Origin of the sequence: Duganella sp. Root1480D1 (genome assembly GCF_001427305.1) — a bacterium.
Classification (GTDB): domain Bacteria; phylum Pseudomonadota; class Gammaproteobacteria; order Burkholderiales; family Burkholderiaceae_D; genus Rugamonas.
Window position 1 is genome coordinate 1 of the sequence record NZ_LMFZ01000001.1, and the last position, 55,368, is coordinate 55,368.

General features: G+C 64.1%; 56 protein-coding genes and 1 pseudogene (1 of these 57 only partly in view). 23 read left to right on the plus strand and 34 right to left on the minus strand.

Going from position 1 to position 55,368, the window contains the following annotated elements; genetic code table 11:
- Positions 1 to 61 precede the first annotated feature (61 nt).
- The 5 genes and pseudogenes from ASD58_RS30290 to ASD58_RS00025 all read left to right on the plus strand — a co-directional run bounded on the left by ASD58_RS30290 (position 62) and on the right by ASD58_RS00025 (position 5,241).
- Positions 62 to 1,226, plus strand: a pseudogene (locus ASD58_RS30290) (IS3 family transposase).
- Positions 1,227 to 1,708: 482 nt separating this feature from the next.
- Positions 1,709 to 2,158, plus strand: a complete 450-nt coding sequence (locus tag ASD58_RS30975; RefSeq protein ID WP_156401079.1) for a hypothetical protein — start codon at positions 1,709 to 1,711, stop codon at positions 2,156 to 2,158.
- Between the two features lie 417 nt (positions 2,159 to 2,575).
- Positions 2,576 to 3,085, plus strand: coding sequence for a GNAT family N-acetyltransferase (locus ASD58_RS30300; RefSeq protein ID WP_082565184.1), 510 nt, complete (start codon positions 2,576 to 2,578; stop codon positions 3,083 to 3,085).
- Between the two features lie 99 nt (positions 3,086 to 3,184).
- Positions 3,185 to 4,114 carry a hypothetical protein gene (locus ASD58_RS00020; protein ID WP_057258810.1) on the plus strand — a complete coding sequence of 310 codons (930 nt, stop codon included), beginning with the start codon at positions 3,185 to 3,187 and terminating at the stop codon, positions 4,112 to 4,114.
- Positions 4,115 to 4,431: 317 nt separating this feature from the next.
- A complete protein-coding gene (locus ASD58_RS00025; RefSeq protein ID WP_057258813.1) occupies positions 4,432 to 5,241 on the plus strand; it encodes a pre-peptidase C-terminal domain-containing protein in 810 nt (269 codons plus the stop codon).
- Positions 5,242 to 5,249: 8 nt separating this feature from the next.
- Here the strand turns inward: ASD58_RS00025 and ASD58_RS00030 are convergent, their stop codons facing one another.
- Both ASD58_RS00030 and ASD58_RS00035 read right to left on the minus strand, forming a co-directional pair.
- A complete protein-coding gene (locus ASD58_RS00030) occupies positions 5,250 to 6,785 on the minus strand; it encodes a response regulator (protein ID WP_057258815.1) in 1,536 nt (511 codons plus the stop codon).
- The gene (locus tag ASD58_RS00035; protein ID WP_057259672.1) at positions 6,778 to 8,271 is read right to left on the minus strand and encodes an ATPase domain-containing protein; all 1,494 of its coding nucleotides are present in this window, start codon (positions 8,269 to 8,271) and stop codon (positions 6,778 to 6,780) included. The genes ASD58_RS00030 and ASD58_RS00035 overlap by 8 nt, the downstream gene beginning before the upstream one ends.
- Before the next feature lie 300 nt (positions 8,272 to 8,571).
- On the opposite strand from ASD58_RS00035, the gene ASD58_RS00040 reads away from it, so the two are divergent.
- From ASD58_RS00040 to ASD58_RS00050, 3 genes are read left to right on the plus strand one after another with little or no spacing between them, the layout of a single operon-like run.
- The gene (locus tag ASD58_RS00040; protein WP_082565142.1) at positions 8,572 to 9,219 is read left to right on the plus strand and encodes a cytochrome b/b6 domain-containing protein; all 648 of its coding nucleotides are present in this window, start codon (positions 8,572 to 8,574) and stop codon (positions 9,217 to 9,219) included.
- Positions 9,220 to 9,239: 20 nt separating this feature from the next.
- A complete protein-coding gene (locus ASD58_RS00045; protein ID WP_162252974.1) occupies positions 9,240 to 10,079 on the plus strand; it encodes a universal stress protein in 840 nt (279 codons plus the stop codon).
- Positions 10,076 to 10,429 (plus strand): hypothetical protein, encoded by a 354-nt coding sequence (locus ASD58_RS00050; RefSeq protein WP_057258819.1) that lies wholly within the window; start codon positions 10,076 to 10,078, stop codon positions 10,427 to 10,429. The genes ASD58_RS00045 and ASD58_RS00050 overlap by 4 nt, the downstream gene beginning before the upstream one ends.
- Before the next feature lies 1 nt (position 10,430).
- Here the strand turns inward: ASD58_RS00050 and ASD58_RS00055 are convergent, their stop codons facing one another.
- On the minus strand, positions 10,431 to 13,100 hold the full coding sequence (locus ASD58_RS00055; RefSeq protein WP_057258821.1) for a bifunctional acetate--CoA ligase family protein/GNAT family N-acetyltransferase: 2,670 nt from the start codon (positions 13,098 to 13,100) through the stop codon (positions 10,431 to 10,433).
- Positions 13,097 to 15,643, minus strand: coding sequence for a cation-translocating P-type ATPase (locus tag ASD58_RS00060; protein ID WP_229209852.1), 2,547 nt, complete (start codon positions 15,641 to 15,643; stop codon positions 13,097 to 13,099). The genes ASD58_RS00055 and ASD58_RS00060 overlap by 4 nt, the downstream gene beginning before the upstream one ends.
- A 157-nt stretch (positions 15,644 to 15,800) precedes the next feature.
- Between ASD58_RS00060 and ASD58_RS00065 the strand changes: the two genes are divergently transcribed.
- The 6 genes from ASD58_RS00065 to ASD58_RS00090 all read left to right on the plus strand — a co-directional run bounded on the left by ASD58_RS00065 (position 15,801) and on the right by ASD58_RS00090 (position 20,972).
- Positions 15,801 to 16,823: an efflux RND transporter periplasmic adaptor subunit gene (locus tag ASD58_RS00065; protein ID WP_057258822.1), complete on the plus strand. Its 1,023-nt coding sequence runs from the start codon at positions 15,801 to 15,803 to the stop codon at positions 16,821 to 16,823.
- Between the two features lie 8 nt (positions 16,824 to 16,831).
- A complete protein-coding gene (locus tag ASD58_RS00070) occupies positions 16,832 to 18,076 on the plus strand; it encodes an ABC transporter permease (protein WP_057258823.1) in 1,245 nt (414 codons plus the stop codon).
- Positions 18,073 to 18,771 (plus strand): ABC transporter ATP-binding protein, encoded by a 699-nt coding sequence (locus ASD58_RS00075; RefSeq protein WP_057258825.1) that lies wholly within the window; start codon positions 18,073 to 18,075, stop codon positions 18,769 to 18,771. The genes ASD58_RS00070 and ASD58_RS00075 overlap by 4 nt, the downstream gene beginning before the upstream one ends.
- A gap of 119 nt (positions 18,772 to 18,890) precedes the next feature.
- Positions 18,891 to 19,724, plus strand: a complete 834-nt coding sequence (locus ASD58_RS00080; RefSeq protein ID WP_057258827.1) for a universal stress protein — start codon at positions 18,891 to 18,893, stop codon at positions 19,722 to 19,724.
- A 14-nt stretch (positions 19,725 to 19,738) separates the two neighbouring features.
- Positions 19,739 to 20,116 (plus strand): bacteriohemerythrin, encoded by a 378-nt coding sequence (locus ASD58_RS00085; protein WP_057258829.1) that lies wholly within the window; start codon positions 19,739 to 19,741, stop codon positions 20,114 to 20,116.
- Between the two features lie 16 nt (positions 20,117 to 20,132).
- Positions 20,133 to 20,972 (plus strand): universal stress protein, encoded by an 840-nt coding sequence (locus tag ASD58_RS00090; RefSeq protein ID WP_057258831.1) that lies wholly within the window; start codon positions 20,133 to 20,135, stop codon positions 20,970 to 20,972.
- Positions 20,973 to 21,022: 50 nt separating this feature from the next.
- On the opposite strand, the gene ASD58_RS00095 is transcribed toward ASD58_RS00090, so the two are convergent.
- Positions 21,023 to 21,445, minus strand: coding sequence for a carboxypeptidase-like regulatory domain-containing protein (locus tag ASD58_RS00095; RefSeq protein WP_057258833.1), 423 nt, complete (start codon positions 21,443 to 21,445; stop codon positions 21,023 to 21,025).
- Positions 21,446 to 21,499: 54 nt separating this feature from the next.
- Positions 21,500 to 21,946, minus strand: coding sequence for an Hsp20/alpha crystallin family protein (locus ASD58_RS00100; protein ID WP_057258835.1), 447 nt, complete (start codon positions 21,944 to 21,946; stop codon positions 21,500 to 21,502).
- A 150-nt stretch (positions 21,947 to 22,096) separates the two neighbouring features.
- Between ASD58_RS00100 and ASD58_RS00105 the strand changes: the two genes are divergently transcribed.
- The 3 genes from ASD58_RS00105 (at position 22,097) to ASD58_RS00115 (ending at position 25,614) form a co-directional block, all read left to right on the plus strand.
- Positions 22,097 to 23,341, plus strand: coding sequence for a putative glycoside hydrolase (locus ASD58_RS00105; RefSeq protein ID WP_057258837.1), 1,245 nt, complete (start codon positions 22,097 to 22,099; stop codon positions 23,339 to 23,341).
- Between the two features lie 111 nt (positions 23,342 to 23,452).
- Positions 23,453 to 24,628 carry an MFS transporter gene (locus ASD58_RS00110; protein WP_057258839.1) on the plus strand — a complete coding sequence of 392 codons (1,176 nt, stop codon included), beginning with the start codon at positions 23,453 to 23,455 and terminating at the stop codon, positions 24,626 to 24,628.
- Between the two features lie 14 nt (positions 24,629 to 24,642).
- Entirely contained in the window at positions 24,643 to 25,614 is a 972-nt protein-coding gene (locus tag ASD58_RS00115) for a TIGR03571 family LLM class oxidoreductase (RefSeq protein WP_057258841.1), read from the plus strand.
- Here ASD58_RS00115 and ASD58_RS00120 read toward each other — a convergent pair.
- The 3 genes from ASD58_RS00120 to ASD58_RS00130 are packed head-to-tail and all read right to left on the minus strand — an operon-like array spanning position 25,556 to position 27,431.
- Positions 25,556 to 26,215 (minus strand): hypothetical protein, encoded by a 660-nt coding sequence (locus ASD58_RS00120; RefSeq protein WP_057258844.1) that lies wholly within the window; start codon positions 26,213 to 26,215, stop codon positions 25,556 to 25,558. The two genes, ASD58_RS00115 and ASD58_RS00120, sit on opposite strands and share 59 nt — an antisense overlap.
- Complete coding sequence (locus ASD58_RS00125; protein ID WP_156401080.1) at positions 26,212 to 26,799, minus strand: hypothetical protein; 588 nt, start codon at positions 26,797 to 26,799, stop codon at positions 26,212 to 26,214. The genes ASD58_RS00120 and ASD58_RS00125 overlap by 4 nt, the downstream gene beginning before the upstream one ends.
- A complete protein-coding gene (locus tag ASD58_RS00130) occupies positions 26,796 to 27,431 on the minus strand; it encodes a transglycosylase domain-containing protein (RefSeq protein WP_156401081.1) in 636 nt (211 codons plus the stop codon). Before ASD58_RS00130 ends, ASD58_RS00125 begins: the two co-directional genes overlap by 4 nt.
- Before the next feature lie 178 nt (positions 27,432 to 27,609).
- On the opposite strand from ASD58_RS00130, the gene ASD58_RS00135 reads away from it, so the two are divergent.
- Genes ASD58_RS00135 through ASD58_RS00145 form a run of 3 tightly spaced genes read left to right on the plus strand, consistent with a single transcriptional unit; the run spans position 27,610 to position 31,041 of the window.
- Positions 27,610 to 28,812 (plus strand): paraquat-inducible protein A, encoded by a 1,203-nt coding sequence (locus ASD58_RS00135; protein WP_373994430.1) that lies wholly within the window; start codon positions 27,610 to 27,612, stop codon positions 28,810 to 28,812.
- On the plus strand, positions 28,805 to 30,442 hold the full coding sequence (locus ASD58_RS00140) for an intermembrane transport protein PqiB (protein ID WP_057258852.1): 1,638 nt from the start codon (positions 28,805 to 28,807) through the stop codon (positions 30,440 to 30,442). Before ASD58_RS00135 ends, ASD58_RS00140 begins: the two co-directional genes overlap by 8 nt.
- A complete protein-coding gene (locus ASD58_RS00145; protein ID WP_229209853.1) occupies positions 30,439 to 31,041 on the plus strand; it encodes a membrane integrity-associated transporter subunit PqiC in 603 nt (200 codons plus the stop codon). The genes ASD58_RS00140 and ASD58_RS00145 overlap by 4 nt, the downstream gene beginning before the upstream one ends.
- On the opposite strand, the gene ASD58_RS00150 is transcribed toward ASD58_RS00145, so the two are convergent.
- Positions 31,042 to 31,869: a hypothetical protein gene (locus ASD58_RS00150; RefSeq protein ID WP_156401082.1), complete on the minus strand. Its 828-nt coding sequence runs from the start codon at positions 31,867 to 31,869 to the stop codon at positions 31,042 to 31,044.
- 148 nt (positions 31,870 to 32,017) lie between these two features.
- On the opposite strand from ASD58_RS00150, the gene ASD58_RS00155 reads away from it, so the two are divergent.
- Complete coding sequence (locus ASD58_RS00155; RefSeq protein WP_057258856.1) at positions 32,018 to 32,530, plus strand: CesT family type III secretion system chaperone; 513 nt, start codon at positions 32,018 to 32,020, stop codon at positions 32,528 to 32,530.
- A 56-nt stretch (positions 32,531 to 32,586) separates the two neighbouring features.
- Entirely contained in the window at positions 32,587 to 34,821 is a 2,235-nt protein-coding gene (locus ASD58_RS00160; RefSeq protein WP_057258858.1) for a hypothetical protein, read from the plus strand.
- A gap of 42 nt (positions 34,822 to 34,863) precedes the next feature.
- On the opposite strand, the gene ASD58_RS00165 is transcribed toward ASD58_RS00160, so the two are convergent.
- The gene (locus tag ASD58_RS00165) at positions 34,864 to 35,958 is read right to left on the minus strand and encodes a type IV pilus twitching motility protein PilT (protein ID WP_057258859.1); all 1,095 of its coding nucleotides are present in this window, start codon (positions 35,956 to 35,958) and stop codon (positions 34,864 to 34,866) included.
- Between the two features lie 202 nt (positions 35,959 to 36,160).
- Between ASD58_RS00165 and ASD58_RS00170 the strand changes: the two genes are divergently transcribed.
- Complete coding sequence (locus ASD58_RS00170) at positions 36,161 to 36,850, plus strand: response regulator transcription factor (protein ID WP_057258861.1); 690 nt, start codon at positions 36,161 to 36,163, stop codon at positions 36,848 to 36,850.
- Positions 36,851 to 36,866: 16 nt separating this feature from the next.
- Here ASD58_RS00170 and ASD58_RS00175 read toward each other — a convergent pair whose 3' ends face one another.
- The 23 genes from ASD58_RS00175 to sctQ all read right to left on the minus strand — a co-directional run.
- On the minus strand, positions 36,867 to 37,349 hold the full coding sequence (locus ASD58_RS00175) for a lytic transglycosylase domain-containing protein (RefSeq protein WP_057258870.1): 483 nt from the start codon (positions 37,347 to 37,349) through the stop codon (positions 36,867 to 36,869).
- Entirely contained in the window at positions 37,327 to 38,697 is a 1,371-nt protein-coding gene (gene pilV / locus ASD58_RS00180; protein ID WP_057258877.1) for a shufflon system plasmid conjugative transfer pilus tip adhesin PilV, read from the minus strand. The genes ASD58_RS00175 and pilV overlap by 23 nt, the downstream gene beginning before the upstream one ends.
- On the minus strand, positions 38,694 to 39,188 hold the full coding sequence (gene pilM, locus ASD58_RS00185; protein ID WP_057258880.1) for a type IV pilus biogenesis protein PilM: 495 nt from the start codon (positions 39,186 to 39,188) through the stop codon (positions 38,694 to 38,696). Before pilM ends, pilV begins: the two co-directional genes overlap by 4 nt.
- Positions 39,189 to 39,217: 29 nt before the next feature.
- Positions 39,218 to 39,772 carry a type 4 pilus major pilin gene (locus ASD58_RS00190; protein WP_229209854.1) on the minus strand — a complete coding sequence of 185 codons (555 nt, stop codon included), beginning with the start codon at positions 39,770 to 39,772 and terminating at the stop codon, positions 39,218 to 39,220.
- 50 nt (positions 39,773 to 39,822) lie between these two features.
- Positions 39,823 to 40,893 (minus strand): type II secretion system F family protein, encoded by a 1,071-nt coding sequence (locus ASD58_RS00195; RefSeq protein WP_057258885.1) that lies wholly within the window; start codon positions 40,891 to 40,893, stop codon positions 39,823 to 39,825.
- Positions 40,883 to 42,490 (minus strand): GspE/PulE family protein, encoded by a 1,608-nt coding sequence (locus ASD58_RS00200; RefSeq protein WP_057258887.1) that lies wholly within the window; start codon positions 42,488 to 42,490, stop codon positions 40,883 to 40,885. The genes ASD58_RS00195 and ASD58_RS00200 overlap by 11 nt, the downstream gene beginning before the upstream one ends.
- A complete protein-coding gene (gene pilP, locus ASD58_RS00205; RefSeq protein ID WP_057258889.1) occupies positions 42,487 to 42,993 on the minus strand; it encodes a type IV pilus biogenesis protein PilP in 507 nt (168 codons plus the stop codon). The genes ASD58_RS00200 and pilP overlap by 4 nt, the downstream gene beginning before the upstream one ends.
- Positions 42,983 to 44,260 carry a type 4b pilus protein PilO2 gene (pilO2, locus tag ASD58_RS00210; RefSeq protein ID WP_057258891.1) on the minus strand — a complete coding sequence of 426 codons (1,278 nt, stop codon included), beginning with the start codon at positions 44,258 to 44,260 and terminating at the stop codon, positions 42,983 to 42,985. Before pilO2 ends, pilP begins: the two co-directional genes overlap by 11 nt.
- Before the next feature lie 10 nt (positions 44,261 to 44,270).
- A complete protein-coding gene (locus tag ASD58_RS00215; protein WP_229209855.1) occupies positions 44,271 to 46,007 on the minus strand; it encodes a PilN family type IVB pilus formation outer membrane protein in 1,737 nt (578 codons plus the stop codon).
- Positions 46,004 to 46,471, minus strand: coding sequence for a TcpQ domain-containing protein (locus ASD58_RS00220; protein WP_057258896.1), 468 nt, complete (start codon positions 46,469 to 46,471; stop codon positions 46,004 to 46,006). The genes ASD58_RS00215 and ASD58_RS00220 overlap by 4 nt, the downstream gene beginning before the upstream one ends.
- Positions 46,472 to 46,639: 168 nt before the next feature.
- Entirely contained in the window at positions 46,640 to 48,595 is a 1,956-nt protein-coding gene (gene sctC, locus ASD58_RS00225; RefSeq protein WP_057258898.1) for a type III secretion system outer membrane ring subunit SctC, read from the minus strand.
- Entirely contained in the window at positions 48,592 to 48,999 is a 408-nt protein-coding gene (locus ASD58_RS00230) for a hypothetical protein (RefSeq protein ID WP_057258900.1), read from the minus strand. The genes sctC and ASD58_RS00230 overlap by 4 nt, the downstream gene beginning before the upstream one ends.
- A gap of 3 nt (positions 49,000 to 49,002) precedes the next feature.
- Complete coding sequence (locus ASD58_RS00235) at positions 49,003 to 49,236, minus strand: hypothetical protein (protein WP_057258902.1); 234 nt, start codon at positions 49,234 to 49,236, stop codon at positions 49,003 to 49,005.
- A gap of 74 nt (positions 49,237 to 49,310) precedes the next feature.
- The gene (locus tag ASD58_RS31600) at positions 49,311 to 49,910 is read right to left on the minus strand and encodes an HrpE/YscL family type III secretion apparatus protein (RefSeq protein ID WP_057258904.1); all 600 of its coding nucleotides are present in this window, start codon (positions 49,908 to 49,910) and stop codon (positions 49,311 to 49,313) included.
- Complete coding sequence (locus ASD58_RS31605; protein WP_162252975.1) at positions 49,907 to 50,488, minus strand: hypothetical protein; 582 nt, start codon at positions 50,486 to 50,488, stop codon at positions 49,907 to 49,909. Before ASD58_RS31605 ends, ASD58_RS31600 begins: the two co-directional genes overlap by 4 nt.
- 2 nt (positions 50,489 to 50,490) lie before the next feature.
- Positions 50,491 to 51,276 (minus strand): type III secretion system inner membrane ring lipoprotein SctJ, encoded by a 786-nt coding sequence (gene sctJ / locus ASD58_RS00250; protein WP_057258908.1) that lies wholly within the window; start codon positions 51,274 to 51,276, stop codon positions 50,491 to 50,493.
- Between the two features lie 5 nt (positions 51,277 to 51,281).
- The gene (locus ASD58_RS00255) at positions 51,282 to 51,698 is read right to left on the minus strand and encodes an EscI/YscI/HrpB family type III secretion system inner rod protein (RefSeq protein ID WP_229209856.1); all 417 of its coding nucleotides are present in this window, start codon (positions 51,696 to 51,698) and stop codon (positions 51,282 to 51,284) included.
- Positions 51,699 to 51,761: 63 nt separating this feature from the next.
- Entirely contained in the window at positions 51,762 to 52,232 is a 471-nt protein-coding gene (locus tag ASD58_RS00260) for a hypothetical protein (RefSeq protein ID WP_057258912.1), read from the minus strand.
- Complete coding sequence (gene sctU, locus ASD58_RS00265) at positions 52,216 to 53,373, minus strand: type III secretion system export apparatus subunit SctU (protein WP_082565144.1); 1,158 nt, start codon at positions 53,371 to 53,373, stop codon at positions 52,216 to 52,218. Before sctU ends, ASD58_RS00260 begins: the two co-directional genes overlap by 17 nt.
- Before the next feature lie 22 nt (positions 53,374 to 53,395).
- Positions 53,396 to 54,193, minus strand: a complete 798-nt coding sequence (sctT, locus tag ASD58_RS00270) for a type III secretion system export apparatus subunit SctT (protein ID WP_057258914.1) — start codon at positions 54,191 to 54,193, stop codon at positions 53,396 to 53,398.
- Positions 54,194 to 54,196: 3 nt separating this feature from the next.
- Complete coding sequence (sctS, locus tag ASD58_RS00275) at positions 54,197 to 54,460, minus strand: type III secretion system export apparatus subunit SctS (RefSeq protein ID WP_057258916.1); 264 nt, start codon at positions 54,458 to 54,460, stop codon at positions 54,197 to 54,199.
- A 10-nt stretch (positions 54,461 to 54,470) separates the two neighbouring features.
- The gene (gene sctR, locus ASD58_RS00280; RefSeq protein WP_057258918.1) at positions 54,471 to 55,130 is read right to left on the minus strand and encodes a type III secretion system export apparatus subunit SctR; all 660 of its coding nucleotides are present in this window, start codon (positions 55,128 to 55,130) and stop codon (positions 54,471 to 54,473) included.
- Positions 55,127 to 55,368: the 3' portion of a type III secretion system cytoplasmic ring protein SctQ gene (gene sctQ, locus ASD58_RS00285; protein WP_082565145.1), read on the minus strand. 778 nt of this gene lie beyond the right edge of the window; the window shows 242 of its 1,020 coding nt (coding positions 779-1,020); the start codon falls outside the window, past its right edge — the gene reads right to left on this strand; its stop codon occupies positions 55,127 to 55,129. The genes sctR and sctQ overlap by 4 nt, the downstream gene beginning before the upstream one ends.

Genomic DNA, 55,368 nt, shown 5'->3' on the forward strand with positions numbered 1-55,368 from the left:
TGAGGTAACCTGACTTTTTCGGACACTTCCATTTGATAAACTTGTCAAAGGGAGTGAAAACATGAGATCAACAACATACACGCCGGAGTTCCGGGCCGAGGCGGTAAAACTGGTGCTGGCGCAAGGGCTGACGTTGGAAGAAGCCGCGCAACGTATCGCGATTCCGAAAGGGACGCTGGCGAACTGGGTGAGCGCGGCAAAACGCCGTAACGACCCGGCTGCGCCACCTGGTAGCCGAAGCATCGCAGAGCTTGAGGCCGAGGTTGCGAAGCTGCGCAAAGAACTGGCTACCGAACGGATGGAAAAGGAAGTGCTAAAAAAGGCCACCGCGTACTTCGCGAGGGAGTCGCTGCCCGGTACGCGTTCATGAAATCGGTGCGACTCGATTATCCTCTTGGCTTGTTGTGCCGCGTCTTTGAAGTTTCGCGCAGCGGTTTCTACGCAGCGTTGGAGCGCAAGCCGTCGCAACGCGCCCAGGATGATGAACGATTGAAGGTTGCGATCAAGGCCACTCACGTGCAGACGCGAGAGACATACGGCCTTTGCGCCTGCAACCGGAGTTGGTCTCGCAGGGTTTCAATGCTGGCCGTGACAGGATCGTGCGGCTGCGGCGAGAGCTTGGCCTGCGGTGCAGGCAGAAGCGGAAGTTCAAGGCTACGACGAACTCGAATCATGCGTTCCCGGTGGCGCCGAACTTGCTGGAGCAACGGTTTGCACCGACGCGGCCCAACGAAGCCTGGGTCAGCGACATCACCTATGTCCCGACCGACGAAGGATGGCTTTACCTGGCTGGCATCAAGGACGTCTTTACGTGCGAAATGGTGGGCTACGCCTTGGGTGCGCGGATGACGCAAGAGTTGACGGCGCAGGCGCTGTGGCGGGCGGTACGCAGCAAAAGGCCAGCGCCCGGCCTGATCCTGCATTCCGATCGCGGCAGCCAATATTGCGCCGACGACTACCGCAAGCTGGTCGCGCAGTTCGGCATGCGGGCATCCATGTCGCGCAAGGGGAACTGCTATGACAACGCCCCCATGGAGAGCTTTTGGGGCAGCTTGAAGAACGAGATGATTCATCATCAGAGATACGCTACAAGGGCTAACGCAGAATCAGCGATCAAGGAGTACATCGAGATCTTCTACAACCGCCAGCGGCGTCATTCGCGCCTTGGCTATGTATCGCCGGCATTGTTTGCAGATAATTTCAACAAACAGGCGCTGGCTGCTTGAAACGGACGTGTCCATTATTGACAGTACACCTCANGACACCGAGATACCGTTACCGTAACTCATGGCATTCGCGCCTTGGCTATGTATCGCCGGCATTGTTTGCAGATAATTTCAACAAACAGGCGCTGGCTGCTTGAAACGGACGTGTCCATTATTGACAGTACACCTCAGCGGTGACGCTTCGCGCTTCGACGAACTTTGGGACCGGATTCCCAACCTTTCTGACGTTCTTCGCAGCTTTAATTCAGACTCCAATTGGTTGCATTGGAGCAGAAAGACTTATGATGGATGGTACTGCGTAGCGAGCCCTGATTCTGGCTTTGATGTCTACTATCAGGAACGAGGACATCGCGCGCAAGCCACTCACTCATTTCGATGAGGAGCGCGCTGCAATTCGATTTGCAATAAACGCCTCGGTATTCAATATCAGATGACCTTCATCGGCCAGCAGCGGACCTGTCAATTACAAAAGCCACAAATTAATGAGACCAGAATTCAATACGCACAGTGATTTATGGGTTGATGACGGGTCGCTGCGAGACGTGTACGTTCAAAATATGCAGCTTCAGAGCTGGGACCGCTTCGATTCGATGCTCCACCATCATGAGCTGGCATATAGCTTCGATGGAACGCCTGCTTGCTTCCCAGGCAGCCGCGCGATTTTCAGCAATCGCGAAGGAAGTCATCTTCTGTCGGTGATGCTTGGGCAAGTAAGTGTTAATTGCCATTTCTTCGACGAGTCGCAATTGGAGCTAGATATTTCACCCAGAGAGATTCTCGGGAACGCTGAGCATGATGCGGTATTGGACTTCATCGAGCAGCTGGCACTTGGATTAGAACTACCTGCCGATGTAACCCCTGAAAATGCGGAGGCTCGGCCAATGCTAAGTTATTCGCCCACAGCACGATGCTGGACGGTACACTCACACTGATCACCGCCGTTTTCGGCCAGGAGCGGCCGCTTTTAAAAATCATCTGTTAACCTTGTAATGAACGACATTCTCGCTGCACATAAACATAGCTCGCGGCATCGCGCTGAAATAGTGGGAAGTAGCCGATGCGGGTGCTTCCATTGCCTCGCTAACTTTAGTCCGAGCGAAATTCGAGACTGGGTTGATTGGCTGGAAGGCACACCGCCTGAGCTGGAGCTTGATACCGGGACGACAGCATTGTGCCCAAACTGCGGGATCGACTCGGTGATTGGGTCCAGTTCTGGATTTCCTGTGACGACCGAGTTTCTTAGTCAAATGCGAAAACATTGGTTTGAAGTTTGATCAGGCTCTGGTCAAATTCGGCCAAAGGCGGACCTTAAGAACTAGTCGGAGTTACCGGGAATGCTCCTAACAAAGATGGTATCCAGACCAATTCACCTAGAGCTATTCTGCCCCGATGAGGCGGACGTCGTGCTTATTGCGGAAATCGATGAGCGCAATTATGAAGTGATTCGTGCACCACGACATCGCCCGCAAGATGATATTGACGGTCAAATGTTGGATTTTGTTGAAGGCAGGCTAAATGGCGATCAGCTTCACTGGGTCATTAGGGACTCTTTGAGTCAAGCTTGCCTTGGAAGTCTTCAAGCAACGTTAGCTTCGGGTGGTGTTGTGTCGGTTGGCTATAGAGTCATCTCGGAACATTGGGGAAATGGCATAGCTACTGAAGCTTTACGTTTGCTGCTTGGTCAACTTGCGTCAGCTTTGCCGCAAAGAAAAATTATCGCAAATATTGCGTCGACAAACGTTGCGTCACGTCGCGTCCTCGAAAAATGTGGATTTACTCCGGTCGTTGCGCTGACCGGCGCCTCCTCCGTTGACAACATGCGCGGCGAGACGTTTGTTTGGAGCTCAGGTACTGCATAATCTATGTTGATGCGCACTATCGGCCAGTAGCGGACGGATTCCTTGCCATGCAAAATTTAAAATAATAATAATAAAATTTCTACTAAAGGATTACATCAGATGGATAATAAGCCACTTGAGCAGCTGGCAGAAAATTATATAAAGGTAGAGCTCGGCAAGGCGAATTTCAAATACGCAAAACCGGACTATGATTTAGACGGAACCGACCTCATTGTTCTTCAACCAATTTCGAAACATTACGTCCGACAAGTAATAGTTCAGTCAAAGGGTAGAAGCGTAGGCTCTCAGCAGACCAATGTTCGAATTAATAAATCCTACGTAAATTCAAATTTCATTTGTTTTCTTTATTTACAATTAGACAATGATCCGGTTCATTATTTTTATATATTTTTCTGCGATGATATAAAAAAATGGGATGCATACGATAAATATTTTCAGCTTCTGATTCCAAAAGATTTTAAGAAGAACACTGCGCTCATTGCTGCAAAATTCAACCCAAAGACACACATAAAAAAAATTGCTGACCTGCTTGACAACGGTCCAATCGTAAGACCGTACTATGTCGAATTTGAGAAAATGGGACTTGTAAGTATCCTAATGGAGCTTTGGCGTAAATACAATTCCCTCCCAGATCTAAATCTAGCAATAGAACTATATAATCAAAAATTAGGGTACGCTGAAAGCTTTATACAAGAAATATTTTTATCTTACAATTACATAAAGAATAATGAAAATATCGGATCAATCGATTATTTTCTTCAAATTATTCTTGAAATGAGAAACGTTGGGAAACCTATATTTGAATTATGTACTATAGAGGATATGAGTGACATTCAGGCAGTTAATTCTTCTAATGCAATAGTCTATAGGGATCTGCGAATCGGACAAGTGCGAGTTTTATACGATGGAGATTCATATAAAGGATTGTATATCTATATTGGCGATAGGGAGGATCATGCCGAAGTTTTGCTGCTGGATAATGACCACTACTTCGCCTATGGAGTCAGAAAGGTGTTTACTGAAGATTGAAATTTATCACCTCCGAACAAAAATTTATTAACTCGAATGCCAACCTCACTGCTTTCGGAAGTTGAGTACATGGTGGCGCTAGAGTAAATAAACTGAAATCATGTTCGTAATGCGCGTAAACCATGACCGGCGGGTTCGGGGCGAAAGCCGCCGTCCAACTAACAAACGGTGTCATATCAAGTCTGAGCTAGTACAGCTAAACCATGGCCTGGATCAGGCTCAATAAAAACGCACCTTTCTTCCGAATTGTCGTATGCTCGCCGTCGCATTATTGCTTTTAATGCAACATTTGGAAACTATTCATTTCGGGAGACTACATGAAAAAGATATTGGGCAGCCTTGCCCTGGCGCTTTGCGCCGCACAGCTTCCAGCCAGCGCCAACACCATCTACCTGACACGCCACGCCGAGAAATCGGCCACCGGCACCGATCCAGTACTGACTGCGGAAGGACAGGTACGCGCCACCAACATTGCCGCGACCCTGAAAGACGCCCAGGTCAGGCATATCTATTCGACTGCCTACCAGCGCACGCAGCAGACTGCGCAGCCCCTGGCCAGCTACCTGAACCTGCCGGTCACCAGCTACGACGGCAGCCAGCTTGCCGCGTTCGCGCAGCAACTGCGCGCCCTGCCCGACAATGCCCTGGTGGTTGGTCACTCCGACACCACGCCCGACCTGATCCGCCAACTGGGCGGCGATCCCGGCAGCGCCATCGCGGAGACGGAATTCGACCGCCTGTACCAGCTGACGTTTGCCGCCGACGGCACTGTCACCACCAACCTGCTGCACTCGCTCCCCAGCAGCTTGAACCTGCCATGCGCCAGCGTGACGCTGAACCAGTCCAGCCTGACCGCCACCGCGGGCAATTGGCTGTACTTCAGCATCAATGTACCGGAATGTGCGAACACCCTGAATGTGAACATGAGCGGCGGCAGCGGCGACGGCGACCTGTACGTCCGCTTTGGCGCGCAGCCGACTGCCAACGATTACGCCTGCCGTCCCTACAAGACCGGCAACGCGGAATCCTGCGCGCTGAGCAACCCGCAAGCAGGGACCTGGTATATCGGCATCCGTTCCTACTCGACCTTCAGTGGCGTCTCGCTGAACGCCACCGCGGCCCAGTAAGCACGCAGTCAGGCGCGCTGCAAGGCCTGTCCGCGCACTCCGGACAGGTATTTGCGCAGCACATTCAAGTCCACCGGCTTGACCAGGTAATGCTGCATGCCGGCCTCGGCCGCCTGGCGGCGCGCCTCATCGTGTCCCCAGCCCGTCATGGCGATGAAAAGAATGTCTTCGCTGCCTTCCAGTTCACCGATGCGGCGCGCCGCTTCATGGCCCTGCATATCGGGCAGGCCGATATCCATCAGGATGACATGCGGATGGAAGCGCTGAACCAGCGCGATTGCGCCCTGCCCGTCATGGGCCTTGGCCACTTCGTACCCGTCCATTTCCAGCATCACCTGCAGCATGTCCGCGCCGTCTTCATTGTCGTCCACCACAAGCACGCGCAGCATTTCGTCGGCATGGGGCCTGGAGGCGCCTGCCGACAGGCGCACCTTGCTGCGCCGTTCCGCCACCACGATAGGCATGCGCAGCATAAATTCACATCCCTTGCCGCTGCCCTCGCTGGTCACCGAGACATTCCCGCCATGCATGCGCGTAAATCGCTGGGCCAGGCTAAGCCCGATCCCCAGGCCGCCCAGGGTATTGGCGCGTCCTGCCTGGCCTTGCACGAACAAGTCAAAGATGCGCAAGCACGACTCCGGCTCCAGCCCGGCGCCATGGTCACGCACGGTAAACACAATGTCTTCGCCATCGGCTTCCGCATGCAGGTGAATGGTCGAACCTGGCGGTGAAAACTTCACTGCGTTGCTCAGCACATTGGCCAGGCTCTGGACCAGGCGCGCCCGGTCGCCAAGCAGCAGCACGCTGCCGGCAGGCTGGCGCAAGTCCAGCATATGCCCGCCCGCATCGATCTGCTGGCGGCAGATTTCCACCGCATGCTGCAGCACGGTCGCAACGCTGACCCTCTCGCATTTGAGCGCGACCTTGTCGTTGGTGATACGCGCCACGTCCAGCAGGTCGTCCACCAGCCGGGTCAGGTGCCGGACCTGCCGTTCAACCACCTGGCTGATGCTGTGCACTTTGGGATCAGCGTTGGGAATCGTGTTCAGCACGTCCATCGCCGTGCGGATCGGCGCCAGCGGGTTGCGCAACTCATGGCCCAGGATCGCCAGGAATTCATCCTTGCGGCGGTCGACCTCGCGCATTTCATATTGGCGCCGGCGGGCACGTCCTGCCGACAACGCTGCACTCACCAAGGTCGCCCTGCGCACCGGGCGCTCAAGCAGCGTAACATTGCCGACCTGTTCAAAAATCCTCTGGATGCCGGGCGAATCCAGCCCTTCCTTGCTGAGAACCAGCACCGGCAAATCCGACCACGCGGGCTGGGCGGCAAGGAAGCTGGTAAGTTCGCGCAGGAAATCGTCGTTGAAGGCTTCTTCGATCACGAACAGCGCAGCGGCGCCTCGTTGCAGGTCCTGCACTACTTCGCCCAGTTCGGGACAGATGTGGCAAGCCACGCGTGCCTGCCCCAGCACCTGCTCGATCAGGCGTGCATCCTTGCCGACAGGGGCGAAGATGACAATGCGCTGTTCCAGCTCACTCATGCTCGACTTGTTCCTCGTCTCGCGACACTTTGACCGGCACCCCTGTCAGGATGCCGCGGAAGTCCTTCAGCACCGCTCCCACTTCAATGCCTTTATTGGTAATAGCAAAGGCGCGCAGGGTGGTTTCGTGCTGGCTGCCGCGCTTTTTAAATACCGACAAGGCCTTGTGCACCGCACCGCCAGCCTCGTAATAGCGCAGCATCAGCACGTTGTCGGCCAGGTAGCTGACGTCCAAATTGCTGCCCAATGGCCCGATCACGCCCTGCTGTACCCCGACCAGCAAGGTCACCACGCCGCGCTGTCCCAGGTAAGTCAGCACCTCACGCAGGTGGATGGTGAGGAAGCGTGATTCCGGCATCGCATTCATATAGCCGTTCAGGCTGTCGATCACGATCACCTTTGCGCCTTCGTCGGCGGCCTTGCACACCGCGTGCGAGAACTGGCCGGGCGAAAGTTCGGCAGGATCGATCTCGTTTACTTCCAGCAGGCCCGACTCCAGCGGCGCGCGCAAATCCATGCCGATGCCATCGGCCCGGTTAAGCAAGGTATTGAACGATTCCTCGAACACGAACATGGCAGCCTTCTGCCGGCGATCCGTCACGGCTTTCACGAACTGGGCTGCGAGGCTGGATTTGCCGGTTCCTGGCGGTCCCGAGATCAACGTGCTGGAACCCTCCTCGATCCCGCCCCCCAGCAAGGCATCCAGTGCCGCCAATCCGCTTGCCACCTGCTGCCGCCGTACCAGTTCGCGCGATTCGGACGCCACGATGCGCGGATAGGCCATCACGCCGCCCGGGACAATCACATAGTCGTGCGGCCCGCGCCGGTAATCGATGCCGCGATATTTCAATACGCGCAAGACGCGGCGTTCGGCGCCATACCCCGATTCAATCTGCTGCAGCGAGATCACGCCGTGCGCAATGCTGCGCACCTGCTGGTCGCCGCCCACGGCCGTTTTATCGTCCAGGAACAGCGCTGTGCAGGCGCGCTTGGCGAAGTACTGCTTCAGCGCCAGCACATGGCGCCGGTAGCGCAAGGGACTGGCGGCCAGGAGCTGCAGCTCCGACAGCGAATCCAACACCACGCGGGAGGGATTGAGCCGGTCGATCTGCGTCAGGATCGCCCTGTTGGTTTCGCCCAGTTCGACCTCGGAGGGATGAAACACCGTATACTGCTCATCCGGGTCGAGCACCCCTTCGGCCGGGATGATCTCGTGCACGGTAATGCCTTCCAACGAAAAGCCATGCGATTGCGCCACCGCACGCAGTTCCACTTCGTTTTCCGCCAGGGTGATATAGAGCACCTTTTCGCCGTGCCTGGCCCCTTCCATCAGGAACTGCAGCGCCATGGTGGTCTTGCCCGTTCCCGGATCGCCTTCCAGCAGATACAGCCGGTCCTTGGTCAGGCCGCCGGCCAGGATCGAGTCCAGGCCGGCAATGCCGGTCGAAATGAAAGCGTCTGTCTGCTTGTTCTGCGGCTGGAGCATGGCGACCCGCACGAAGATTGTCGATAAGACACTTTATCACTTGTTGCCAAAGGGCTTGTTTCGATTGCCCAGTATTTGCGCAGTGGAATTTTTCCCAATTGGATCAAATGCTTAGCCAAGCGCCCCGGGCCTTGTTAACAGGGTTTTCCACAGAAACCGTTAACAACTTCCAGTCGCCTGGCAGCCATGGCACGACCGAGACCGAAAGGCCGAACAGAACCCCTGGCAATTGATCTGGATCATTGAAGCAGCGCTTGCCGGGCAATAGCATGGCCTCATACCCTGCCGGCTGGAGGCCATATGTTGGAGAGCAAACAAAACAAGCAAGCTTCAACTGGCGCATCCATCCTGGTGTGGGATGTACCGGTGCGCGTCTTCCATTGGCTGATGGCGCTTTGCTTCGCCGGTGCCTACCTGACGGCGGAGAGCGAGCAATGGCGCCTGGTGCATGTCACGCTTGGCTACACCATGGCAGGCCTGATCGCATTTCGGCTGGTGTGGGGCCTTATCGGCTCGCGCTACGCGCGCTTCGGCCAATTCGTGCGCGGACCTGCAGCAGTAGCCGGCTACCTGCGCTCACTCCTGCACGGCAAGCCGCAGCACTTCCTCGGCCATAACCCGGCGGGCGCCCTCGCCATCCTCGGCTTGCTCGCCCTGGGTGCAGCCACCACCGCTACTGGCTGGGCGGCATTCCAGGAATCCAGCGCGGAGCTTTGGGAAGAAGTCCACGAAACCTTTGCCAACCTGATGCTGGCACTGGTGCTGCTCCACATTGCAGCAGTTATTGCCAGCAGCCGGCTGCATCACGAAAACCTGGTTGCATCGATGTTCAATGGCGAAAAGGCGGGCCAGCCGGATCAAGGCATCCGGCGCGGCTGGCACAGTATCGGCCTGCTGGTGTTGCTGGGCGTGGCCGCCTTCTGGTGGCTGCAATGGAAAATGTCATAAACCCCGACTTGGAGCAGATCATGTACAAGACAATTGTTGTCCACGTTAGCCCTGTCTCCGGCATGCCGGCCACGTTTGCCGTTGCTGCGGGCCTGGCCCGGGCACACGCTGCCCACCTGGTCGGCACCGCCGTCAGCGGCTGGCTGGAACTGAACACCCTGATGGCAACGGGCGCCCCGATGGCGGTCATGCCCACGCCCGATCCGGAATCGTTGCGCCAGGAAGCCCGCCAGCGGCTGGAAGCGTTCGAGCGCCAATGCTTTGAAGCGGAAGTGGATTCCTTCGAATCGCGACTGCTCGATACATCGGCGGTCGAAGCCCTGGTGCTGGAGTCGCGCTACTGCGACCTGCTGGTAGCCGGCACCCAGGACGTGGCCGACTACGGCGTCCTGGCGCCATCGCGCCTGCCGGGCCGCCTGGTCACCCAAAGCGTGCGCCCGGTGCTGCTGGTACCGCCCAGCCTGTCCCAACCGGCCGCAAAGCTGGACAAGATCATGATCGCCTGGAATGGCAGTGCCGGCGCCAGCCGCGCGCTGGCCTTCGCGCTACCCCTTCTGCAACATGCCTCGCAAGTATTGGTCGCCGTCGTCAACCCGGAGTCGGAACGCATCGACATGGGCGCCGAACCTGGCGCCGACCTGGCCACCTACCTGGCCCGCCACCATCGCAACGTGCGCGTCGTGGGCCTCGATACCGTTACGGAAACCGGCGGCGCCCTGTGCGAGCTGGCGCGCCAGAACCGTGTCGACCTGCTGGTGGCCGGAGCCTATGGCCATAGCCGCATGCACGACTGGGTCCTGGGCAGCACCACGGCCAGCCTGGTCGAACAGAGCCCCGTGCCGCTGCTGATGACGCAATGAAGGATGCCGGCCATGGCAGCTTGCTGCTGCTCTCCAACGAAATCCAGCTCCTGCTGTCGGAGGAGCGCACGGCGCTGTCCCTGCTGCGCACCGGCATCGCCGTGTTCGCGCTGCCCTTGTCGGTACTGGGCCTGCTGATTGCCACCTCCGGCAGCTACCGCTTCCATGAAGTGGTGCTGCTGCTATGGCCTTTGCTGGTGTTGAGCGCGGTGCTGGTCCTGCTTGGCAGCTACCTGGCCATCAAGGGCTTGCTTGAGGTGCATCGCTGCGACCGGCGCGTGCGCGAGCTGAAGGCGCGCAACCAGCAGGCAGCGCGCCTGCTGGATGGCGACGCCGCCCTGCCTCGCTAGTTCAAGCTCCTCCGATTGGCCCGCTCAGTACCAGGCGCATGCCGATGGCGCCTTCCGCGGCAGCCGGCGCCACCGTGAAGCCCAGGTGGTGCGCCAGCTGCAGCATGCGCAGGTTTTCCGGCAAGGCTTCCCCCACCAGTTCCTGCGTGCCGCGCGCGCGGCAATAGCGCAGCATTTTCTCCATCAGGAGTGCCCCCAGGCCGCGCCCTTTCAGGTCGGAGCGCACCACTACGGCGAATTCCGCGCTGATGTTGTCCGGGTCTGCCACCGCCCGCGCCACGCCCAGCGTTTCCGGCCCGTTGGCGCCCATGCGGGTGGCGATGAAGGCCATTTCGCGGTCATAGTCGATCTGGGTCCAGCGCGCCAGCTGCGCCGGCGGCAGCGACTGCATCTGCGCGAACATGCGGAAGCGCACGTCTTCCGGCGTCAGGGCGGCAAAGAAGGTACTGTGCTGCGGCGCGTCTTCAGGGCGGATCGGGCGCAGCAACAGCGCACTCCCGTCCCAGGTCACGCTTTCTTCCAGCTCCGCCGGGTAGGGCCGGATGGCAAAGCGCGCCGGCCCGATTTGCGCAGCCGGCGCCACCCGCATGCGCGCATCGAGCGCCAGCACGCCGTGTTCATCCGCCAGCAAGGGGTTGATGTCCAGTTCCTGCACCTCGGGCAAGTCGGCCAGCAGGGTGGCAATGCGCACCAGCACCGTGGACAGCGCCTCCATGTCGGCCGCCGGGCGGCCGCGGTAGCCCGCCAGCAGGCGCGCCACGCGGGTGCGCCCGACCAGGTCGCGTGCCAGTACCTGGTTCAGCGGCGGCAGCGCCAACGCACGGTCGCCGATGGTTTCCACCGCGATGCCGCCCTGGCCGAACAGGATCACGGGGCCGAATACCGGATCGCAGCTAGCGCCCACGATCAGTTCATGCGCACCAGGCCGGCGCGCCATGGCCTGCACTGTGAAGCCGCGCAGGTGCGCCTTCGGATGCAGCGCGTGCAGGCGGTCGCGCATTGCCAGTGCCGCAGCGCGCACCGCTTCCGGCGTTTCCAGGTCCAGTTCAACGCCGCCTACTTCCGTCTTGTGGGTGATATCCGGCGACAGGATTTTCAGCGCTACCGGATAGCCGATGCGCCCAGCCAGCAGCACCGCCGCTTCCACCCGGTCGGCAATCGCCGTTTCCACCACCGGTATGCCGTAACAGGCCAGCACCTCCTTGGCTTCCGGCTCGCTCAGCATGGGGCGGCTCGATTGCAGCGCATGGGCGATCACTTGCCGCGCGCGGACCTGGTCCGGACAGAAGTCGCCGGCAGCGGCGGCCGGCACCTCCATCAGCAATTGCTGCGCGCGGCGGTAATTCACCATCTGCATGAAGCCGCCCACCGCATCCTCCGGCGTGTCATAGCCGGCCACGCCGGCTTCGCCCAGTACCCGCCGTGCCGGCGCCATGCCCTCGCCGCCCAGCCAGCAGGACAGCACATTGCGGCTGGCATCGCGCGCCGTCGCCGCCACTGCCTGGGCCACTTCCATCGACGGCACGATGGCGGTTGGTGCGTGCATCACCAGCACTGCATCAACGCCCTCGTCCTGCAACAGCGCCTGCAAGGCTTCGCTGTAGCGCCGGCCCGGCGCATCGCCGATGATGTCGACCGGATTGGCATGCGACCAGGTGGCAGGCAGCACTTCATCCAGCCGGCGCAAGGTGGCCGGCGCCAGCTCCGCCAGCGTGCCCCCGGCTCCTACCAGCGCATCGGTGGCCAGCACGCCGGGGCCGCCGCCGTTGGTCAGGATCGCCAGCCGCTCGCCCGCCAGGGGACGGCCGGTCGCCAGCGTTTCCACCGCATCGAACAGGTCCTCCGTGCTCAGCACGCGCAGCATGCCGGCGCGCCGGATGGCGGCGTCGTACACGGCATCGGAACCGGCCAGCGCCCCGGTATGCGAATTGGCAGCCCGCGCGCCTTCGGCAAAGCGACCCGACTTCACCACCAGCACCGGCTTGCTGCGCGCCGCTGCGCGGGCCGCCGACATGAACTTGCGCGCCGCCCGCACGTCTTCCATGTACAACAGGATGGCCTCGGTCTCGCGGTCGGTGGCCAGGTAATCCAGCACGTCGCCAAAATCCACGTCGCTGCTGTCGCCCAGCGAAATGAAGCGCGAGAAGCCGATATTGCGGGTACGTGCCCAATCGAGGATGCCGGTCACCATGGCGCCCGACTGCGATACGAAGGCCAGCTTGCCGGGCAGCGCCGGCAGGTGGGCAAAGCTGCCATTCAGGCCGATGCCGGGGGCCAGCAGGCCGACGCAATTGGGGCCGAGGATGCGCAGCAGGTGCGGCCGGGCCGCCGCCAGCATGGCCGCCTTTTGCGCCGCATCCAAGCCGGCCGTGATCACCACCGCCGCCTTGCAACCCATCTGCCCCAGCTCCCCGACCAGCCCCGGCACCGTGGCTGGCGGGGTGCAGATCAGCGCCAGGCCAGGCGCCTGCGGCAGGTCGCGCACGCGGTGGTAGGCAGTACGGCCGCCCAGCGCGGAGTACTTGGGATTGACCGGCCACACCGGGCCGCGGAAGCCGCCCTGCAGCACGTTGGCCAGCACCGTGGCGCCCACGCTGTGCGGCCGCTCGGAGGCGCCGATTACGGCCACCGACGATGGTTGGAACAGGAATTCCAGGTTGCGAATGCTCATGCTTTCCTCTCAATTGGGCGCTGCCAGCGCACGGCGGCACGCATGGCCGCCTGGTTGACCACAAAACAAGCCAGGCCCACCGCCAGGGCCAGCCCCAGCTCCAGCGCGCCCAGCACGCCGAACTGGAATGCCTGTCCCAGCGGCGGTACATACAGCACCAGCAGCAGCATGGTGCAGGTCACGGCCGCCACCAGGTGCGACACGCGGTTGCCGGCCGCCTGGCGCAGCAGCGCGCTGCGGGCGGCGGACAGGTTCGAGAATATCAGCGACAGGTTGACCAGCACCAGGGCCGCGAAGCCTGCAGCACGTGCCGCGGGCGCCGGCAACTGCCCAAGCGCCAGGGCATAGGCCAGCGCGGTGGCCAGCAGGCCAACCACGCCCTGCACCAGGGCGCCGGCCAGGGTGGCGCGCTCCAGCAGGGGCGCATCGGCCCGGCGCGGCGGCCTTGCCATGGCGCCGGCATCGGACGCTTCGTATTCAAAGGCCAGCGAACATGCCGGCCCGATCACCAGTTCGAGAAAGGCTATATGCATCGGATACAACAGCATCGGCCAACCCATCACTGCGGGCAGTAAGGCCATGCCGGCAATCGGCACATGGATCGCAAACACATACGAGAAGGCGCTGCGCATATTGGCGAAGATGCGGCGGCCCAGGCGGATGCCGCGCACGATGGAGGCGAAATTATCGTCCAGCAGCACCAGCGCCGCCGCCTCGCGTGCCACGTCGGTGCCGCGCTGGCCCATGGCAATGCCGACGTGGGCCGCTTTCAGGGCCGGGGCATCGTTCACGCCATCGCCGGTCATGGCCACTACTTCGCCGTTGGCTTTCAGCGCTTCGACGATGCGCAGCTTCTGCATGGGGCTGATGCGCGCGCACACCGTAACGGCGGCAAGGCGCGCGCGCAACGCCGCATCGTCCAGCCGTTCCAGCTCCTCGCCCGTCAGCACGGCCCCGCCAGCCAGGCCGGCGCGCTGCGCAATGCTGCTGGCCGTAACCGGGTAGTCGCCGGTGATCATGATGACGCGGATGCCGGCGGCGTGGCATTGGCCGACCGCATCCGGCACTTCGGCACGCAAGGGGTCGGCCAGGCCCATCAGGCCGAGGAAACTGTAGCGGAAACCGTCCTGTCCCGCCGGCAGCAGGGACAGCGCATGCTGCGCGCGCGCCACCCCGAGCACGCGCAAGCCTTGTGCCGCCATGCGGTCGGCCGCCGCGCGCATGGCCGTCATCTGCGTTGCGTCCAGCCGGCACAGCGCGCCGATCGCCTCCGGCGCGCCCTTGGCCGCCACGGTCGCCAGGTCGGCCTCGCCCTCGTCCCACACCTGGGTCATGGCACGCAGGCCGGCCGACAGCGGATATTCGCGCAGCAGCCCATCCTGGCGCGGGCTGCCGGCCAGGGCGTGGAAGGCCTGCTCCATCGGATCGCTGGCGCGCGGCTTGCTGGCCAGCGCGGCAAAGCGCACCAGGTCATCGAAAGCGGCAGGCAGCACGTCCTGGGCGGAAAACGGCAGTTGCAGCAATTCGCCCTCGGCATACAACTGTTCGACGCCCATGCGGTTCTGCGTCAGGGTGCCGGTCTTGTCGGTGCACAGCACCGTAATCGAGCCCAGTGCCTCGATCGACGGCAGGCGCCGCGTCAATACCTGCACGCGCGCCATGCGCCAGGCACCAATCGCCAGGAACACCGTCATGATCACCGGGAATTCAGCCGGCAACAGCGACATCGTCAATGCAATGCCGGCCAGGATGGCTGCCAGCCAGTCCCCGCCCTGCAAGCCATACAGCAGGACCGCCAGCAAGCTCACTGCCACGCCCGCCACTGCCATCAGCCGCGTCATGCGGCTTGCATCGCGCTGCATCGGCGACGGCTCGCTGCCCACCGCCTGCAGGCTGCGCCCGATCTTGCCCAACTCGGTGCGCGGCCCGGTGGCGCTGACGCGCGCCAGCCCTTCGCCCTGCAGCACCAGCGATCCAGACCACACGAAAGGCATCTCGTCGCCGCCCGGAGTGGCCGGCGGCAGCGGGCCGCCGGCGGCGCTCTTGGCGACTGCCTGCGATTCGCCGGTCAGCAGCGATTCGTCGACGCGCAAGCCGCTGGCCTGCAGCAGGACGGCATCGGCCGCTACCCGGTCGCCTTCGGCCAGCAACAGCAAGTCGCCCTCCACCACTTCGCTGCCGGCAATGCGCAGCGCGCGGCCATCGCGCAGCACCAGGGCACGCGGCGAACTGAGGTCGCGCAGGGCTTGCAAGGCGCGCTCGGTGCGGCCTTCCTGGAACAGGGCCAGGCCGATGGTCAGGGCGGCCATCACCAGCAGCGCCACGCCCTCATGCCAATCGCCCAACGCAAGGTACAGCACGGACGCCACCAGCAACAGCAGGAACATCGGCTCGCGCACCGTATGCAGCAGCAGGGCCGCCATGCGCTGCTGCGCCTGCGGCAGGCTGTTCGGTCCCTGTGCGGCCAGGCTGCGCCGCGCTTCCTCTTGGGACAAGCCCTGCAATTCCGGCTCCTGCATGCTGGCGCTCCAGGCATTGGTCATTGATCATCGGCCTACCTTAGCGGGCAGGCAGACGCTTGCACATGATCGAAGTCAAGTCCGGCCGGATTTGCCGGACTTACCACAAACATGACCCAGGTCATATACTGTCTTGCAGCCCTCCGCCAGACTGGGCCATCCTGGTTTGCGGAGCTTGCCAATGGCCACTTCCTCTCACGCCGCAAGGCGCTGGCGCTATGGTGCCGCCGCGCTACTGCTGCTGGCAGCAATAGCGGCATTCGCCTGGCGCCGGGCCGGTCCCCTGCCGCTGCACGTCGTCACCCCGCAGCACGGCCAGGCGGTGGACGCCATCTATGCCACCGGCACGGTGGAGCCAACGGTGATGATGCCGCTTGCACCGCGCGTCGGCGGCCGCCTGGCTGCGCGCACGGTGGACGAAGGGGACAAGGTGCGCAAGGGCCAATTGCTGGCGCGGCTGGACGACGCCGACCTAGCCGGCACCGTCGATGAGCAGCAAGCGCGCGTTGCCTACGCCCGCAGCCAGCATGAGCGCACCGCCACGCTCGCCGCACGCGGCTTCGTCACGGCGGGTGAAGCCGACCGCACGCGTGCCGAGCTGGCGGCGGCGGAAGCGGCCTTGCGCCGGGTGCGCGCCCAACGCGACTACATGGCCCTGGTGGCCCCGGCCGACGGCACCATCATCCGCCGCGATGGCGAGGTGGGCCAGTACATCAGCCCCGGCCAGGCGGTATTCGTGCTAGCCTGCTGCGCCCCGCTGCGCGTGACCGCCGAGATCGACGAGGAGGACATCAACCGCGTGCACCGCGGCCAGGCCGTGCTGCTGAAGGCCGACGCCCTGCCTGGCCAGGTGTTCGACGGCACCGTCAGCGAAGTCACGCCCAAGGGCGACCCGGTGGCACGCAGCTACCGCGTGCGCATCGCGCTGGCGGCGCCCGGCGCGCTACAGACTGGCATGACGGTCGACGCCAACCTGGTGGTCGAGCGGCACAACAATGCCTTGCTGCTGCCGGCCAGCGCGGTGCATGACAACAAGGTCTGGCTGGTCGAAGGCCAGCGCCTGCGCCAGCGCAGCGTGGTGACCGGCATCCGCGGCCCGCAGCGCGTCGAAGTGCGGCAAGGCTTGCAAGGCGGCGAACAGGTGGTGGCCCAGTCCGATGCGGCACTCTCCGAAGGCCGCTGGGTGCGGCCGCAGCCACGCTAGGTCCAACCGTGCGCGTCCAGTTCACCATCGCCCTCGCCCACCTGCGCCAGCGGCCGCGTTCGACCCTGGTGTCGCTGCTTGGCATCATGCTGGGCGTGGCGTTCTTCCTCGCGGTGTCGGCCCTGATGCGCGGCTCGGAGCAGGATTTCCTCAAGCGGCTGGTCGACAACAGCCCGCACATTACTGTCATGGACCAATACCGCACGCCCCACGTGCAGCCGGCGGAACTACGCTGGCCCGGCGCCGCGCTGGCCATCAGCAACGTCAAGCCGCAACAGGAAACGCGCGGCATCCGCAATTACCGCAACAAGCTGGAAGCGATCGAAAACCTGCCCGGCGTGCGCGTGGCGCCCTTGCTGCGCGGCTCGGCCGTGCTGACCTTTGCCGGCCAGCAGCAAGGCCTGAGCCTGTCGGGCGTGGTGCCATCGCGCATGAAGGATGTCTCCACCATTGATGAGCAGATGGTGGCGGGCGCTCTCGACGACCTCTCCTCGGCGCCAAACGGCGTGATCATCGGCCAGGGCCTGGCCGACAAATTCCAGCTCGGGCTGGGCAGCACGGTCAATATGCTGACTGCCAGCGGCGGCAGCCGCATCATGAAAGTGGTGGGCATTTTCCGCACCGGCAATGCCGGCTACGATGAAACCGAAGCGTTCACCCTGCTCAAGCGTGCCCAGGTCATCCTGGAACGGCCCAACCGCGTCAACCGCTTCATCATCCAGTTAGCCGACCCGCAAGCGGCGCGCACGGTGGCAGCCGGCATCGAAGCCAGCATCGGCTACAAGGCGGTGTCCTGGATCGAAGCCTCGGAGGATTTGCTGAGCCTGCTTTTGGTGCGCAATATCATCATGTACAGCGTGGTGACGGCAATCCTGGTGGTCGCCTCGTTCGGCATTTACAACACCATTTCCACCATCGTGGTCGACAAGCGGCGCGATATCGCCATCCTGAAGGCAATGGGTTTCCAGGCCGCCGACGTGCGCCGCATCTTCCTCTACCAGGGCATGGTGATCGGCTTGCTGGGCAGCGCCGCCGGCCTGCTGCTGGGCTACGGCATGATGCATGTGCTGGCGCGCGTCGAGCTCAAGCCGCCAGGCGTCAGCGATGTGGTTGCCATGCCGATCTGGTGGGGTGCCGACCAATACCTGCTCGCGGTAGCCTTCGCCATGGCCGCCTGCCTTGGCGCGGCGTATCTGCCGGCTAATAAAGCCGGCAAGCTGCCGCCGGTCATGACCTTGCGCGGGGCGATATGAGTCCGGTCCTGCGCGCCGAACACCTGCTGCGCCGCCTGCCAGGGGAAGCACCGGTCACCCTGGTGGACGATGTTTCGCTGGAGGTTCAGCGCGGCGAGTTCATCTGTATCATGGGCCCATCCGGTTCCGGCAAGTCGTCCCTGCTCTACCTGCTGGGTTTGCTCGACAGTCCGGACAGCGGCAAGCTGTGGCTCGACGGCGAAGACACCAGCGCCTGCGACGACGACCGGCTGGCCGAACTGCGCCTGGCCAAGCTTGGCTTCGTGTTCCAGTTCCACTTCCTGCTGGCTGAATTTACCGTGCTGCAAAATGTGCTGCTGCCGATGCAACGACTCGGCCGCCACGACGATGGCGCCGCGCAAGCACGTGGCCGCGAATTGCTGGAGCAGCTCGGCATTGCCGACCAGGCTGGAAAATACCCATCCCAGTTATCCGGCGGGCAGCGCCAGCGCGCCGCCCTGGCACGCGCCCTGGCCAACGATCCCCTGCTGATCCTGGCCGACGAGCCGACCGGCAACCTCGATTCGGCCGCCACCCTGAATGTGCGCCAGATCCTGCGCAGCCTGGCCGATGCCGGGCAGACCGTAGTGGCCGTCACCCACGATGCGGAGTTCGCCAGCGCCGCCGACCGTGTCATCGGACTGGTCGACGGCCGCATTGCGCCCGGCTGGCGGCCGGCCGCAGCGCAGACTTGATCCAGGTCATGGATCGTGCGCAGCGCCCGGGTGCAGACTAGTTGCATCACCTACGGAGGCCGCCGGGCGCACCACTGCTGTGGCAGGCCGAACAGCGCGTCATATTTCAGGAGAAAACCATGTCCTACCGCACCATCGTGGTCCATGTGGACCGTGCCCCGAATGCCGCCGCCCGCCTCGAGCTGGCCGCCCAATTGGCCACACGGGAAGGCGCACACCTGATCGGTGCCGCCATGACCGGCATGCCGCGTTATATGCTGGCCGGCAGCCCGTATGAAGGCAGCGGCGTGCTGATTGCCGACCACCTGCGCCATGCCAACGAACGCGCCACCGTGGCGCTGGAAAAGTTTGAGGAAATCGCCAGCCGCATCGGCGTGCCGCACGAACAGCGCCGCCACAATGTGGACGAATATGCCGGCCTGTGCCTGCAGGCGCGCTATGCCGACTTGCTGGTGCTGGGCCAGGCCGATCCCGACGACCGCGAGGAAGGCGGGTTGCTGCTGGATTTGCCGGAGCAGGTGCTGCTGCATGGCGGCCGCCCGGTATTGCTGGTGCCGCGCAGCGGCAGCTTTCCGCCGCCGTCACGGCACGCACTGGTGGCCTGGAACGGCAGCGTCGAAGCAGCGCGGGCGGTCAGCGCCGCCCTGCCCCTGCTGCAGCAAGCCGGCCAGGTAACGCTGGCTGTCCTGGGTGCAGGCCAGGGCGACCACGGCGAGGAGCCCGGCGCCGATATCGCGCTCTACCTGGCGCGCCACGACATCAAGGTCAGCGTGCTGGTGCAGCCGCGCCCCGCCGACGCCGGCAAGGCTATCCTGGCGCTGGCCGGCGAACTGGAAGCCGACTTGCTGGTCATGGGCGCCTATGGCCATAGCCGCTGGCGCGAGATGGTGCTGGGCGGCGCCACGCGCAGCATCCTGGCGCAAGCCACCTTGCCGGTACTGCTGATGCATTGATCGGGGAGGAATACATGCAGCCGTTGCCGCCCACCAGCCAGGACCAGCTGGACCAGCTCCACGAGCACCTGTTCGGCATGATCGACGCGCTGCTGGCACAGCCAGCCAGCAGCTTTGGCGCGGCGTATCATCGGCTGGTCGCCGCCATCGAGCAGGATTTTCGCCACGAGGAGCAGTGGATGGACAGTTGTCATTGCGCCGGCGCCCACCAGCACCGCGAACAGCATGCCCGCATGCAAGCCGGCCTGCATCACGCAGCATCGGCACTGGAACAGGGCAATGCCGCACCGGCACGGCAAGCCGCGGCCGCCCTGCGTGAATGGCTGCCGTTCCACATTGCCACCCAGGACCAGCACCTGCTGCTTGCACTGCGACGGGCAGTTGCGTCCTAGATTCAAGGAGGACAACATGTTCAAGACCATTTTGCTTCACGCGGATGCCGCGCGCAGTGCGCCAGCGCGCCTGCGGCTGGCGGCCATGCTGGCGGAACAGCAGCAAGCGCACCTGGTGTGCGCTGCAATGACCGGCATTTCCCGCTTCGCCTACCGCGCTCACGAGGACCAGCCCTATCAAGTGATCCGGCCCGACCTGGCCAAGTTGGCGACAGCCAGCGCCCGCCAGGCGCTGGACAAGCTGGGCCAGCTGGCCGACAGCCTCGGCCTGCAATCCTGCGAGCGGCGCCTGGTCAACGATGACGCCTACGGCGGCTTGCTGCTGCAGTCACGCTATGCCGACCTGGTGGTGCTCAGCCAGGCCGACCGCGACGATCCCGCCACCGGCGGCATGCTGCAGGATTTGCCGGAACAGGTGATCCTGAACTGCAGCCGGCCGGTCCTGGTCGTGCCTTTTGCCGGCGTGTTCGCCACGATCGGCAAGACGGTATTGGTGGCCTGGGATGGCGGCATCCAGGCTACCCGTGCCATCAGCCACGCATTACCCATCCTGTGCGGCGCCGAACGCGTCGTGGTCGGCATGCTCGACCCGGTCAGCGGTGGCGATGAGCATGGAGAGATACCGGGCGCCGACATTGCCACTTACCTGGCGCGGCACGGCATCAAGGTGGAAGTACGCAGCGAGAGCGGCGCCGGCGATGCCGGGGAAGCCTTGCTGGCCATGGCCGACAAGGTAGGTGCCGACCTGCTGGTGATGGGCGCTTACGGCCATCCGCGCTACCGCGAAATCATGTTGGGCGGTGCGACGCGGACGGTATTGGCCAGCGCAACACTGCCGGTGCTGATGTCGCATTGAAACCAGGCCGGGGCGGCATCGCGCCGCCCCGGCCGGCCCTAGCGCGCGCCCTACTCAACCGGCGCCTTCCAGCGGAAATACAATTCGCTGCCGCCTTTTTCGCGCACCTGCGCGGTGCGTGTGAAAACCTCGCCCTGCTTTTCCGCGCTCACCCGGTATTTTCCTGGCGGGACCTTGAAAAATACGAATGGCCCGTCGCTGAGGGTCTCGACCAGAACGTTGCCCTGCTCGTCGCTCAGGACAATCTTCACGTCGGCGAAAAACGCACCGTCCAGCGTGGACAGGGTTAGCCGCAGGTTGTATTCCGGCGCGGCGGCGCGGAATGCATCCGCTTCGTCGCTGCCGATGCCGCCGGTAACATAGCTGACCGGACCCTGCGTATGCGTTGCCGGCATGGGCAGGTCGCCAGCCAGGCAGGCGCCAGCGGCCAGGGCGCAAAGCGCGGCGATGCTCCAGCGCTGCAAGGTATTCATGGAAGTCCTCCCGCAAAGGCCGTAGCCGGCATGCCGCCGGCCGCCCGGCCCGCCTCAGTTGATCGTCACTTGCTTGCTGGACTTGCCTTCCAGCTTGGGCAATACCAGGGACAGGATGCCTTCCGTGTATTTGGCTTCGACTTTGGCCGCATCGATGTCATGCGGCAGCGTGAAGCTGCGGCGCTGCGCTCCGTAATAGCGTTCCGACCGCACGGTCTTGCCGGTCTTGTCGTCCTGTTCGCGCTTCAATTCGGCGCTGATCGAGACCACATTGCCATCCACCTCGACCTGGATGTCTTCTTTCTTGACGCCCGGGATCTCGGCCTTGACGGTATAGGCTTGGTCCGACTCCTCAACATCCATCCTGATGCGCGGCTCGACGGTCAGGTCGCTGAGCGCCGGGCGCAGGTTGAAGTCGCGCAGCCAGTCTTCCATTGCGTGGAATGGTTCAAATCGCGCGATGTCACTGAAGGGGTCGAAACGGGTCAGGTTTTTTGCCATGATAATCCTCGCTTTCTGGTTGGGTTGCAGAGGGCATCGGCTGCGATGCCAGTCTTTATGTTAGGGAGGCGCCGTTGCGCTGCACATGATCCAGGTCATAGAAACCGCAAGATCGCGCGTGTCATGCTCCGCAGCAGAAGGGAGAAAACGATGGGATCAGTTTTACGGCGCTTGTCCTGGTGCGCGCTGCTTTGCTGGCCGTGCCTGGCTGCAGCCCTGGATGGCCGCGTGGTCGACGCATCCAGCGGCCTGCCAATCGCCGGCGCGACGGTGATCGCGGGCGCCGACAGCACGCTGAGCGGCAACGATGGCGGCTTCCACTTGCCGGCGGCGGGTGGGCAAGTGTCGGCGCGCGCCATCGGCTATTCGCGCGCCACCGCCACGGCAAGCGGGCAAGAAGCTGCCGTGACGACTTTGCGCCTGTTTCCGCTGCGTCCCAAGGCGCTCTACCTGTCGGCCTATGGAATCGGCAACCAGGGCCTGCGCGACGCGGCCTTGCACCTGCTGGCCACTACCGAGCTCAATGCGCTGGTGATCGACCTCAAAGGCGACACCGGCATGGTTCCCTACCCCAGCCAGGTCCCGCAAGCGGCGCTGTGCGGCGCACGCGTTGTCACCACGGTGCGCGACATGGCTGCGCTGGCCGCCCAACTGCGGCGCGATGGCATCTACCTGATCGCGCGCATTGTGGCCTTCAAGGATGACCGGCTGGCGAGTGCCCACCCTGAATGGAGCGTGAAAAACGCGGACGGCGAAATGTTCCGCGACCGCGAGCAGCAAGCGTGGATCGATCCCTTCCAGCGCGACGCATGGGCATATTTGCTGGACCTGGCTCAGGAAGCCGCCGCCATGGGTTTCGATGAGATCCAGTTTGACTACGTGCGTTTCCCCGATACCCGCGGACTGCGTTTCGCCCAGCCCAATACGGAGGCCAACCGGGTGGTGGCCATTACCGGTTTCCTGCAAGCCGCGCGCCAGCGCCTGGCGCCTTATAACGCCTTCCTTGCGGCCGACCTGTTTGGCTATACCGCATGGAATTCGGGAGATACCGAAATCGGCCAGGATTTGCCGGCCATCGCCAAGGTGGTCGATTACATTTCGCCAATGTTGTATCCCTCCGGCTACCAGTTCGGCATTCCGGGCGTTCCCGATCCCATGCAGGAACCGGCGCTGATCGTGCAGCGCACCCTGCAAAGGGCGATGGCGCGCACCGGCGGCAACGGCTTGCGTTTCCGCCCCTGGCTGCAGGCCTTCCGCGACTACGCCTTCGACCACCGTCCCTTCGATGCCGATGAAATCCGGGCCCAGATCGACGCTGCGGAAAGCGCCGGCACGGACGGCTGGATGCTGTGGAATCCGCGCAATAGCTATAGCGCCGACGGTCTGCAGGAGTAGGAAGGCCAATTATTGAACTGAAATCAAAAGTGTTTGGCAAATACAAGGCTTAATCTGCAAATATTGCCCCGGTACACTGCGATCCATTGAAAACTCCACGAGTCAATTCCAATGCGATCCTCTACTGCCCTGTTAGCCCTTGCCACTGGCGCTTTTGCCATCGGCACCACCGAATTCACCCCCATGGGCCTGCTGCCCGTGATCGCCGACGGCGTCAACGTCAGCATTCCCACTGCGGGCATGCTGGTCTCGGCCTATGCGGTCGGCGTGATGGCCGGCGCCCCGGTGATGACCTTGCTGTTCAGCCGCTTCGGCAAACGCGCCGCCCTGATGGCGCTGATGCTGATTTTCACCATCGGCAACCTGTTGTCGGCCTTTGCGCCAAGCTACACCACCCTGCTGCTGTCGCGCCTGATTACCAGCCTTAACCACGGAGCCTTCTTCGGCATCGGCGCCGTGGTGGCTGCCAGTGTCGTGCCAAAAGAAAAACAGGCCAGCGCCATCGCGGCCATGTTCATGGGCCTGACCCTGGCCAATATCGGCGGCGTGCCTGCTGCCACCTGGATTGGCCAGCAAGTCGGCTGGCGCGTGGCCTTTGGCGGTACCGCCGTGCTGGGCCTGGTCACCATCGCCGCACTGTGGCTGGCCTTGCCCAAGGGCGAGCCTGGTACCCCGCCGAACCTGCGCCGAGAGTTGAAAGTGCTGACCCGCCCCGATGTGCTGCTGGCCATGGGGACTACCGTCATGGGCTCCGGCGCCATGTTTGCGCTCTATACCTATGTGGCGCCGATCCTGGCCGAGATCACCCACGCCAGCCCGGGCTTTGTGGCCTTTGCCCTGGTCCTGATCGGCATCGGCTTCACGCTCGGTAATAGCCTGGGCGGCCGCCTGGCCGACTGGTCGCTGGATGGCGCCACCAAGCTGATTCTCGCTGCACTTGCCGTCACCATGGCAGTGCTGCCGCTGGCGATGACCACCGAAGTTGGCGCTGCCATCGGCCTGGTGGTCTGGGGGGCCGCAGCTTTCGGCATCGTGCCACCGGTGCAGATGCGCGTCATGCAGGCAGCGGCGCAGGCGCCTGGCCTGGCTTCTTCGGTGAACGTCGGCGCCTTCAACCTGGGTAACGCAGTTGGCGCCGCACTGGGTGGCGTGGTGATCGGCCAAGGCCTGGGCTATGCCGCAGTGCCGCTGGTCGGCGCCGCACTGGCCGCCGGTGGCCTGGCGCTGGTCTGGCTTGGCAATGCCGGCCGCCGCAATGCCTCGGCTTCCGCCACTTCCTCGATCTGAACAAGGAATATTCCATGAGCGCTTCTTTGGCTCGCCTGACCGAGGGTGGCTTCAGCATCGGCATCGAGGCTCCGCTGGACAATGACTGGACCCATGCCGGCGAGCAGGCAAGGCAGCAAGCCGGCCGCCTGCCCGGCGAACCGGACCTGCAGCGCCACGCCGAGCTGGCGCAACTGGCCGATCGCCTGGGCTTCCGCGCCCTGTGGGTGCGCGACGTGCCGGTGTACGACCCGTCCTTTGGCGATGCGGCCCAGGTATTCGAAGTGTTTTCCTACCTTGGCTACCTGGCTGGCATCACCAGGGACATCCTGCTTGGCACGGCCGCCGTGGTGCTGCCGATCCGCGAACCGCTGCTGACGCTGAAATCGGCGGCGACGATCCAGCACCTGAGCGGCAACCGTTTGATGCTGGGCGTGGCCAGCGGCGACAGGCCGGTGGAATACCCGCTGTTCGGCCGCGACTTCGCCGAGCGCGGCAACAACTTCCGCGAACAGGTTGCGCTACTGCGTGAGGGCGCGCAGTCCAGCCTTCCGCCCGGCCTGAACGTGTTGCCGCGACTGGATTCGGCCCTGCCGTTGCTGGTTGCAGGCCTGTCCCAGCAAAGCCCGGCCTGGGTGGGCCAGAACATGGATGGTTCACTGGCCTATCCCGGCACGCCGGAAGACCATGCGCGCCGCGTGGCAGCCTGGCGCGCCGTCGCCGGCGACAAGCCCTATGCCACCTTTATCCACCTGGACTTGAGCGAACGTGCCGGCGAACCGATGCAGCGCTGGCGCTTCGGCTTCCGGGGTGGCCGCGACGCCCTGGTCGAAGAATTAAACGCGTTGCGCGCGGCCGGCGTCGACCACGTTGGCCTGCACTTCCGCCGCAATCGCCGCCCGCTTGGCGAAACGTTCCACGAGATCGCCGAATGCGTACTGCCGCTTGTTACTTCTGGGCCGGGCACTTCTTGCGCGGCGCCCAGTCCCACTGCTCATTATTCCTGACCAGCTTCACCTTCCATTTGCGCTCCGGGTCGGTGCTGCACGTGGCGTTTGCAACCAGTTCGCCATTGGGCATCCAGCTTGGCGTATCCAGGTCCGCGTACCGGTAATTCGGGTCGCGGTCCGGGATGAAGTTATAGCCGGACCAGGATAGCTTGCCATTCACCGCATATACCTTCCATACGCCGCCATCCATACCGTCCGGCTGTTCGGTCGCCAGGTAGGCGCGGCGATCGTCGGAGAAATTGAGACTCTCACCGCCTTCGGTGACAACACCGGTCTGCTCGTTAATCAGCTTACCGGTGAACAGGAGGCCGTCGTTGACGGTGACCAGGATGAAGCCTTCTTTACGGTCGCAAAAAGTATAGTGAACGCCATCCATCGGTTCATCGTATGGAGGCTGGTCCTTGAACGACTGAACGCCCGCCTTGGTGGTGACCTTGAGCAGGTGCGCACCTTTGCGAGCCACCACGCCGGGCGCCAGTTTATTGATGCGCACCTGCTCTTTTTCCGTGTCGGATGACCAGCATTTCAGTTCGAGCGGCGCTGCATGAAGCATCGAGCTGGCAAGCGACAGCGAAGCGAATAGAGTGAGTTTTTTCATTTGATAACGTCGACAATATCTGAAGCAAAATCGAGGAACAGTTCGTGGGCGCGGGGCTTCGGTGCGCCGGAAGTGGCGCCCACCTGGTCCGGCCGGTAGCCGAAATAGCGAAACCGGAGGCCCTTGGCCGACCATGCAAACCGCTGGCTGCGCGAGACCTTGTCATCCTGCGGACGCTGCCCTTCGGCGAGCGTGATCAGGACCGGCTCTTTCTCATTGAAGTCAATCACCGCATAGCCCTGCACGCCATAGTGCGGAGGCTGGGTGTCGCGCACGATCACCACGTACCCGTGTTCATTTGCGATGATCGAAGGACAGCCAACATCGCTTTGCCGGATGCCATTGGCCAGCGTATCGCCCTCCGAGATCCAGCTCGATTCACTGGTCTGGCGGAATACGACGCGGCCATTCAGCTTGAGCACCTGGTAATTGCTCGTGCTTACGTTGTTGATGCATTCGAACTTGCCCTGCGGCGTGTCGGCCCAGGCATGGCCCCACGAGTCAGCGCCAAAATTGGCCGCATTGCAAAAGCTTGCGCAGAGCGCGAATCCGATTCCGGACAAAATAAAGGGGAGATTTTTCATTTCTTCTGGATCTGCACATTCACCTGCACCAGGCGCTGGACAAACAGCGCAGGATTCTTAACCGGGTGATACAGGTTAGGCGCCTTGATCATCGCCACCAGGCCCACGAACTCCTCCTCCGTCAGCAGGCCTAGCGGTTTCGCGTAATAACTGAGGGCAGCATCCTCAAACCCGTGGACCTGCTTGCCTTCTTGCGTACCCAGATAGACCATGGCCGAATATGCGGCAAGCTGCCGGTGCTTGTCCAGCTTGCGGTCCAGCACAAGGGCCATTACGTCGCGCCCAATGTCGATCTTCCTGCAGCAGTCGAAGACGCTGCGGTAAAAGCGCTGGAAAGCACCTGCCGCGCCATCCAACTGCGTGTCGCCAAGATATACACTGCGTGCGAGAGACGAAGTGATGGTCGCCAGCCCTTGCCCGTGCAATACGCTAAGGCCTGCGTGATGAAAGAAATCGGGGTCTTCGACTTTCAGCAGGATCTCGACCTGGCGCGGCGACAGCGGCATCGCGGCCGCCTGCGGCAGGCCTTGGGCGGCCGATGGAAACGCTATCCAGGCCCAAGCCGCGGCAACGGTGAGATAGCTGGCCACCGCAAGCAGCAATACCAATAATGCGTTACGCAATATCTTCAATGACTTTCCAGGTTCAACTTTCGAATGGCCGCAGACTGTAGCCGAACTGAAGACCTAAAAGTCTATCGAATAGTCACGAGTGCAGACTTTCAGTTCAAATGTCGTATCATGCTGGCATATTTGAGTTCCTGCTAAACGAGTGCATCGATACGACCTGATTAGTTGTCATGACTGCGGCGTGCTGCATCGCCGGCGCCCGGTGCGTCCGCGCGAGAAAGCGCGCTGCGTTCGCTGCCATTCGGTGATGTACCGTGGCATCCATTCCGACGCCAGCCGCATGGCTGCCATCATCCTGGCTGCCCTGATCGTGTTTGTGATCGCCCAGTGCTTTCCCATCGTTGAACTGGACGTGAACGGCAACGCCTCGCGCGCCACGCTACTGGGGTCCATCGTCGTGCTGTGGCAGGGCCATATGCCGCTGGTGGCGGCGGCGGTCTTCCTGTTTACCATCCTGCTGCCGGCCATCGAGCTGCTGTCGCTGCTGCACGTCACGCTGGCACTGGCAGGCGGCCACAAACCAAAATTGTTCAATGTCCTGCTGTATGCCGTTCACCTGGCGCGGCGCTGGGGCATGACGGAGGTGCTGATGATCGGCATCCTCATTACCATCGTCAAGATGACCAGCCTGGCCACGGTGGTACTGGAACCGGGCCTGTTCGCGTTTGCCGCGCTGACGCTGATGCTGGCCATCGTGGTCTCGTTCGACCCGAAAATGCTGTGGAACCTGGGCGACGCCCTGACGCCCCAGCCGGACGTGCCCCCGCCCGTTCCGCAAGCAGCCTTGTCATGCCACGTCTGCGGACTGGTATCCGCAGACAGCGGCGCACGGCACCAGGACTGCCCGCGCTGCCACGCGCGCCTGCACCACCGCCACGCCGATAGCCTGGGCCGCACCTGGGCGCTGCTGATTGCAGCAGCCATCCTTTACATCCCTGCCAACCTGCTGCCCGTGATGTACACCCACTCGCTGTTCGGCATGGAGGACGACACCATCATCAGCGGCGTGCTGTATTTCTGGGACAGCGGTTCGCCCGCCCTGGCCGCGATCATTTTCGTCGCCAGCATCCTGGTGCCGCTGCTGAAACTGGCCGCCTTGTCGCTGCTGGCATGGACGGCGCAACGCCGCTCGCGCTGGCGCCCCTTGCAGCGCACCGTGCTTTACCGGATGGTGGAATTCGTGGGGCGCTGGTCGATGCTGGACATCTTCGTAATAACGCTGACCGTGGCCCTGGTGCGATTCAAGACGCTTGCCACGATCACCGCCGGGCCCGGAGCCCTGGCGTTTTGCGCCGTCGTGGTGCTGACCATGCTGGCTTCGATACAGTTCGACCCGCGCCTGATCTGGGATCCAGTCCCGCCCAATGGAGAAAAACATGCCTGAACACGACGGCACCCCAGCCAATACCGCCGGTGCTCCCCTGCCCCAGCCCCAGGTCGACAAGGCCAGCCACTGGCTGCCTTCGCTGGTGTGGTTGGTGCCGCTGCTGGCGGCGTTGATCGGCATCGGCCTGGTGGCCAAATCCTACTTCGACGAAGGACCAACGGTGGTGGTCAGTTTCCGCAGCGGCGAGGGACTGGAAGCCGGCAAGACCAAGGTGAAATACAAGGACGTGGACGTCGGCCAGGTGCGCGCCATTTCGCTCTCGCCGGACCTGAGCAAAGTGCTGGTAACCATCGACATGAACAAGGACGCGCGCCGTTTCACCGCCTCCGATACCCGCTTCTGGGTAGTCAAGCCCCGAATCGGCGTGAGCGGCGTCTCCGGGCTCGGCACGCTGCTGTCCGGCGCCTACATCGGCGTCGACGCCGGCAAATCGAAGGAAAGCAGCCATGACTTCGTCGGCCTGGAAAAGGTGCCGCAGGTAGCAGGCGACCAGAAAGGCACGCACTACACCCTGCATGGCGAGTCGCTTGGATCTATCGATGCCGGTTCGCCCGTGTTTTACCGCCGCATCCCGGTCGGGCAGGTAATCAGCTATGACCTGGAAAATAACGGCCAGGGCGTGGCAATCCGGGTCTTCGTCAACGCGCCTTACGACCAATATGTCGGCAAGAACACGCGCTGGTGGCATGCCAGCGGCGTCGACCTGCAGCTCGACTCCGGCGGTTTCAAGCTGAATACGCAATCGGTGGCCGCGCTGCTGGTGGGCGGCATCGGATTCGAATCTGTCACCGGCCGCAAGCCGGACGCAGTAGCCCCCGCCAACACCGAATTCCCGCTGGCCGCCGACCAGTCCCGCGCCATGCGCGAGCAGGATGGCGCACCGATTACGACGGTGTTCTACTTCAACCAGTCGCTGCGCGGCCTCTCGCCCGGCGCACCGGTCGACTTCCGCGGCATTGTGCTGGGCGAGGTGCGTTCGGTGGGCGTCGAGTACGACCCGGTCAAGAAGGACTTCCGCATGCCGGTCACGGTGGACATGTACCCAGGCCGCCTGGGCCGCCGCTTCCAGGAGACCGTGACCGACGACAAGGACCGCAACGCCGGCCCGCTGGTCCTGGAACGCATGGTCAGCCACGGCCTGCGCGGCCAGCTCCGCACCGGCAACCTGCTGACCGGCCAACTGTATATCGCGCTGGACTTCTTCCCCAACGCGGCGGCGGTCAAGCTGGACATGAATGCCTACCCGGTCGAAGTGCCGACGGTGCCCAATGCGCTGGACGAATTGCAGGCGCAGATCGCCAGCATCGCACGCAAACTGGATAAGGTGCCGTTCGACCAGATCGGCAACAACCTGCGCGACTCGCTGAAGAGCGCCGACAACCTGTTCAAGAAAGTCGACTCGCAGATCGTTCCGGAACTGCAGTCCACGCTGGGTGAAGCGCGCCAGACCTTCGGCGCGGCGCAGCAGGTGCTGCAACAGGATTCGCCAGTGCAGTCCGATCTGCGCTCAGCCTTGCAGCAACTGACGCAAACGCTGCAATCGCTTAACGAGCTGTCCGATTACCTGCAGCGCCATCCGGAAGCGCTGATCCGCGCCAAACCCCAGCCCGCGAAGGAGAACAAATGATGCGCTGGCATGTCCTGTCAGGTAGTGTAGTGCTTGCATTGTCGCTGGCCGGCTGCGCAAGCCCGCCGCCGGAACGCTTCTATAGCCTCAGCAACGGCATGGCCGCTGCCGCCAGCTTGCCCGATCCCGGCTACTACATCGAGGTGCAAAACGTGACGGTGCCGCAGCAGGTGGCGCGCAGCCAGCTGGTCGTGACGTCCGGCGAGGGACGCATCGACCTGCTGGAACAGGAACGCTGGTCTTCGCCCCCGGCGTCGGAAATCGGGCAGGCGCTGTCGCTGGCGATCTCCGGCGAACTGGGCGCCATCGATGTCTTCCGCACCCAGCCTCCGGAAAAGGCCACGGTCTACCGCATCAGCACCAATGTGCAGCGCTTTGAATCGGCACCCGGCAAATATGCGCTGCTGGATGCCGTCTGGAGCGTGCGGCTGGCAGGCAGCGCGCAAGTCCTGACTTGCCGCAGTACCGCACGTGAAGAAGTGGCGGCCGGCTACGATGCCCTGGTGATGGGCCATCGCCGCGCAGTGGCCCGGGTTGCAGCCGATATCGCCAAGGCCGTGCGCAGCCAGGCGGCAGGCAAGGCGGCTTGCCCGGCTTAACTACCCTTGACTGCCAGGCTCGCTGCCTGATTTCTCGATCAGGATCCTGGTGGCCTCGCGGCGCAGTGCACTGTCCTTGCCTTCGCCCTCACCGCCGATTTCTCGCATCGTGGCCGACATATGCGCACCTGCGGCCATGGTGCCGACAGTGCGCACGGCCGCACCGACCAGCGGCGCGCCGGGGAATGGCAGCATGCTGATCGCGGTGGCGCCGAGGTGCACGGCAGCAGTTCCTGCCGCCGTTGCCTTCGCTTCGAATTTCATCCTGTCCTGCATTGCGCTGCTTACTTCGTCGATGCCTTCCTTGCTGGTGGTCGCTGCCGCGTAGGCGGCGTCGCCAGCCTTCTTCGCGCTCTCGATCATCCTGGCGGGGTCGAAATTATCCACTGCGTCTTTCACGGCAGCTTTGCCAAGCCGGGCCGCATCATCCGTTGTGAGCGGCGCGTGTCCGCTGACCATCTTCGCCGCGCCAAACGTGGCTTTGGCATCGTCCTGGATGCGTTCCTTGAGCTGCTTGAGTTCTTCCGCCGTAAAGACGGGATTCTGCGCCACCATCTTTGCATCCTCGCCTAGCTGCTGCATCTTTCCCAACTGCCCATGGATTCCGCTGGAGAACGGCGAGTCATTCATGGGACCGCGAATGGCGCCGCTGAGCCTGCCCAGGCGCTCATTGCCGGTGCCGGACTGCTGGACCGCATGCGGCGGCCTTTGCGGCAGGGCCTGCGGCTGCGGCTGCGATTGCTGCTGAGCTTCGTTGCGATGGGCCAGCCGATCCAGCACGGCGCCTGCGGCAGCGCTGCCTGCAGCGATTGCGACTCTACTTAGCATGATGCGTCCTTTCGTTCGGTGACGAGGCATTTACCATCAGTGCCGCAGCAGGCCGGAAAGTTCCCCGCCATTTCCATTGGAACCAGCGCCGCGCATTCCCTACTCATCTCCAGCATCGCGTCCCCCAACCCATCACTGGAGAGTGAACATGAGCATCGACGTTTACCGCAACCTGATCAACCAGATTTGCGAACACGCGCAAATCCCCGACCCGCGCGCCCTGTATGACAAGGCCGAACTCAATATCGGTGGTACCCAGTTCCTGCTGCGCCACGGCGGCGAGCAGGCGCCGCACATCGTCAACATCTATTGCGGCCTGGGTCCGCTGCCTGCGGAATCCCGCGAGCTGGTGCTGCAAAGGCTGCTGGAAACCAACCTGTTGATGGCCGGTTCCGGCCATACCGCCACGTTCGGCTACAACGCCGAAATCAAGCAGGTCGTCCTGTATTGCATGCTGCCGCTGGACCAGTCCAGCGGCATGCTCACCCTGGCCATGCTGCGCCACTTCGCGGCCGTGGCCGAGCAATGGCGCACCACCTGGTTCCTCGACGACAAGGAAACCTCGAACGACAGCGGCGCCAAGGCCGCGCAAGGCGGGCGCTCGCGCCTCGATGTGCAGTTGCGCCAGTCCGGCAACGGAGCAGAGAGCAGCCCGGCGTAAAGCACCCCGCGCCTGTTCATTCGCCTTTCCTTTTCATTTGTTCCGAAGGAGTTCCCATGTTTGGAAATTTCCCCGGCATCGCCTCGCTGAACAACACGATCGCGTTGCACCAATGGCTGCAGAACCAGAACCAGCCCAACCCGGGCCAGGGCGCCCTCCCCGTCAGGCACGCACCGACCAACCAGAGCCTGCAACCCTCTTCGAGTGCGCAGCCTGGCAGCCCTGCGCATACCGGCGCGAACGCGCACGCCAAGCTGCCGCCCGATATCCAGAAGATAGCCGACGCCCTTGTTGCGCGCGACGCCGAACTGGCGGCCGTAAAAGGCCCTTTGCTGGAGGACCTTGATCGCCAGGGGCCACTCGACCTCAATATACTGGGTCGCCAGTTTGCACTGGAAGGCCAGGCCCTGCGCGGCAGCCTGGGCAAGGAAGCACTGGACAGCCTCGCTTCCGGCGCGGTGCTGCAGCGCGCAGTATCGGGCCACGTGGCGCCCGGCATGCACGGCGCCGTCAGCGAAGAAACGCTCGACGCCATCATCAACCCGGAAGGCCAACCGGAATTGCCGCCGCCGCTACCGCCCGAGGCGCTGGCGACGATCGCCCCCGGCCTGGGCGCCGCCGGTTCCGTCACGCTCGAAGCGAACCGCGCCACGGCGCTCGACTCGGCATACCGGCACGTGATCGCCAAGCTGGAGGCGGACGACCCGCGCGACCAGGCCATGATCGACAACGTCAAGCTGAGCCAGATGGCATTCAAGGTCCGCGTTGCCGGCCGGGAGAACGAGCTCGAACTGACAGCGCTCGCCTGCCAGATCGACATGGAAAAAGCATCGAACAAGGTCCCCTTGCCGGGCGTCAGGGGCGAAGCAAAGCGCGAGGAGGATACGGCAAAGGCCAAGCCCAAGCTGGACGCGGCGAAAGCGGAATTGAAGGAGTTCCACCAGGCCAGTAACCTGATCCTGCATGCCGAGCACCTGGAGAGCCTGAAAAGCCGCGCCATCAATATCAAGGAACAGGGCCTGAAGGAAAACCTGCCCAAGATCGCCAAAGTCGCCATCGGCCAAGGCTTGCCGCAAGCGGTTTCCTCGGCCGCGCACTGGGGCTATGCCCGCAACGCCGCACTCCTGGCCTCGACTGCCGCCCTGCACGGAAACGTCAATCGTCCCGCCGAACTGGTGGCCGGCGTTCTCGCACAGGCCTTCGCGCTGGGGACGGCGCACAAGCTGGTCGGCGACATTGCACGCGATGGCCTGCACAGCCTCACCGAGCTTGGGGGATGGATACGCCCCATCGAAACGGTGCAGGCCGAAGTCTACTTCCCGGACGCACCGCGCATCGAGTTCAACGGCCAGGGCAAGCTGCACGTGCACTCCGACGACGAACACGCTGCACTGAACGGCGACAGCGTCCACGATCGGAAGGAATTCCAGGACAAGACGCTCAAGGGCGGCTTTGGCACCCTCAAGGGCGATCTCGCCGGCTTCGCCTCGTTCGCCTCCGCCAACGCGATCCGCGACGCGCTGGCGAATGCGACGGAGCTGGCCAACTCGATCCATGCCAGAGCATCGGCCTCCTTTGCCGGCGGCGGCTCGATGGCGACCATCCAGAACCTGATCGCCTTGTCCGACCACCACGACGGCCTGCCCACGCGCGTGTTTGCCAAGCATACCAATCCACGTTCGGCCTTGCAGCGCATGTTGAATTCGTCGCAAAAGCTGGACCTGACCCAATCGGCCAACCGGGTCGATTTGTACAGCAGGATCTGGGGCGCCGGTGTCGGCATGACCATGGCCACTGCCCTCCAGACCTACGCCAGCGAAGCCTTGGACCGTGCCCGCGATCCGAACGGCGGCAACGCCGCCAACCGGCTTTGCCACGCCGTGCTGGAAGGATTCAAGTCCTACCTGACCTTGATGCCTTTCTTCGCCGGCATCGTCGCGGAAACGGAGGGCAAGAAACTCAATCCAGCCGGCACCTCGGCCTTGACCAATCGCGTCCTGTCCGGGCCCCTGAACGCCGCCTCGCCGTTCTACCTCAAGGACGGGGCCAAGGCGACGCACACCGCGCCGGAGGGCAGCCTGAACCGCCTTCCGCAGGGCGCCCATAACGTACTGCGCGGTATTACATCGACGCCAGCCCAGGCCGGTGCCGTGCTGACCGAGAAAACCGGCCAGCTCGCAGCCAACGCGATCAAAGGCACGGTCAAGCTGCCGGGCAAGGCCATCGAGGCAATGCGGAACAGACAGCCGCCGCCCGACGAAGAGCAAGGCCGCAACGCGCAGCAGCCATAAGGCAAAGCAAGGCCCGGCCAGCGCCGGGCCTTTTTCGCCGTATCAGCGGGTATTGCCCAGCATCTCGCGCAATTCCATGCGGTTGTAGGCAACGCGCAACGCATCGCGCGCACTGATCTCCTTGCGCGCAACCAGTTGCTGCAGCACTTCGTTCAGCGGCCGCGACATGCTGTCTTCCTTGCGCTTCATATAGTCGCTGATCATGTGCAGCTTGTCCGGATCGACGATGTAGGGCGCGATCTGCTGGTTATGGTTGAACACCATTTCGCTGGCCAGCACATAATTCTCGCCATTTTCGGACGGCAGCAGGCTCTGGAAAATGACGCCGATCAGGGAGCTGGCCAGCATGGCCGAGCGCTGGGCGCGCTGGTCGACCGGGAAGAAGCTGAGCAGCTTGCTGATGGCGCCGACCGCATTCCCCGTATGCATGGTGGCCAGCACCAGGTGGCCGGACTCGCCGGCATGCAGCACGGTTTCGGCCGTGTCGTAATCGCGGATCTCGCCCACCATCAGCACGTCCGGCTTCTGCCGCAAGGCTTCGCGCAGGCCGCTGGAGAAGCTGGCGGTATCGACTGGCACCTCCTTTTGCGAAATGATCGACTGCTTGCGCTGCAAGGTGTACTCGATCGGTTCTTCGATGGTGACGATATGGCCGTTGCGATTGGTGTTGATATAGTCAAGCATGGAAGCGATCGTGGTGGTCTTGCCCGACCCGGTGGGGCCGGTCACCAGGATCAAGCCCTTGTTCGATTCCAGCATGGACCGCACATACGAGGGCAGGCCGGTGCGCTCCAGCGGCAGCGGATCCAGTGGCAGCCGGCGCACCGAGAGCGCTACCTTGGCGCCGGCGCCCAGGCGGTAGATATTGCAGCGCAGTCGGCAATTCTGCAACACGAAAGGACGGTCCAGCGCCTTCTCGACGATCTTGTCTTCCCAGTCCTCGTCGATACTGTCCAACAAAGGCCGCAACTCGCCCAGCGTCAGCGGCCCCTCATGGAACTGCTGCCAGCCGCGCGGCGTTTTCACCATGGCGGCAGCACCCTGCTCCAGGTGGATATCGGAAAAGCTTTGCTGCCCGCTGACCAGCTGCATGAACTTCTGCTGGAAATCGCTGGCGCGCGAAGTATCGTTGGACATCGGGGTCACCTCTAAGATGAAAATGATTCTGGCTACGTAATTCTACACAGATGCGCATGCAAGGCACACCTCCGTTCCCCCTGCACTGGCGCCCGCACACAATAGCGGAGCCGGCAGCAAAAATACAAGATTGTGTTTACTATTGCCAATTAAATTCTGATGGGCAGGTGCAGGCCGGAGTGACTATTAAGTTTGGACGAACATGAAGATCGCATGCCATATCCAAAGCGCTGAAGTCTACGAACTGGTTCACAGCGTGCTGCTGCGCGCCGGCTTCGACGTGCAGCGCTTTGCTTCGGAAACAGCGTTGCTGCGGGGCGTGCGCCGCGACGACGTCGACCTGGTCCTGATCGACCTTGCCAGCGAACCGGACGCGGACAACAGCCTGCTGTCGTGGCTGAACATGCGCACCGGCGATGCGACGCCAGTGATGATCCTGTCCCCCATGCGCAGCGCCGCACTGGCCGCTCTGGTGCTGAACGCCGGCGCCGACGAATTCGTGCCGCGTCCGGTCGAAGCGGTGGAACTGCTGGCGCGCACCAACGCGCTGTTGCGCCGCAGCGGCAACGCCCCGCAGCGGCGCAGCATCGAATACGCCGGCTACAACCTGGAGCGAGACAGCGGGCGCCTGCAGTTCCTCGGCCAGCAAATCGAGCTGACCCCGCGCGAGTTCAGCATGGCCTGGCTGTTCTTTTCCTCCCCCGGTGTCTACATTTCGCGCAGCACCATCGGCGCCGTGATCTGGAGTACCGACAGCGAGGTGGCCGGCCGCACCATCGAACAGCACGTCTACAAGCTGCGCAAGAAACTGCAGGTCGGCGACAAGCGGGTCGTCATGATCCGCACCGCCTACACCCAGGGCTATCGCCTGGAACTGTGCACGCCGGAGTAGCCCGGCCTGCCGGCGTTCAATATGCAGCATCGCTCGCGCCCCCGCCATCAGCCTGTTGCGCCAGCGCCGCCTCCGGCAGGTTCTTGCGTACCTTCAGCGCGTACTTGATCCGCTTGGCGGGATCGCGTGCGTTGTAAGCCCCCACCGCTTCCCAGGTCACACCCATGCGCTGCATGTTCTGCGCCAGTATCCAGGCGCCGACCTGGATGCTGGTGCAAGCGTCGTACAGGTCCTTCTCCTCCACGCCGTATTTGCGCAGCGTGGGCAGCCAGGAGCTGTTGATCTGCATCAGGCCGATATCGTAGCTGCCGTTCTTGTTGCGGTTGATGGCCGTGGGATTCAGGCCCGACTCGGTCTTGGCGATCGCGTACAACAAGTAGGGATTGACGCGATACCAGGTCGCAGCTTCTTCCCAGCAGGCCTGCGCCGGCAGGCTGGCCAGCGACAGGCATGCAGCCAGTGCCGCGGCGCGGCGCTTAATTCGGTGTGTAGTATCCATTGGCGTACCTGAAAGTGTGGTCCTGGCCGCAGATCAGCGGGCGCATGTCGGCATCCATCACGATGGTCCCGGCGGGGAACTTCAATACGTCGCGCCCTTCCAGGTCGCTCCATTCCCAGTAGTGGCAGGCGCCCCCGGCCGCCTTGACGGACGTCAGGTTGATCGAGGGGGCAGCCATCCAGCTGCTCGCCTCTATCCTGCGGGCGGCGACGGTGCGCACCACGTTGGCGTCACGCTGCACCTCCAGGTCGCGGCCGGCCCTGAGGTCGCGCTCGCCCGAGATATCGCCAACGGCGTGGATGGTGCCGTCCGATTCGATGGCCTGGGCCGCACGCAGGTTGCGCGCCTTCACTTCGCCCGGCGCATCGAGGTTGCCGTCTTTGTCCAGGGCAAGCGGCGCCCATCCTGCGCCGTCGAAGGTAAACGCCCGGCTCAGGTTCATCACCATGCGCACGTCGCCGCGCATGCTGCCGGCTACCGGCAGGTCGCCCCAGGCCTCGACCGGCGCTTTCCATGACGATGCCAGGTTCCAGTGGCCGGTGGTGTCGCAGCTAAGCAGGTTGCGTGTGCCGGCATCGATCGCCAGCCCTGGTTCGGCCACGCCATTGGCATTCAGGCAGGAGTCGCCGGCCCCCACCAGCGCGGCGCCGCCAAAGCGCATGGCGGTGTTCATGCGATTGAGTTCGGGGCGGCCGGGCACTGCGCCGCGGTACAGGAAATCGGTCGCCAGTTGGCCGGCGCCATCGTAGAACAGGTTCGACACCAGGTGGCCGGCATCGGCCGCCGTCCCTTGCAGCGCGGGAGCGGCGGCGCCGGCGCAGGCGATGCCGCGGTATGGGGTAGTGTCCATGCGCCAGGAGGCGCCGCGCGCAAATGCCGGTTCGCGAGCAGTGATGAAGCCGCTACCGGGCCCCGCATGCAGGGCCACGGCCGCCAGGTCCTTGTCGCCGATCGGCTTGCCGCCGCTGGTGACCACCAGCGCGTCGAACTTGCCGGGCGCAGTGGCGGCGTTGGGCTGGCGTACCAGCACGCAGCTGCCCTGCTGGAAGGCATTCAGGTCGGTAAAGCCGGCCGGCAGGAAGTGGCCGGTGCGCAGTTGTTCCAGGCTGACCGCCAGCACCGTGGCCGCAGTAGGCGTCGCGGCCTTGATCTCGTCATGGTGGGCCTGCATATAGCGTTCGGCAGCATGCACCACCTGCGCCTGGTAGTAAGCAGCCTGCTGCCCGCGCAGCTCGTCGAGCGAGTTGTCGCTCATGCCGGTCAGCCCGAGCAGGAGCACGGCGCCGACGGCCAGCGCCGCCAGCAGTTCCAGCATGCCGACCCCGGCCTGGCGGTGGCGGGCCATCATGGCGCCACCGCCAGCCAGACCGGCACGCCATCGGGCAAGGCCAGGCTGGCCAGTGCCGCCAGCGGAATGCCGGTGTCGCCGTACACCGGCGACTGCAGGTTGGCCACGCCGCGCCGGTAGCTGCCTGCCAGCACCGAGTTGCGCGCCAGGCGCACGATCTCGCGCGTCAGTTCGCGGCGCGGCAATTGGCGGGCATAGATGTAGATGGTGCCGCCGGCGTCGCGGTAATTGCCCCACGGCGTGGCAGGCGGCGCCTCCAGCAGGGGCCAGGCGCGCAGCACGCCGCTGGTTTTCAGCGTATCGATGCTGACGCTGGTGGCGCGCAAGTCGTTGGCCTGGAAATAGGCCACCACCGCGCTGCGGTAGTTCGCCATGCCTTCGGCGCTGGCCTCGGCCAGGTGCTGCTGCCCGGACGCGGCATTGCGCTCGGCCAGCGCGGCATATGCGCCCGCCATCGACATTACCAGCGCCAGTATCACGACATTCCACATGCTGCCTCCCCTGCGTGCTTTGATACGCCTCAGGCGCCCTTGAACGTCACGGCATTGCCGGCGGCGCCGGCCACCGAGCACACCGTCGTCGCATCGCTGACCGAGACCGGGAAGTTGGTGATGGCCTTGCCGCCCTGGCTGATCTCGACCCATCCGCTGGCGCCGCTGATCAGGTTGACGCAGACATCCTTGGGTACCGCTGCATAAGTGATCTCGAACCCGGTAGCGGTTCCCGTCACCGTGACGGCACCGCCCCAGCTATTTTTCAGGGTGTTGTCGCCGGTGTTCTTGGCCAGCGTGCCGGGAATGGCGTTGGCGGCAATCAGCGTGGGCACCAGGCTCTCCACCGGATACGACTGGCCGATGTACAGCTTGCGCACGGCGGTGCGCATGGCCACTGCTTCCTCGGTGGCTTGGTTCGATTTGGCGCTACTGAAGGCGCCGCCCAGGAGCGACACGGCACCCAGCACCACCACGGCGGCGATGCCCAGGTAGGCGATACCTTCCAGCAGCGAGGCGCCGTGCTGGCGGGACGGCGATGGCATGCGGCCGGAACGTTGCTGCGATTGGAACAGGTGATTCATGGTCATGCCTCCATATGTGTGACTGGTCGATCAGGTAAATCAGCCTGGCTTCAGCCAACGCCGCGCGTGGCTGCGGCGATTTCCTGCTGGATGCCGAAGAAGCCGGTCACCAGCCAGGCGATCACCAGTGCCAGGGTGACGATGGCGAAGCCGTTCAATACTTTCATGCGCAGGGCAACTGCCTCCACGCCCTCCTCCATCCATTCGGCTGCCAGTAGCTTGAGCGCTTCCGAAAAGCCTTTGTAGTCGGCGTACACGCACAGGTCGTCGATAATGGCCGGCGACGGGAAGCCGTAGCCGGCATGGCGCAGCGCTTCGCCGCAATTCAGGCCGGAGCGCACGCCCATCAGCGCGCCGTCCAGGCGTTCGCGCAGCCAGGGCTGCGACTTGTTCGACAGCCGCGACAGCGATTTCTCCACCGTGACGCCGGCCGCCTGCAAGGCCGCAAACGCCATCAGGAAGCCGCTGCCCACGATCAGGCGGTAGATCGAGAACGGTGCGAAGCGGTCGAAGAACACCCGCAGATTGCCGCGCCATAGCGGCAGCGACGCCATCATGGCGGCAATCAGGGCCACGGTGCCGGCCACGGCAAACAGCATCCAGTCCTGCACCCAGAGCGACATGCGGTACAGCGACAGCGCCGCGCCGTGCCAACCTGCCGGGTCGACCAGGCGCGTGAACTGCGGAATCACCAGTGCGCCGAACAGCCAGATGTAGAGGGCGATCATGGCCAGGATGGCGAGCGGGTAAGCGGCGCCGCTGAGGATTTCGGTCTTGATGCGGCGCCCGGCCTGCACCACGTCCACCAGCGCATGCAGGCTGCCTTCCAGGCGGCCGGACTGCTCGCCCGCCATGATGATCATCTGCTCCGTGCCCGGCACCCACCAGGCCAGGCCGTCCGACAGCAGCTGGCCGTTCTGCACCATGCGCCGGCAATCGTCGAGCACCAGGGCCAGGCTGGTGTCGCCGCCCGGGCCGGCATTGCGGCGCGCCAGCTCCTCCAGGATGCGCAGCAGCGGCAGGCCGCCGGCCAGCATCTTGGCGATCTTGCGGTACAGGCGCACCCGTTGGGAGGCGTTGAACTGGGTGCGCGCCCAGTAACGCACGACTTCAACGCGCATCGCAGCCCTCCTCCACTACCTGCAGGCGGCGCCGTGCCAGGGCCGCTCCGGCGTTCAGGTGGCCCAGCACCTGTTCGGCCATGCGCGGGTCGACCAGGCCGGCTGCCACCTTTTCCACCGCATGTTCGACCATGGTGCGGCCGCCCGTGCGCAGCCAGTAGGCCAGGGCCGCAGCCTTGTCGCCGCGCCGCACGTGGCTGAAAAACTCGTCGTCCGGCAGGATGATTTCGGCCACTACCGTGCGGCCGATGCTGCCGTGCCCAGCGCAATGCTCGCAGCCGGGACCGGTCACGTGCACGCGCCGCAAGTCGGCCACCACGTCGCGCAAGCGTCCCATGACGGCGGGCGGCAGCGGCGCCGTGGCGGCACTCAATGGCAGCTTGCAGTGCGGGCACAGGGCTTTCACCAGGCGCTGGCTGATCAGGCCTGTCACTACCGTGTGGTCGGCCACCTGGCTGGCGGCCAGGCCCAGGTCCAGCAGGCGGTCGGCAATGGACAGCGCGCTGTTGGCGTGGATGGTGGTCCAGACCTGGTGCCCCGTCATGGCAGCGCGCACCGCATTCTGGGCCGAGGCACGGTCGCGCACCTCGCCGACCATGATGGTGTCCGGGTCGAGCCGCATGGCGTTGGAGATGGCGGCGGCGAACAGGCGCGACCTCTCGTCTTCGGAACCGGCATTGGTGACCGAAGTCTGCACCGCGCCATCGATCGGGTATTCGACCGGGTCTTCAATGGTGAGCACGTGGCGCCGTCCTTCGGCTTCGGCGATCTGGCCGGACAGGATGCGCTGCAGCGTGGTCGACTTGCCGGAGCCGGTCGGCCCGCCGATGATGTTCATGCCGATCGGCTGCTCTTTCAACTGCTGCAGCATGGCGGCCTGCTGCTCGCTGAAGCCGAGCGGGCACAGTTCGCCGTCGCCGGCATCCAGGTACAGCAGGCGCAGCACCATCAGCGTGCCTTCATTGGTGGGCACGGTGGCGATGCGCACCCCGTGCAGCTCGGGCGGCAGCTTGTCGCGGTCGGCGATACTGGCGTCCTGGCGCTCGGTCGGCTTGTAGGAACTGTCGGACACCGAGGCCATGGCGCCGTACAGGGTGGCCAGCAGGCGCTCGCCGTATTCACGCGTCTGCACGCCGACCGGCGTCAAATCGCCGCGCACCCGGAACAGGATTTCGGTGGCACGCTGGCGCACGCGGATGTGGATGTCGGAAGCGCGGGCGGCACAGGCGCGGCTCAGCAGGTCCTTGGCCGTCACCTGCATCATCGAGTGTTCCTGGCGCCGTTCCACCAGCGAGCCGTTGCCGCTGGCGTACAGGTGGCGCAGTTCGTCGATCTTCGCGTGCTCGACGCGGAACGGCTTCTGCATGCGCTGCAGGCGCGCCTGGTAGGACAGCACGTGCGCATTCATGTCTTGCCCGACCGCCACCAGCAGGCGGCCATCGGCCAGCAGGCACACCAGCTTGCGCTCCTCGGCGCTGGCTTCGTACTGGCCGGCATGGCTCAGCACCGCCGCGCCTTGCAGCGGCACTTCCGGCTGCACGCTGCCGGCGGCCTGTGCGCCCGCCTGCATGCCCGGCAGCGCAATGCGCAGTTTCATCGCGCGCTCCTTGGCGCGGCCGCTACCGGCATCGGCGCCGGGGTGCCCGGATTAAAGGCATTGACCTGCTGGGTATAACCGGACAGGCGGATGCGCTTGCGTCCAGGCGCGCTTGCCATCACTTCATTGTTCTGGATCGAGACGATGCGCATGCCGCCCGGCAGCACGCTGCCGACCTGCACCTCGGCCACGCTGCCGTTGGACATTTCCAGGGTGGCGAACATGGTGTCGCCCAGCCCTTCCACGGCGCGCACCACCGGGTCGCCGACCACCACCGGCTGGCTGAGCATCGCGCCCATGGTCTGCTTGGCGGCGATCTCGTTCTGCTTGGTGATGATGGACGATTGCACCTCGAGCTGCTTTTCGCGGGCCCGCAGCAGCATGGTCTCCGCCTCGATACGGGTCAGGCTGGCGGCCGTGCTTTCGGCGCGCGCCACGGCCGGCGGCAGCAGGCAGAGTGCCAGCGTCAGTGCAGCGACGCCCCTGGTCTGATTATTTTGCATAGATGACTCCTTCAAGTAACCACGCCATACCGCGATAGCTGATCTTTTCAATGCGCACGCCTGGCCGCTCCAGCATGGCGGCCAACTGCTGCGGGGCCACGCCCTGCGCATCGAGCTGGAAGCCGAAGGCTTGCCAGTCCGGCGCCGCTGGTCCGGCCGCCGCGGCCTGCCCAATGGAGGCGGCAACCGGCGCCGCCGCGCGCTTGTTGAGCCGCAGGGACAGGCCGAGGCTCTGCATCTGGGCCATCAGGGGCTCGATCGCCTGCGGCGCGGCCAGCAGCTCTTCACCGCGCGCCGCCGGCAACGCGGCCGATACTGCCAAAGCGCCGTTCAGCGTCGCCTTGTCGCCGGTCGGGTCGATCACGGCCTGCGGCACTGCGTCGCGCAGGGTAGCAACCGTGGCAGCGTTGCGCGACCAGGCGTAACTGAACTGGCCCCGGGTGCAGGTATATTCGTCAAGCCGCCAGCCGCCGGGCGTCAGGTGGTCCAGCCGCTCGAAGCAGGCGCGGAATGCGGCCGAGGGCAAGGGCTGTTCGACCCATGGCCGCAGCACCGCGGCTGGCACTGCCGCCTGCTGCGCCAGCACCGCATCTTCCGCCTGGCGCCGTGCCTGCCAGTGCTTCCATCCGAAAATCAGTGCGCCCCCCACCACCGCCAGCGCAACGCCGGCAGCCAGTCGCCACTCGGGTGCACGCTGGGCGGCGATCGGGCGCAGGCGCCACCAGCGGAAGATGCGCAGGCTGCCGTCTTTACGGTGCGGCAGCAGGCTTTCGATGCGGCGTGCGTTGAAGTTGTGGAAGCCCTGTCCGGCCAGGCTCTCATCGCCGATCACCACGTTCCAGCCGCCCAGGGCATAGTCGCCATACAGGCGTTCCAGCACTTCTTCCTTGGTGCCGGCAAAGTCGCCATTGGGCAGGAAGTTGGCATCGCGCACGGCGAAGTAGGCCCACTTCCCGTCCGGCAGTTGCAACGCTGCCAGCCAGTTGTGCACCGGCTGCAGCAGGCCGTCGTAGTAGGCTCCTTCCATTGCCACGGTCTTGGAGACCGCCGCACCCAGCGAATACAGGGTGCGCGCCGCGCCGTCGCTGCTTTGCGCATAGCCGGCCTGCGCGGTCGACTGGTCGCGCCGTACCACCATCAGGTCGGAGCCGATCTTGCGGCCCAGCTCCACCGCCTCGCGGTGCAGCTCGCGCGGCCGCGACAGCGACTGCCAGAACAGGCCGCACACGAAGCGGGCCTTGTCGATCTGGATGATATGGATGCCCATCCTGCCCTCCTCAGGTACCGGCCATGGCCATCGGGGTGATCAGCACCACGATCACTTCCTTGTTGCTCTTGGCCTTGACGCCGCCGCCCAGCAAGTAGTTGTTCGGGCGGCCCACACCCTGGCGGTCGACGTTTTCGTCGGTCTGCTCAAAGCCGCCAATTACCAGGGTTTCGCCCGACTTCATGGACACCCGCTGCAGGAAGTTGCGGGTATCCAGCTCCGGCGACTCGATGCGGCTGCCATTGCTCTCGATCACGCGGATGCCGCGCAGGGTCGAAATATCGATGGAGAACTGCAGCATCACCGCACCGTTGTTGAGCACGTGCGGCAGGATGCTCATATTGAAGCCGGCCGTCACCACGCCCGGCACCATCGTGGTGGTGGTACCGACCTGCGCCACGATCGAAGTCTGCGAGCTTTGCAGGTAGGTAGTCTGGCGTGCCACCTGAACCGGCACCGGCTGGTTGTTCAGCGTCACCACCGAAGCCGTGGTCTGGCGCCGTACCTTGCCCTGCTCCGCCAGCGCCTTGGCGACTACCGTGCTGCCGCTGAAGCGCGAGTTGCCGACAATGCCGGCCGACAGTGCCGACGCACCCTGGCTGGTGTTGAAGGTGTTCTGCAAGCCGTACTTGCTTTTCAGGCTGTTGTACACCAGGTTCCAGTTGATGCCGTATTCATCGCCCTGCTCCAGGCTGACCGACAGCACCGTGACGTTCATCACGATCTGGCGCGACAAGGCCTGGTTGGCATTCTCGATATAGGCTCCGATGCGGTCCAGGGTATCCGGCGTATCGACCACGGTGATGGTGCCGGTGGCCGGCGCCGCCAGCACCTTGCCATGCGGCGAAAGCATCACTTTCACCGCGTTCTCGATGCCGTTGTACACCGACAGCTTGGACACCACGCCGGTATTCTGGCTATTGTTCGCCGACACCGAACTGCCGCTATTGCCGCCGGTGCCGCCTGAGCCGCCACCGGAGCCGCCCCCGCCGGCCAGCGACGCGGCGCCGCTGGTGACCGATGCGGCAAACGAGGCATCGCCCGGGACGGCGCTGATCTGGAAGGTGCGCGCGTCGGTGTGGTAGAACTGGATCACGCCGTCCGCATACTTCCAGGAGACGCCGAAGCGCGCCGCCACGGTGTCCAGCAGGCCCTTGAAGGAGCCATTGGCATAGCTGACGCGAATGCCGCCCTGCAGGTCCGGCTGGAAGCTCACGCTGGCATCGGCGGCACCGCTGCGCAGCGGTGCGTCGCCGGCAACCGGCTGCTCGCCCGGCATGCCTTGCGGCAGGGGCAGCGCAGGCACGCCGGCTGGCTGGCGCATGGCCGGAGGCGCCGGCAGGCGCCCGCCGCCGCGCTTGAAGGCGCTGGCAGCGATGCTGGACGCATCGGCATTGACCCGGCTCGGGATGCCAGAGCGCAGCGTCAGGCGTTCAGCCAGCTCGGACAGGGAAAAGATGCTGCGGTCGAAGGTGGCCGGCTGGTAGAACACCGCGGGCAACGGCGGCTGCCCCAGCTTGACCACGTTCTTGCCCAGCCAGATGCCCGGTTCGTGCACCACGCGCGCCGATGCGGGCACCACGGCCCCGCGCGCATTGCGCCCTACTTCCTTGACCAGGCCGGACGTCGTTCCATCGGCGGCATCGGCATTGGACGACACGCGGTCGGCCAGGTCGGAACAGGCGCTCAGCGACAGCACCGCGCAGGCCAGCATCGGCAGGCAGTTCTTCATCGGGCGGCGCATCATTGCACACCTCGGCCGATAATGCGCAACACCTTGTTGCCCTTATAGAAAACCGCCTTGATCGGCATCTCCGCGCTGTCCATGCTGCCGACTACCGTTGCAATAGCTTCTTCGAAGGTGCCAGGCACGGTGGTGCGTACCTGCACCGCGTAGTCGACCGGCAGCTCCCACAGCAACTGCCAGCCCGCAGCGCCGGCCCAGCGCGCCAGTGCGGCGTTCAGGGTCTTGTCGGCGGGGACAATGTCCCAGGCATCGGGGGCCGCACGCACGGCCGGTTCGCTGGCTGGCACCGCGACCGCGACGGCGCGGCCTTTGCCGGCAGCGGTGCTGCGCACGGCGCTCTTCGCGGGCTTGCTGCTTGCTGTGGGCTGCGACGCCGCTGCGGCAAAGCTGCCGCAGCACAGCGACAGTCCAAGCGCCGCGAAGGAAACCCTGGCCGCGCCATTCAATGTGATATTGAGGTTCAACGCTCTTCCTCCTGATGGCCATTGCTGGCAGATGACATCAACAAAGCCTTGCAGCCGCCAGGAGCGCTTGCAGTACAAGTGCGCCAGGGCTAAGAGAAATATAGTCGAAAGTGCATTCCGAATTTCTCAACAAGGCTCAACAATCCCCACCCCCGCTGGGGGCTTCCTTCACCGCTTTTCGGGACTGACGGCGGCGGGGATCAGGGCCCAGGGCGAACGTTCGCTCGTGGGCGGTGCAGGCGCACGCATCTTGGCCGGTGCGGCATCCCTGGTGGCCGGCGGCGCCGGCATCGGCAGGGGCAGCGGCAGTTGCGTGGTCGCCGATTTGCCCGGCGCCGGAGGCGGCGGCAGCGCTGCCGCCAACTGCCGTGAAGCTTCCGAAGAGGCGCCGCCCCGGCGTGGTCCACCGCCGGCCGGCGCCGTGAATCCCCGATCCGGGCCGCTCAGGCGCGGGGTGATCAGGAACAGCCGCTCGCGCGTGCTGCGCGACTCGGTCTGGTTGCGGAACAGCCCTCCGAGCAACGGGATGTCGCCCAGCACAGGCGTCTTCTGCTTGTCCGTCGCCATCCGCTCGGCGCGGTAGCCGCCGATCATCAGGGTCTGCTGCAGGTCCACGATGGCCTGCGTGCTGATGGTCGAACGCGTGACGCGCACATTGCTGCGCGAGTCCTTGCCTGGGCCGCTATTGCCGGCGCCATCGAGCGAGCCGTCTTCAATGTCGACTTCCAGGTGCACCTTGGCGCCATCCGCCTCGCGGATAAGCCGCGGGATCACACGCAGCATGGTGCCGGCCGTGATATCGGCCAGGTCGGCCACGCGCTCGCCCACCAGGGGTACGTAGGCGGTCTGGCTCAGGTCCAGCACGGCGGCCACGTTGTCCAGCGTCAGCACGGTCGGAGTCGCCAGCACGCGCGCTTCCCCCTTGGCTTCCAGTGCCTTCAGGCGGGCATAGAAACGATTGATGTTGCTGATCAGGAGCGTCGCGCCCGGCAGCGGCAAGTCGGTGCCCTGCGATTCGCCGGTAGTGGAATTGAACGTCAGGTTGCTGGTGCCGGCGCGCACACCCCACTCCACGCCCATTTCGGCCAGGTTGCTGCGGTCCATGTCGATGATCAGGGCTTCGATCTCGATCTGCTGCGGCGGCACGTCGAGTTCCGCGATCAGGGCGGCGTACATCTCGCGCTGCTGCACGTCGTCGTAGATCAGGATGGCATTCATTGCCGCACTGGCCTCGATGCGCGGCTTGCCGTTTTCGGCGCTGCTGCCCTGCGGCTTCTTGCCGCTGCCTTCGCCCTGCGGGGGCGTGGCGGGTAGCGGCGCATTGCCGCCCTGGGCCGGCGAGAAAATCGGCACGAAGGCATTGCCGCCGCGCGGGGTCTCCTGCGCGCTGCCCGCGCTGCCCTTGGGCCGGTGCGAGCGTTTCGGGCTGCCGACATCGAACTGATTGGTGTCGGCCAGCTTTTCGGCCGAGGTGGGGCCCAGCAGCAGGCCGGTCAGGATAGTCTTCACGCCGGGGATGACTTCAGGCTGGCCGCGGGCATTGATGGTACGGTCCATGGCGCTGGCATACTTCAGGCGGAATACCATGACCCGCCTGCCGCGCACTTTCGCGCGCTGCTCGTCGGGCAGCAGGATCTGGCGCGCGAACTTCACGTAGCTGCGCGGGCCGCTGACGATCACCGTGCCCACGTCCGGCAGCTCGCCCCAGCCGAAGCGCTCGTCGAACAGGCCCACGCCGACCATCGCGGCCTTGGCGTCCTGCACCGCATCGTCGCCCAGGTCGAGGCGCGCCGAGGTGTGGTCGTTGGCGGGAACGATGTACAGCACCTCGTTGTAGACGAACCAGCCGCATTGGCACAGCGGCGCCAGGCGGTTGAGGAATTCGGCGCCGCTATTGGCAGCCAGGCGTCCATTCATCATCTTCTGCCCCGGCACTTCCATCGACACGCGAACGCCGTACACGCGGCCGAATTCGTCCAGCACGGCACGCAGGCTCATGCCGCTCGCATTGATGGCGAATCCCGTGCCTTTCCAGGAAGCCGGAACGGCTGCCAGGGCGCCGGCCGGCAACAGCAGCATGGCCAACAGCACGAACAGCCGCTTGAAAATGACAAGGTACTTCATTGCTGCGCTCCCGCGAACATGGCGCGGATGCGCTGCTCGCTCTGGTCGAAGGAATTGTGCTGGCGGGTGCGCGCAGGAGCCATGGCTGCGCGCCACAAGGCGAGCTGGTTGAACAGCTGCTCCAGCGCCGGCGCCGCGTCCAGCCAGGTTTCCGCCTGCGGCAGCCATTGCGAAAGGACCAGCGCGCCATCGGCACGTATGGCGAGTCCGGCATCGAACTGGCGAGCGCCCTGGAAGCCGGCGCGCGCCGCCTGGTCGACCTGGGCATCGCTCGCCTCGCGCAGCAGGATGGCGCCCAGTTCGGCGCCGCCGGATACCGGATGCAGGTAGGCCGACTCCCCTTCGAGGACGAGCGGAGCGTCCACCGCCAGGTCTGCCAGCCAGCGTGCGATATCGTCGCTCATGGCTTATTTCGATTCGTTGAGAACGGTTTTCAGGGGTTTCTGCAGCAGGTTGAATTGCGCGGTCATTGCGCTGTGGGTCAGCGATTGCTGTTCCAGCAGGCGCGTGAATTCGGTTGGATTCGGCTTTTCGCCATTGGCCTGGCGGCGGTAGAACTCGTGCATCTGGTCGCCAATGTCCTCAAACTTGCGGTCGAGGCGATGCAGGGATTGCACGACGGGATTCAGCTTGCTGGACATGGCGCTCTCCTGGGGGGTGATATACAGGTGAGTGGCGCCGCGAAGGATGGTGGTTCGCCCCGCGCAGGGAAAATTCAGGCAGCGACGCGCATGCCCGGCAAGGCGGCCAGCGCCTGGCGCAAGGCCGTCGCCGCCGCGGCGAAATCGGCCCGCCATTCGCCACTGTCGGCCTCCAGCTTGCAAGTGCCTGGCGCCAGCCGGTCATCGGCTTCGCATGGCCACGGCAAGCCCGCGGGCGGCGGCATGTCCTGCGGGTGCAGGCGCAGCACCGCATTCACCAGCTTTGGCGGCGCTTCGCGCAGCAGGCGGCGGCAGCCCGCGGCGATCTTTTCCTGTGCCGTCGTTTCCAGCACCAGCCGGTCGTACAAGGCGCCGGCCAGTTCGGCGACCATGTCTTGCGCCTGTTCCATGAACGAAGCCATGGCCGCATCCATGCCTTGCTGGAGCTGCATGCCCCGCTCGATCACGCGCGCCTCCGCCTCGTGGACGGCCTGGCGTGCCTCTTCCCTGGCAAGCGCCAGCAGTTGCTCTGCCTCCCGGCGTCCTTGTTCGACGATCTGCCCGGCCAGCAATTGCGCATCCGCGGTGCGCTCCATGGCAGCGCCGCGCAGTATGCCGTGCACTGGCAGCAGGCGCGGGTCCGCCTCCAGGCGCGCTACGCAGAAAGCTGTCATTGCCATTCTCCTTGTGATCGTACCCTGTCCGCCTGTTCCAGGCACAAGCCCCAGCAGCGCAGGCGCCGCCGCGCCGCCGCTCCGCTGGCAGCTCCATTGACCAGGCCGCGCAGCATGAATCCAGTCAGGACGGCCCCGGCATCGGCAGCCGATTCGCCAGGCAATACCAGGCGTAGCCGGTCCCACATGCCCGGAAAACCGGCTTCCATTGCGCAGGCAAGCTCTCGCAAGCCGTCGCACTGCAAGTCCCCGCTCGGCCGGCAAAGCCTGACAAGCGGCTGGATCGCGGCCGTGGCCAGGCTCCAGCGACGCTCGCCGGAAGGCAGGCTCGCCAGCGCGCCATGCCGTCCCTCGCGCACTGCCAGCAAAGCCCCATAGAGCCGTGCCGCAGGAAGCAACGCTTGCGCATCGCAGCCGGCAAACTGCTGCCATCCGCTGTCGAATGCGCGCGGGAAGTCGGGGCGCACGCCTTGTTCAGCGCACCAGAGCCGGTAAGCAAGGCGCCGCGACAATGGCGAAGCGTTTTCGGACCGCATGGAAGGGTTGAACCACCAGTCAAGGAACTCGCCTTGCGCCACGATCAATCTCCCGCCGCCACCGGCACCCGCCGTTTGCGCAAGCCGGCCAGCAAGCGATGGTTGCGCAGCAGGCCATGGCCGGCATAGGCCATCCCGGCCAGCACCAGCGCTGCCAGCACCGCCAGCGCGGACCGCAAGCCGGACGCCGACTCTTCCGCCACATGGAACGGCCCGACCTTGGTCCAGGCGGGCGGCGCGGGTGCCGCTTCGGCTGGCGTCATCACGACCGACACCTTGTTGCGGCCTTCTTCGCCGCTCAGGCCCGGAATGCTCGACGAGACCAGGCGCCGCACACGCGGCGTAATCGCATCCTCGTCCAGCGGCGGGCGATAACGGATGAATACAGCGGCCGACGACGGCTGGATGGCTTCACCCGGGGCGATACGCTCCGGCAGCACCACGTGTACGCGCGCCGACAACACGCGGTCGAAAAGCTGCAAGGTCGACTCCAGCTCTTCCGACAGGCCGTGGATATAGCGCACGCGCTCCTCCATCGGCGACGAAATCATGCCCTGCTTCTTGAACACCTCGCCCAGGTTGGAGCGGCTGCGGCGCGGCAGCCCTGCCGCCTGCATGGTGCTGGTGGCGCGCGACAGGTCCGCTTCCTTGACCGTCAGGCTGACGCCGGCCTTGTCCTGGTGTTTTTCGACCTCGATGCCCTGGCCCGTGAGCGCCAGGACAATTTCGTTGGCGTCGGCATCCTGCAGGGAAGCCTGCAGGACAACCACCTTGCCGCATCCGGCCAGCGCAAGCGCGCATAGGGCCAGTGAGAAAAAGCGCTTGACCATGGCGCTTATTGCAGCTTTGTCAGGGAATCGACCGAGCTGCTGGCCCGGGACACCACCTTCGAGATGGTCTGGACCCGCAACTGGTAGTCGTTCAGGGCCAGCATCGCATGCATCAGGTGCAGCGAATCGCCGCTGGCCGTGGCGCGTTCCAGCATGCGCGAGACATATTGCTGGTGGCGGTTGACGTCCCCCGCCAGGCCGGCGGCCCGTTCGGCCATCACGGCAGCCAGGCTGTCCTTCCCGATATCCGGTGGCGCCAGGTTTTGCTGGGTGCCGGAGCGGAACTGCTGCTGTACCTGCAGCTGCACCTTGAAGCTCGCAGCGCCCTCGCCCGTCGCAGCAGGATCGGGGATATGCGGCGCGGGCTTGCCGGCCAGTCCGCTTGCGGCGCCTTGCACCGCCATGCTGAGTTGAGTATTCACGCTGTCTCCAAAAGAAATTCGATCCGCTGCAGATGGGTGGCAGCAAGGCCGCATGCGGTTCCCTTACAACTCCTCCTGCGGGTCGATGCAGAACACGCCGCCGCAACCATGGCTGTTGGTCGGGTCGCAGCCCGCGCCGCCGCAGCGGCGCTCGCACGCCAGCCGCGATCCGGGACGAACCGGAGGCAGCGTCGCCGCGGGTTTGGGCACCAGACGGCGCAGCATGGGATGCGCCTGGCCGACGGCCATGGCGAGATGACGTGCCCGGTCTTCCCCGTCCGCCTCGGCGGGATCGTCCCGCTCCGGCGCCGGCGCGGGAAGCTGAGCCGCCCCGAACGCGTCATCGCACATCGTATCGGTGGCCTGCGCGCCGGACTCCGCCTTGTACAGCAGGCATCCGCCCGCCATCTGCGAGCGTGGCGGGCGGGGCCTGGGTGCTTTCGTCTGTTTGCCGTGGGGCGGTGGTGCCGCTTCCGCTTCCGCAGCGGGAGCTAGCGGCGCCTGGCCCGATGTTTCCTTAGCCTTGATCCGCATTCCGCTCTCCTTGTGCCGCCGCTTCCTCCGCGCTCAAGCCCAGCATGCCGGCCGGCGGATCGCCATGGGCTTCCAGTTCCACCTCGCTGCCTTGTTGCCCCATGCGCTGCAACTCCAGCACCACTGCATAAACCTGCGCTACAGCTTCGTAGCTGGTGCGCGGCACCTCCATGTCCGGCTTGCAGCCCGCATACAGGGTACGGGCCAGCCAGACATGGCGGATGATCGGGATCCCGCGCAGGCGCGCACGCGCCATCATCGCCTGCGCCGTCGCATCGCGCCCTTTGGTCAGCACCTGCGGCACCATGCCGGCCTCCGGATCGTAGAACAGCGCTACCGCAAAGTGGCTCGGGTTGACCACCAGGGCATTGGCGTCGTCGGTACGCGCTACCGGCGCCTCGTTGGCCCATTGGCGCGCCAGTTGCTTGCGCTGACCTTTCACCATCGGGTCGCCTTCCGACTCCTTGTATTCGCGCTTGATTTCCTCCATGTCCATCATCAGCTCTTTTTTGTGGAAGTACTTTTGGGTCGCGAAATCAATTACCGCCAGGCCGAGGCAGACGATGATGACCGAGTGGAAAATCGACTTCAGAACCGTTATGAAGGCGAAATAGACATCCTTCGGCTCCCCGGTGGATAGCTGCACGATGTCCGGCAAAGCGCCCCGTGCCAGCACGTAGACGGTCCAGCCGATCAAGGCGGCCTTGCCGACCGCAATCAGCAGCTCGATCAACTTCTTCTTGGAGAACAATTGCTTGAAACCGTTGACGGGATTCAGCTTGTCGAATTTGGGCGTCACCGCTTCGGGCGCAATCAGGACGCCGAACTGTCCCCAGTGCGCTGCCACGCCTGCCACAATGCAGATCAGGAAGAAGCTGCAAAAAGTGGCGATCAACAGCGTGCCCGCCGCCTGCAGCATGTCCCACAGCGTGGCCTCGAAAGGACGGCCCACGCTGGCGATGCCCAGCTCAAACAGCCCGTCAAGCGACTGGCGCCACAGCGGTTCCGTCGCGAAGGCTGCCTCCGCCACTGCGACCAGGGTTGCGAGGCGGGCCAGGTCGCGACTGCTCGCAACCTGGCCCTTCTTTCGGGCATCCTCGATTTTCTTGTCTGTCGGCTCTTCGTTCTTTTCTTCGCTCATGATTCGCTCCCGGACAATGCGGTCACGGCCCGCGACGCGCGCCGAGCAGGCCGGCCGCCAGGTCCAGCAGATTGGAGAAGTCGCCTGCCACGTGGTGCGACAGGGTAGGCCAGTACAGCAGCAGGATCACCAGCCCCATCAGGCTCTTGACCGGGGACGAAGCGAACGACACCTGCAGGTTGGGCGCAAACACTCCAATCAGGGCAAAGGCCAGTTCGATCAGGATCAGTGGGATAATCACCGGAGCGCCGTACACCACGATATGCCAGAAAAGCTCGCCAAAGCGCTTGATCATCAGGTCCATATGACCTGCCTCAAAAGGCGGAGCCAATGACCAGGCCGGCCATGCCGCGTAACTCTCGACCAGAATGCGCGCAAGGGCCACGAACAAGCCGGCTTGCACCATGACCAGCACTACCGCCTGCACCATCACGCCGCCAATAATGCTGGCATCACGATCGACGCCTGCATTGTTGGACTGGATCTGGATCGGGGAACGCTGGCTGTCCAGGATCGAGCCCACCGACTGCACCGCCCACAGCGGCATGGTGGTCAATACCCCCAGCAGCAAGCCGATTGCCGCTTCCTTGAAGATCAGCATGCCGCAACTAAGCATATCGGGCCCGTATTGCTGCACCGCATAGTAGGTTGGCAGCGCCGCCGGCAGCGCAATCGCCATCGCGGCCATATTCTTAGCCATGCCTGTCAGGACGTTCAGGCCGAAGCCAGGCAGGATCACCAGGCAGACCAGCACCCGCGGCGTTGTCAAGGCCAGGGCCACCAGGGCATTCTGGATATCCAGCAGCAGCGACGGGTGCATCGGCTAGCGCCCCACGGCCGGCAGCATGGTGAACGCCAGGTCAGTGAGCTGGATCAATTGCACGCCGATCCAGCGGCCCATTCCGGCCAGCGTGACGGCCACCGCGACCAGTTTTACCACGTAGGGCAAGGTCTGGTCCTGGATCTGCGTCACCGCTTGCACCAGGGAGACAGTCACGCCGCACAGGGTTGCAATGACCAGGGGCGGCGCGGACAGCATCACGGCCAGCCACAAGCCTTGCTGGAAAAAGTTCAGGGTGTCTGCCATGGCATTCCTTTCAAGCGTAAGAAGCGGCCAGCGCATGCAGCAGCTTGCCCCAGCCGCCAACCAGGGTAAACAGCAGCAGCTTGAGGGGGATGGTGATGGTTTGCGGGCTCACCTGCTGCATGCCGAGGGCCATCAACAGGTTCGACACCAGCAGGTCGATCACCACGAACGGTATGTAGATCAGGAAGCCGATTTCGTAGCCTGCCTGCAGCTCCGAAACGACGAAGGCGGGAATCAGGACCAGCAGGTCATTGTTGCGCGCCTGCTTTGCATAGTCCTCCGGCCACAGCTTCTTTGCCGAAGCCAGGAACAGCTCGCGCTGGTCCGGATTGCCATGCTTGATCATGAACGCGCGCAGCGGTTCAAAGGCATCGATCGCCTTGGCCAGGCCCGGTGGCGTTTGCGCGTTGGCGGTGGGCGGTGCCGGCTGCGCCATGCGCTGCCCGATCTGCTGGATTGTCGGCGCCATGATGAAGCCGGTCAGCACCAGCGCAATACCGTAGATCGCCAGCGTTGGCGGCACCTGCTGCACGCCGATGGCGCTGCGCAGGACCAGCATCACCATGGAAAGCTTCAGGAACGATGTCGTCGTCACCACCAGCAGCGGGATCAGTGCCAGCCCCGCCAGCATCAGCGAGAATGAGACGACGTCCGTCTGCCCGTTCATCATGCCGCGCTCCAGGATGTGATGCGCACGCCCAGCCTGCCGTCCACGTCCACTGCCTCGCCCCGCCCGAGGTGACGGCCGCCGCAGACAATTGCAATGCTGTCGGCACTGCCCTGGGACAGCTGCAGCACCGCCCCGCTGGCCAGGCTGCGTAGCTGGCCCAGGCTGAGCTGGAGCGTGCCCAGTTCAAAACTGAGGGCCAGTGGTAGCTGGGCCAGGGCGGCATCATCCACGCCGCCCG

Bases quoted from the DNA above. Each gene is read 5' to 3' on its own strand.
- ASD58_RS30975 (WP_156401079.1), top strand. From the start codon at position 1,709: ATGAGACCAGAATTCAATACGCACAGTGATTTATGGGTTGATGACGGG.
- ASD58_RS30300 (WP_082565184.1), top strand. From the start codon at position 2,576: ATGGTATCCAGACCAATTCACCTAGAGCTATTCTGCCCCGATGAGGCG.
- ASD58_RS00020 (WP_057258810.1), top strand. From the start codon at position 3,185: ATGGATAATAAGCCACTTGAGCAGCTGGCAGAAAATTATATAAAGGTA.
- ASD58_RS00025 (WP_057258813.1), top strand. From the start codon at position 4,432: ATGAAAAAGATATTGGGCAGCCTTGCCCTGGCGCTTTGCGCCGCACAG.
- ASD58_RS00030 (WP_057258815.1), bottom strand. From the start codon at position 6,785: ATGAGTGAGCTGGAACAGCGCATTGTCATCTTCGCCCCTGTCGGCAAG.
- ASD58_RS00035 (WP_057259672.1), bottom strand. From the start codon at position 8,271: ATGCTCCAGCCGCAGAACAAGCAGACAGACGCTTTCATTTCGACCGGC.
- ASD58_RS00040 (WP_082565142.1), top strand. From the start codon at position 8,572: ATGTTGGAGAGCAAACAAAACAAGCAAGCTTCAACTGGCGCATCCATC.
- ASD58_RS00045 (WP_162252974.1), top strand. From the start codon at position 9,240: ATGTACAAGACAATTGTTGTCCACGTTAGCCCTGTCTCCGGCATGCCG.
- ASD58_RS00050 (WP_057258819.1), top strand. From the start codon at position 10,076: ATGAAGGATGCCGGCCATGGCAGCTTGCTGCTGCTCTCCAACGAAATC.
- ASD58_RS00055 (WP_057258821.1), bottom strand. From the start codon at position 13,100: ATGAGCATTCGCAACCTGGAATTCCTGTTCCAACCATCGTCGGTGGCC.
- ASD58_RS00060 (WP_229209852.1), bottom strand. From the start codon at position 15,643: ATGACCAATGCCTGGAGCGCCAGCATGCAGGAGCCGGAATTGCAGGGC.
- ASD58_RS00065 (WP_057258822.1), top strand. From the start codon at position 15,801: ATGGCCACTTCCTCTCACGCCGCAAGGCGCTGGCGCTATGGTGCCGCC.
- ASD58_RS00075 (WP_057258825.1), top strand. From the start codon at position 18,073: ATGAGTCCGGTCCTGCGCGCCGAACACCTGCTGCGCCGCCTGCCAGGG.
- ASD58_RS00080 (WP_057258827.1), top strand. From the start codon at position 18,891: ATGTCCTACCGCACCATCGTGGTCCATGTGGACCGTGCCCCGAATGCC.
- ASD58_RS00085 (WP_057258829.1), top strand. From the start codon at position 19,739: ATGCAGCCGTTGCCGCCCACCAGCCAGGACCAGCTGGACCAGCTCCAC.
- ASD58_RS00090 (WP_057258831.1), top strand. From the start codon at position 20,133: ATGTTCAAGACCATTTTGCTTCACGCGGATGCCGCGCGCAGTGCGCCA.
- ASD58_RS00095 (WP_057258833.1), bottom strand. From the start codon at position 21,445: ATGAATACCTTGCAGCGCTGGAGCATCGCCGCGCTTTGCGCCCTGGCC.
- ASD58_RS00100 (WP_057258835.1), bottom strand. From the start codon at position 21,946: ATGGCAAAAAACCTGACCCGTTTCGACCCCTTCAGTGACATCGCGCGA.
- ASD58_RS00105 (WP_057258837.1), top strand. From the start codon at position 22,097: ATGGGATCAGTTTTACGGCGCTTGTCCTGGTGCGCGCTGCTTTGCTGG.
- ASD58_RS00110 (WP_057258839.1), top strand. From the start codon at position 23,453: ATGCGATCCTCTACTGCCCTGTTAGCCCTTGCCACTGGCGCTTTTGCC.
- ASD58_RS00115 (WP_057258841.1), top strand. From the start codon at position 24,643: ATGAGCGCTTCTTTGGCTCGCCTGACCGAGGGTGGCTTCAGCATCGGC.
- ASD58_RS00120 (WP_057258844.1), bottom strand. From the start codon at position 26,215: ATGAAAAAACTCACTCTATTCGCTTCGCTGTCGCTTGCCAGCTCGATG.
- ASD58_RS00125 (WP_156401080.1), bottom strand. From the start codon at position 26,799: ATGAAAAATCTCCCCTTTATTTTGTCCGGAATCGGATTCGCGCTCTGC.
- ASD58_RS00140 (WP_057258852.1), top strand. From the start codon at position 28,805: ATGCCTGAACACGACGGCACCCCAGCCAATACCGCCGGTGCTCCCCTG.
- ASD58_RS00145 (WP_229209853.1), top strand. From the start codon at position 30,439: ATGATGCGCTGGCATGTCCTGTCAGGTAGTGTAGTGCTTGCATTGTCG.
- ASD58_RS00150 (WP_156401082.1), bottom strand. From the start codon at position 31,869: ATGCTAAGTAGAGTCGCAATCGCTGCAGGCAGCGCTGCCGCAGGCGCC.
- ASD58_RS00155 (WP_057258856.1), top strand. From the start codon at position 32,018: ATGAGCATCGACGTTTACCGCAACCTGATCAACCAGATTTGCGAACAC.
- ASD58_RS00160 (WP_057258858.1), top strand. From the start codon at position 32,587: ATGTTTGGAAATTTCCCCGGCATCGCCTCGCTGAACAACACGATCGCG.
- ASD58_RS00165 (WP_057258859.1), bottom strand. From the start codon at position 35,958: ATGTCCAACGATACTTCGCGCGCCAGCGATTTCCAGCAGAAGTTCATG.
- ASD58_RS00170 (WP_057258861.1), top strand. From the start codon at position 36,161: ATGAAGATCGCATGCCATATCCAAAGCGCTGAAGTCTACGAACTGGTT.
- ASD58_RS00175 (WP_057258870.1), bottom strand. From the start codon at position 37,349: ATGGATACTACACACCGAATTAAGCGCCGCGCCGCGGCACTGGCTGCA.
- pilV (WP_057258877.1), bottom strand. From the start codon at position 38,697: ATGATGGCCCGCCACCGCCAGGCCGGGGTCGGCATGCTGGAACTGCTG.
- pilM (WP_057258880.1), bottom strand. From the start codon at position 39,188: ATGTGGAATGTCGTGATACTGGCGCTGGTAATGTCGATGGCGGGCGCA.
- ASD58_RS00190 (WP_229209854.1), bottom strand. From the start codon at position 39,772: ATGAATCACCTGTTCCAATCGCAGCAACGTTCCGGCCGCATGCCATCG.
- ASD58_RS00195 (WP_057258885.1), bottom strand. From the start codon at position 40,893: ATGCGCGTTGAAGTCGTGCGTTACTGGGCGCGCACCCAGTTCAACGCC.
- ASD58_RS00200 (WP_057258887.1), bottom strand. From the start codon at position 42,490: ATGAAACTGCGCATTGCGCTGCCGGGCATGCAGGCGGGCGCACAGGCC.
- pilP (WP_057258889.1), bottom strand. From the start codon at position 42,993: ATGCAAAATAATCAGACCAGGGGCGTCGCTGCACTGACGCTGGCACTC.
- pilO2 (WP_057258891.1), bottom strand. From the start codon at position 44,260: ATGGGCATCCATATCATCCAGATCGACAAGGCCCGCTTCGTGTGCGGC.
- ASD58_RS00215 (WP_229209855.1), bottom strand. From the start codon at position 46,007: ATGATGCGCCGCCCGATGAAGAACTGCCTGCCGATGCTGGCCTGCGCG.
- sctC (WP_057258898.1), bottom strand. From the start codon at position 48,595: ATGAAGTACCTTGTCATTTTCAAGCGGCTGTTCGTGCTGTTGGCCATG.
- ASD58_RS00230 (WP_057258900.1), bottom strand. From the start codon at position 48,999: ATGAGCGACGATATCGCACGCTGGCTGGCAGACCTGGCGGTGGACGCT.
- ASD58_RS00235 (WP_057258902.1), bottom strand. From the start codon at position 49,236: ATGTCCAGCAAGCTGAATCCCGTCGTGCAATCCCTGCATCGCCTCGAC.
- ASD58_RS31600 (WP_057258904.1), bottom strand. From the start codon at position 49,910: ATGACAGCTTTCTGCGTAGCGCGCCTGGAGGCGGACCCGCGCCTGCTG.
- sctJ (WP_057258908.1), bottom strand. From the start codon at position 51,276: ATGGTCAAGCGCTTTTTCTCACTGGCCCTATGCGCGCTTGCGCTGGCC.
- ASD58_RS00260 (WP_057258912.1), bottom strand. From the start codon at position 52,232: ATGCGGATCAAGGCTAAGGAAACATCGGGCCAGGCGCCGCTAGCTCCC.
- sctU (WP_082565144.1), bottom strand. From the start codon at position 53,373: ATGAGCGAAGAAAAGAACGAAGAGCCGACAGACAAGAAAATCGAGGAT.
- sctT (WP_057258914.1), bottom strand. From the start codon at position 54,193: ATGCACCCGTCGCTGCTGCTGGATATCCAGAATGCCCTGGTGGCCCTG.
- sctS (WP_057258916.1), bottom strand. From the start codon at position 54,460: ATGGCAGACACCCTGAACTTTTTCCAGCAAGGCTTGTGGCTGGCCGTG.
- sctR (WP_057258918.1), bottom strand. From the start codon at position 55,130: ATGATGAACGGGCAGACGGACGTCGTCTCATTCTCGCTGATGCTGGCG.